Consider the following 54,340-nt stretch of genomic DNA (forward strand, 5'->3'; position numbering starts at 1 on the left):
TCAGCAATTCGATGATGGCGTTCCCGGTGAAATGCTGTTGCAGCAGCGCCCACAGCCCGTCGTCGATGTCGCACCGCTCGTGCAGGGCATCGCACAGGCGCAGCAAGACCCGGTCCTCGTCCGACCAGCAGGCGTCCTCCGCGGAGCCCTTGACCGTGCTCCGGAGCTGCGCCTGGGTGAGGCCGGCGTGGCCGGCAAAGATGGCCGCGTGGACGCCCCACTCGTACTCGGACCCGCACAGGGCGGTGGTGCGGTGGATCACGATCTCACGCTGGCGCAGGCTCAGGTTGCCCTTGTCCAGCAGGCCGCCGGCGAAGAACTTCTGAAACAGACGGGGATCGCGCGCCAGGGTCGTGAACAAGCGCAACGGCGGCTGGCCCTTCATCACACGGTCCAATGCCACCGAGACGTTGTCGTCGAACGGAGGAAGCGCGGGTTCGATACGTGCAGGCATGTGTGCTCCTGTTTCACAGTTTGCGCGGATCGTAGTCTTGATGCTGTATAAAGTAAAGCATGAAGATTCCACGAACAGGCCAACCGGTCCGGGGCTCCACCACCGGCCGCCCGATCATGGTCGCGCTGGACCTGCTCGGCCGGCGCACGGCGTTGCGCGTGCTGTGGGAGCTCCGCGGGGAGCCACTGACCTTCAGGGCCTTGCAGGACGCCTGCGAGACCAACACCCGCTTGCTCAACACCCGCCTCACCGAGTTGCGGGAGGCCGACCTTGTCGCGCATGGCGAAGGGGGCTACCGGCTGACGGACGAGGGGCGGCGGCTCGCGAAAGCCCTCAAACCGCTCTCGGAATGGGCCGAACAATGGGGAAAGCGCCAGGCAGGCAAGCGCGCGCCCGAATGAAAAACCGCCGCAGGCCCCGCGATCAGGCGGGTGCCCTGAAAGCGGCCCGAGCCTGCCGCACGCTCTGTGAGACCACACATCCCGGCGCATGGTCGTTCACCAGGCCCATTGCCTGCATGAACGCGTAGACCGTGGTCGGTCCGAGGAACTTCCAGCCCCGCTTCTTCAGGTCCCTGGCCAGCGCAAGGGCTTGCGGCGCGACGCCGTCCTGGCGCGGCAGGGCGGCCTCGGCCGGGTCCACTTCGAACCGCCAGAAGTAGGCGGCCAGCGATCCTTGCTCGGCCTGCAGCTGGACGGCGCAGCGCGCGTTGTGGATGACCGCCTCGATCTTTCCCCGGTGGCGAACGATGCCGTCGTCCTGCAGCAGCGCGGCCACCTGCGGTTCGCCGAAATCCGCGATCCGATGGAAGTCGAAGCCGCAGAAGGCCCGCCGGAAATTGTCCCGTTTGTCGAGGATGGTCCGCCAGCTCAGACCCGACTGGAAGCTCTCCAGGCAGAGCTTCTCGAACAGCCGCGTGTCATCGGCGACAGGAAAGCCCCACTCGTGGTCGTGGTACGCCTCGAACTGCGGGGCCGCGGCACACCAGCGGCAACGGGGCTGGCCGTCGCTCCCGGGCAGGGTCGTGCTCATGCGGATGCCGCAGCCGCGTCGGCGCCGCGCTGCAGGGCGGCCAGGCCCTGCGCCATGCGCGACGGCGTCACCGCATGCACTTCGGCCGACACCACGCCGTGCACCACGAACGGGTCCTGCTCGATCCGGCGCTGGAGGCCGGCCTCGTCCACGTTGGCGGCGAGCACCACACCGCCCTGCGCGTTGCCGAGCGATCCCGTCATCAGGAACACGCCGTCGTCGAAACCTTTCTGGATCCACTGGTTGTGGTCGGCCATCCACTGGCCTGCCTGGGCACGGTGGGACCCGAACTTCAGGAAAACGATGAACATGGGGCCTCCCGGGTTCATGAGCGATGGGCCTTGCGGACTTGCTTGCGCGCGGCGGCCGGCGCCGGCGCCAGCGACGAAAGCCACGCATCGATCAGCTCGACCTCGTGGCGGATGAAGGCCTCGTCGTGGAAGGCGTTGGCCAGCGAGGCAATGCCCTGGCTGCGGGACAGCAGGTGCATCGCCAGCGCATCCGCGTCGGCGTGCCGGCCCAGCGCCTCGAACTGCGCGCGCAACCAGCCGCGGAACTGCCCGAAGATGTGGATCGCGTCGGCCCGGGCAGGGTGGTCGGACTTGGCCAGCTCCGCGCACAGCGTCCCGACCGGGCAGCCATGGCGCTGGATGTCCTCGCGGTTGCGGATCAGCATGTCCGCGAAGCAGCGCAGGCGGGCGAGCGGCGTGGGGGCATGGCCCGTCCACGCATCGAGCATGGCCTGGGTCCGTGCGGCGCGCAGCGCGATCACGTCCGCGAGGATGTCGTCCTTCGTCTTGAAGTGGTAATAGAAGTTGCCGCGCGAGATCGCGACCTGGTCGGCGATGTCGGCGAACGACGTCTTCTCGAAACCGCGCCGGTAAAAGAGCGCGTCGGCGGCCTCGACGATGCGCTCCCGTGTGCGGGGTTCGGCGGTGGCATGGGGCATGGTGGGTGAGTCTCCGGAGCACCTAGGGCAAACGTCCTACGGATACTAGGACACTTGCCCTATTGCGTCAAGCCGTCCCGGCTAGCGCCGCCCCGCCACGCGTCCGCTGCGGCGTTTCGGCAGATCCAGCGCCTGCAGGTTCTGCGCCGCGCGTTCGGCCAGGCGCGCGACCAGGCTGTCGAGCTGGGCGATCTCCCCGGGTGCGAGCACCGCAAGCAACTGCCGGTTGAGTTCGATCACCACCGGCAGGAATTCGGCGTACAGCGCGCGGCCTTCTTCGGTCAGCGACACGCGGGCCTGGCGGCGGTCGCTGGGGATGACGTCGCGCGCGATCAGCTTCTTGTCGAGCAGCGCGGTGACGATGCGCGAGGTGCGCGCGCGGTCCAGTTGCGCGAAGTCCGCCAGCTCGGACGACAGCACGGGGCCGTGCCGCGCGAGCATGACGATCAGGCGCCATTCGCGGCGCGAGACGCCATAACGCGCCTGGCACAGGCGGCCCACGGGAGCCACGGCCACCGCCTGCAGGCGCGTGAGGCGGTAGAGGAAGAGTTCGCTTGCCGCGTCCGGTGGCGCGGGCAGAGGTTCGGACACGTCGTCGGCTCCACTGGGTGAATACCCTGAGGATAGTTGGTTTGGTCAATCAAGCGGTCCGGGCATAGATTCGACGTTCACGCCCGCACAGCCCAGGAGACATCCATGCACACCACCCTCTTTTCATCGCCCACCTCCCGTGTCGCAGGCACGGCCCTGCTGGCCCTGGTGGCGGCCGTCGCCGCGCCACAGGCCCTGGCCCAGACCTGGCCGAGCAAGCCGGTCACGCTGGTGGTGGGCACGCCACCGGGCGGTTCGGTCGACGTCTACGGCCGCGCCCTGGCGGATCAGCTCGCCAAGCTCACCGGTGGCACCTTCATCGTGGAGAACAAGGCCGGCGCCAACGGCAACCTCAGTGCCGAATACGTGCACGGCGCGGCGCCCGACGGCCACACGCTGTGGATCAGCACGCAGGCCATGTTCACCATCAACCCGTCGGTCTATCCCCAGCTGCGCTGGAAGCAATCGGACTTCACGCCCATCGCCAAGGGCATCGAGAGCCCGCTGGTGCTGGTGACGCACCCGTCGGTGCCGGCGAAGACGCTGCCCGAACTGGCGAAGTGGGCGGCGGCCAACCCGGGCAAGGCGGCGTATGCCTCGTTCAGCCCGGGCACGCCGTCGCACTTCCTCGGCTTCCAGTTCAACGAACGCATGAAGCTGGACATGGTGCACGTCCCGTACAAGGGCAGCGCGCCGCAGATCGCGGACCTGCTGGGTGGCCAGGTGCCGCTGGGCTTCACGCAGCTGCAGGCGGCGCTGCCGCAGGTGAAGGCCGGCAAGCTCAACGCCATTGCCGTCACCTCGAAGGAGCGCACGAAGTTCATGCCCGATGTGCCGACGCTGGCCGAGCTGGGCCACCCGGACCTGAGCTCCACCATCTGGTTTGGCCTGGTGGCGCCGTCTGCCACGCCCAAGGCGGTGCTGGACCAGATTCGGGCCGCCACGGTGAAGGCCCAGGCCAGCGCCGAACTCAAGGCCAAACTGGAGCCGCAGGGCTTTGACGTGCCGCAGGAAAACGGCGACGCGTTCGCCGCCACCATCGCCGCGGAGACCGCGCGCTGGGCGCAGGTCGTCAAGGCCACAGGTTTCCGCGCCAATCAATGAGCGTGACCGCCCACCCCCGCGGCATGTCCCACCCCGCCCCACCGCCGCTGGCGTTCTTCGCAACGCTGAAGGTGCAGGTCGCGCCGGCCCACGAAGTCGGGCAGACGCCCGCGGGCAACCGCAGGATCATCGCCATCCTGGGCGGTGACGCACGCGGCGACGGCTGGACCGCGCGCGTGCTGCCCGGCGGCGCCGACTTCCAGGCCATCGTGACGCCGACGCTGGCCCAGCTGGATGCGCGCTATGTGCTGGAGACCGACGCGGGCGAGCTGATCTACGTGCACAACCGCGCGATCCGCTCGGCCTCGGCCGAGACCACGGCCCGGCTGATCCGTGGCGAGCCGGTGGACCCGGCCGAGGTCTACTTCCGTTGCGCGCCCACCTTCGAGACGGCCGCCCCGTCGCTGGCCTGGATCAACGAACGCCTGTTCGTGGGCGTGGGCGTGCGCCGGCCCGATTGGGTCGAGATCGACTGCTTCACGGTGCTCTGAGCAGCGCGCAGCCAGGTGGCGCCCGATGGCGCGGGAATCACACTGACGCGCCCGGCGGGGGCTGGGGAGTGAGCTGCGCGGGGTCGTAGAAGAACTGTTCGGCCACGATCCGGTCACCCTCCCATTGCTGCCAGGCGATCTCCTCCATCTCGGTGACCGAATCGTCCTGCCAGACGAAGCGAAAAACCCAGCGGATCACGACGTGGTCGCCATTGACGAGCACCGGGCGCACGCAGCGCGAGTGAATGGACACCGCGCGCGCCATCACCTTGCGCTCGTTCGCCAGCAGCTGGTCGCGGCCCACACGCGGCGCGCCCTGGTTTTCCTGCATGCTGGCCTGCGGCGCGTAGAAGGCTTCGATGGCCTCGTCGTGCGCGTTGCGCTCCACCATGGCGATGAAGCGTTCAAGGGTGTGGGTGCTGGGCACGGTGGCCTCCTTGTGCGGGTTGCGCCGAGATGCGTTCGGCCACGTCCTGCGCCTGTCCGGCAATCGAGCGCAACAGGCCGCCGGGCTCGCGCACGTCGAAGCCCACGAAGTGCAGACCCTGCAGCGCGCCCTGAGGGCTGACCTCGCCGGGCATGCCTCGTGTGTCCAGGGCCAGCCGCGTATAGGGAAAGAGCTCGTCCAGCGCGGCGTCGTACCCGGTGGCCAGCAGCACGGTGTCGAACGGGTGCTCGCTGCCATCGGTGAAGCGCACGCTGCCAGCGCTGAGGGACTGGATACCGGGGTAGACCTGGATCTCGCCGTTCCTGATGCGCGCGATGGTGCCGACGTCGATCATCGGCGTCCTGCCCTCCTCGCGCAGCTGGCGCAGCGGCGAGACCTGCGCGGTGTGCAGGCCGTAGCGGCTGAGGTCGCCCACAGTGAGGTCGCGAAACAGCGCCGCCAGCGCGTCCCCCAGGGCCGTGGGCAGCCGGGCCAGCATGAGGCTGGAGAGCTGCGTCGGGCGGCCCAGCACATCGCGGCGCACGATGTTCACCGGTGAACGCACCGACAGCGCGGTGCGCACGCCGTGCTCGGTCAGGTCCAGCGCGATCTCTGCACCGGTGTTGCCGATGCCGACCACCAGCACGCGCTGGCCGGCAAAGGGCTGCGCGTTGCGGTAGCTGCGGCTGTGCAGGATGCGCCCCTCGAACGCGTCCTGTCCCGGCAGTTGCGGCGCGCGCGGGCGGCGGTTGGCGCCGGTGGCCACCACCACGTGGTTGGCCGAGATCTGGCGCCCATCGCTGAGCGCCACCTGCCAGGGCGCGCCGTGACCCCGCTGCCGGGGTTCGATGGCCAGCACCTGCACGCCCAGCTCGGGTTCGATACCGAAGCGGCGCGCGTAGGCGTCGAGGTAGTCCACCACCCCCTGGCGCGGCACGTAGCGCGGCGCGCTGGCCGGGAACGCCATGCCGGGCAGCGCGGAATGGGTCTTGACGGTGTGCAGGTGCAGGCGCTCGTAGTGGTGGCGCCAGGACGGGACCAGTTCCCGCGCCTGCTCCAGCACCAGCGGGCAGTGCCCGCGCTGCACCAGGCAGGCCGCCACCGCCAGGCCGGCCGGGCCGGCGCCGATGACGATGATGTCGGCCTCGGTCTCGGGGTCAAGCGGCGCATGGTTGGAACCGCGAAACGGCTCGGGCTGAAAGTCGGGCGTGTCGGGATCCATGGCTGCATGTGGTGTCTGCACGCCAGTGTCGGAGGCGCGCGCCCGGGGCGCCATGGGGCTAACACCCGGAGACAGTGCCGCCGTTTCAGGTCAGACTGCTGGCTCTGTCGAGCAGGAAGGCCTTCTCCCGCTCGTTGCCCGCCAGTTCGGCCGCGCGCTCGAACTCGGCACGCGCCTCGTCCCGGCGGTCCAGCTTCTCCAGCAGGTCACCGCGCACGCTGGGCAGCCAGTGGTACTGCCGCAGGGACTTGTTCTTCATCAGCGCATCCACCAGCACCAGGCCGGCGGCGGGCCCCGCGTGCATGGACACGGCCACCGCGCGGTTGAGTTCGACCACCGGCGAGGGCGCCACACGCGCAAGCTCGCCATACAGCGCGGCGATGCGCGCCCAGTCGGTGTCGGCGGCCCGCGCTGCGCGCGCATGGCAGGCCGCGATGGCGGCCTGCAGGTGGTAGGGGCCGGGCTCGGTGGTGAGCAGGTCGGCACGGTCCAGCGCGGCCAGGCCGCGGCGGATCAGCAGGTGGTCCCAGCGGCTGCGGTCCTGGTCGTTCAGCAGCACCGGGCGGCCTTGCGCGTCGGTGCGCGCGTCGGTGCGCGAGGCCTGGATCTCCATCAGCGCCAGCAGGCCGTGCACCTCGGGCTGCTGCGGCGCGATGCCGGCGAGCATGCGGCCCAGGCGCAGGGCTTCGTTGCACAGGTCCGGGCGCATCCAGTCGCCACCGCTGGTGGCCGTGTAGCCCTCGTTGAACACCAGGTACACCACCTCCAGCACCGAGGCCAGGCGCTCGCCCAGCGCCTCGCCGCGCGGCACCTCGTAGGGCACGCCGGCCTCGCTGAGCGTGCGCTTGGCGCGCACGATGCGCTGCGCGATGGTGGCCTCGGGCACGAGGAAGGCGCGCGCGATCTCGTGCGTGGTCAGGCCGCCCAGCAGCTTGAGCGTGAGCGCCACGCGCGCCTCGGTGCCCAGAACGGGGTGGCAGGCGGTGAAGACCAGGCGCAGCAGGTCGTCACCGATGTCGTCCTGCCGGGCTTCGTCGAGCGCGTCGACGAAATCGGGCACGTGCGTCGCGCCCAGCGCCTCCATGTCGGCGGCGATGCCGTCGTGCTTTTCCTCGGCCATCTGGCGGTGGCGCAGGTGGTCGAGCGCGCGGCGCTTGGCGGTGGTCATGAGCCAGGCGGCGGGGTTGTCGGGCACGCCGTCCCTGGGCCAGTGTTCCAGCGCGGCCACCAGCGCGTCCTGCGCCAGTTCTTCGGCCACGCCGATGTCGCGCACCACGCGCGCCACGGACGCGGTGATGCGCGCCGACTCGAGACGCCAGACGGTGGCAATGGCCTGGTGGACACCGGAATGCATGGGCCGGAATTTACATCTGAGCCGGAGCGGCGCTCACGTCCATCCAGAACACCTCCCACTGGTGGCCATCGAGGTCGGCGAAACCATGCTGGTACATGAAGCCGTGGTCCTGCGGTGCGTTGGGCGTGGTGGCGCCGGCGGCCACGGCCTTGGCCACCAGCTCGTCGACCTCGGCACGGCTGTCGCACGAGAGCGCGATCAGCACCTCGGTCGCCTTCCTCGCGTCGGAGATCGGCAGCCTGGTGAAGCCCTGGAAGAAGGGCTCGACCAGCAGCATGGCGTAGATGTTGTCCGCAATCTCCAGGCAGGCCCCCTGCTCGTTGGTGAACTGCTGGTTGAAGCGCAGGCCCAGGGCCTTGAAAAAGGCCTGCGAACGGGCCATGTCCTTGATGGGCAGGTTGACGAAGATCTGGCGCAGCATGGTGGTTTCTCCTTGGTCGGGGGTCAGCGTTTCGTGCCTTCGCACAGGGCCTTGAGGCTTTCCAGGGCGAGGGGCCAGGTCCTGGCCATCATCTCCTCGTAGTCGCCGAACACGTCGGTGTCCACGCGCAGGCGGGTGCCACCGCCTTCATCGCTGAAGCTGTAGTTCTCGTGGCAGGGCGCCCAGGCGCGCACCGCTTCGCTGGTGGTGTCTTCCTTGCCGTTCTCGATGAAGCCCAGGTGGCGGATGGACACGAATTCGGCCGGCCGGTGCTCGGCGATCTCGGACACCATGCCGTTGCCCGCCGGGTCCAGGAAGCGGATCGCCTGGCCCTGGTCCCACGATCCCTCGAACCGCGAGCCTTCGCAGAAGGTGCTGGTCCATTGTTCGTAGGTGGGCGACTGCAGCATGGTGGTCCACACCCGCTCGCGCGGGGCCTGGATCAGGATCTCGAAGTGTTGCGTTTTCATGGTGGCTCCTCTCAGCGCTTCTGCCCCTGCATGGCGTCGAGCTTCCTGAAGTCCTCCAGCGGCTGGCTGGGCGGAAAGTCGTCCATCTCGTAGAGCTGGCGCAGCTCGATCACGGCGTCCTTGCCCTTGCCCGCCGGGTTGGGAAAGCGCCGGCTCCACTCCAGCGCCTCCTCGCGCGAGCGCACCTGGATCAGGGTGTAGCCGGCGATGAGTTCCTTGGCCTCGGCGAACGGGCCGTCAACGACGCGGCGGCTGCCGTCGGCACCGTAGTGCACGCGCCAGCCCTTGCGGCTGGGGTGCAGGCCCGAGCCATCGAGCAGCACGCCGGCCTGGGCGAGTTCCTCGTGGTAGCGGACCATCTCCGCCATCAGTTCCTCATCGGGCGCGGGACTGGTCTCGGCCTCGAATTCGTCGCAGGACTTGACGATGATCATGAATCGCATGGGGTGCTCCTTGTCTGGGGGTTCAGGGGTGGTCGAAGGCGTGCTGCAGGGCGGCGATGTCGAGCCGGCCCATGGCCAGCAGCGCCAGCGTGACGCTCTGGCGGCGCGCGGCGTCGGGGTGCTGCAGCATCAGCATGACCTGTTCGGGCACGATCTGCCACGACAGGCCGTAGCGGTCCTTCAGCCAGCCGCAGCGTTCCTGCTCGGGCACGGCCGAGAGCCGCTTCCAGTAGTGGTCCACCTCATCCTGCGTCTTGCAGCGCACCACGAAGGAAATGGCGGGGGAGAACTGGAAATGCGGGCCGCCGTTGAGCGCGGTGTGGTGCTGTCCGTCGAGCTCGAAGTCGATCGTGAGCACCGTGCCCTCGGGCAGTTGCGCGCCGGGGCCGTAGCGGGTGATCGCGCCGATGCGCGAGTTCGGGAACACCGACACGTAGAACCGGACGGCTTCCTCGGCCTGGTGGTCGAACCACAGGCAGGGCTGGATGCGGGGTGCTGTCGTCATGGAAAACTCCTGTTGAAGAGGGCTTCAACCGGTATGACGAAGCAGGCGCGGGGTTTTCGACAGCCACCCCGCGCTTGTTACAAATCAGCCGCGACTCTCGTCGTAACAGGGCGCGATCGCGCGCACCTCCACCGTGGCCCATTCGGCGGCCGGGCACTCGTGCGCGATCGCCACGGCCTCGTCCATGCTGTTGCAGTCGAGCAGGTAGAAGCCGCCGACCATCTCCTTGGCCTCGGCAAACGGGCCGTCCAGCACCTGGGCCTTGCCGCCGCCGGCCTTGCTCACGCGCACCGCGCTCGACTGGGACGCCAGCGACTCCACCGCCAGCAGCTTGCCGCGCGCCTTGAGGGCTTCACCAAACTGCTGCATGCGGGCGTAGACCTCGCGGCCCTGGGCTTCGGTGCGGGTGGCGCGCTGCCCGGCGGGCTCGACGATCAGGAGCATGTGGGACATGGGAGGAACCTTTCGCTGTACCAATAGAACCAGAGAAAGGCGCCATGCTAACGCTTGACCCCGGGGCCGGTTGCACCACAATCCAGACGCATGAACACCTCTTCATTCGAAGCTTTCCGCCTGCAGGCCCTGATCGAGGGCTACGACGAGGCGCTGGAGCGCGAATGGGCGCCCCTGACGCTGCTGGACATGCACACCCACCCCTTCGCCGCCAAGGCCGTGGTGGTGCGCGGCGAGATGTGGCTCACCGTGGGCGACCTCACCCGCCAGCTGCGACCAGGCGACACCTTCGAGCTCGAAGCCGAGGTGCCGCACGCCGAGCGCTACGGCACCGAAGGCGCCACTTACTGGGTGGCGCGGCGCTCGGGTTGATGCGGCGTCCCCATCCTGGGGGATGCGGGGTCGCCGGCCGCGGCGCACAGTGACCCATCCCGCGACGAGGAGCCCCGCCATGAACCTGCGCCAGCTCAGCATCGGCTCGTTCAACCTGTACAACCTGAACGAACCCGGCCTGCCCATCTACACCGACCGCGACGGCTGGACCCAGGCCGAATACGACCTGAAGATCGACTGGGCGGCCCGGCAACTGCGCGTGCTCCGGGCCGACGTGTTCGGTTTCCAGGAACTCTGGCATGCGGACTCGCTTGCCCGTGTGCTGGAGGCTGCCGGGCTCGCCGCCGAGTACGACCTGCTGGCACCACCCGAGGCCAATGGCAGCCGCATCACCTGCAGCGCCATCGTGCGCAAGGGCCTGCTGCATGGCGCGCCGGAATGGATCGCGGCCTTCCCGCCCGGTTTCGTGCTGCAGTCCCGGGGCGACGATCCGCAGACGCCGCGCATCGCCGTCAACATCGAGGGCTTTTCGCGCCCGGTGCTGCACTTCACGATCCGCCCGCGCAAGACCGGGCCGGACGTGCATGTCTACGTCTGCCACTTCAAGTCCAAGGGCCCGACCAAGGTGTTCACCGAGCCCTGGTACAAGGCCGACCGGCCGCTCTACACCAAGCACGCCACCGGCCTGGGCGCCGCGCTCTCCACGATCCGCCGCACCGCCGAGGCCGCGGCGGTGCGCTTCCTGCTCTCGGAGCAGATGAAGGACAGCGACACGCCGGTGATCGTGCTGGGCGACATCAACGACGGCCAGCACAGCAACACCGCCAACATCCTGACCGAGCAGCCCCGCTACCTGGTGGGCGAGAGCAAGGGCGGCGGCGACACCGCGCTGTATACCGCGCAGACCCTGCAGGAGTACCGCGACACGCGCGACGTGTACTACACGCATGTGCACCAGGACATCCGCGAGTCGCTGGACCACATCCTGGTGAGCCAGGAGTTCTATGACAACAGCAAGAAGCGCATCTGGATCTTCGACGGCCTGTCGATCAACAACGACCACCTGAACTTCGACGACCACAAGGCCGACGGCACGACCGACCACGGCGTGATCCGCGCGACCTTCAAGTACAGCCCCGCCAAGGGGTAGTGCGGCATCCGTGGAGGCGACACACGGGGTAGCACGGAGCAAGGAGGGTCAGGCCCCCGGTGTCCTTCCTGGTCCGCGCTCATTCGCTCAGCCGCTGCGTGCGCAAGGCGGGATCGGCCGCGATCTCGGCTTCGCTGAACGGGGGCGTGAACAGCGCCTCGGCAGCGAACAGGCCAAGCTGGTCGTCGCGGTGCGCTGAAGCCGGATCGGCCGACTGACCGTTGGCCACCAGCATGCGGGCGACCAGACGCCCGCCTTCCCAGGTCACCACATGCATGTAGGACGTGCCGGAAACGATGCCCTGGTAACCATCGGGTCCCAGCGGGCCGGTCTCGATGACGTTGAGCACGCCCTGGCCACCGGCTCCACCATGCAGCCCCACCTTGCCGTCGGCCGTGCCGCGGGCCAGCACGCGGCCCCAGGGCTCGTCGCCCCGCAGCCCCAGCGCCTGCAGCGCGGCGGCGGTTTCCTGCAGCGCCGTCACGATCTGATCGGCCACAGCGGGATCGGTTGACAGCGTTCGCACGCGAAACGGCTGGGCGGGGTCGTAGGCCTCGGCATACAGCGCGGGCAGGGTGCCGATGCGCCGCCAGAGTTCGTTGAAGAACAAGGCACCCCGGCTGGTCGTGTCGTTGCGGCGGTCCCACCCCGCGAGGAGGTTGCACGATCCGTCCACGCCCGCAGCCGGTGGTGCCGATCGGCACACCGCCAGCAGGTCGTCGAGCAGTGTCTCCGCCATGTAGTTGCGGTTGGCGAACACCATGTCCTGCGCCTTCTCCGTGTCAATGACACCGCCGTGGGCCAGGTAGCCCTCGATCTGGCGCTGCGACATGCGGGTGCGTGGATTGGGCGGCGCCAGCGGACTGCCCAGCAGCGACGAATAGCCATCGAAGCGCTGGCCGAACACGGCGTGCGTGTAGTTGTCGTTGGCGTTCTGCACCACACCGCGGGTGGACAGCGCCGGGATGCGGTCGGGTGGCGCGAGCCGGGGCCGACCCTGCGCATCGCGAAGCGCGCACTCGGCTCTGCGGCCATCCAGCGCGACGGGAATGCCGGCGGCTGCCGGGTCGATGCCGCAGGCGCGCAGTGCGTCGTCGCTCGCGTCCAGCAGCGGGCCCGACTCGATGTACAAGGCGCCGCCATGGCGGTCCCCGGCGATCAGGTGCGCGGTGATGCCGCGGTGATCGGCCACGGCCGACTCGAACTCGGCCACGTTCCTGGCCTTCGCGGCGGCCAGCATCTGGTCCAGTCCGCGCGCATTGGCCTGGTTCGGGTCGGTCACCGCGTACCAGCCCGCGGGGCGGCTGCCCTGCGCGGGCAACCGGTACAGCGGGCCCAGGTGCGAACGCGGCAACTCGAAAACCTGGTCCTGCACGCTGCCATCGGCCTGGCGAACGGCCACCTTCACCCGCTTGCGCTCCAGCGGGCGGGCCACCCCATCCACCACCACGGCCGGCTGCGCCCCGGCCTGCAGTTCCACCGCCACCAGCAGGGGATAGGTCACCGTCGAAGGCGCCTCGATGCTCCAGGCGACGTCGCGCGTGAAGCCCGCCAGCGGCAAGGGCAGGCCGATGAAGTCCGCGCCCATCACGTCGATCTTTCCGGGGATCCTCAAGTGCACCTGGTGCATCAGCAGCCAGTGGTCCTGCCAGTAGGCGTGCGGGTTGGCCACCACGACGGCGCTGCCGGTTCCCGTGGCCTCGGCGCCGAACGCCCAGGCGTTGCTGGCCCCTGCGCCCGCGGGCACAACGTTCGCGGACTGCACGGTGGCCGCGGAGGCCAGGTCCTCCCAGCGCGAGGCCGTGCCGTAAGGCGCCACCAGAAAAGCCTTCCACAGCGAGCCGATCTGCATCGTGGCACGCACCACGTCGCTGGCCTTCATGGTCAGGGGTTCGACGCCACCACATGCCGTGTCGCGATCGCTGGCCTTCATCTCCCGCACATAACGCGAGAAGCCCCTTGCGTAGCCTTCGGCCAGTCCCTGCGCATCGGCCGAGAGTTGCGCCCAGGCGGTTTCCACCTCCTCGTCCGAGAGCTGCACGCGATAGAACAGGTCGCTCGCGAGGTTGGACAGCGGCAGGAACCCGACCAGGGCGGGGCCATCGGGCCCGAGGCGGCCCGAACGCTCGCCGCGCAGGGTGCGTACCCGGTCCGACAGCAGGCACAGCTGGTCCTGCGCCACCGCATAGCCGTAGCCATAGCCCAGGCCCCGGTAGTCGTCGGCCTTGACGTGCACCAGCCCGTACTGCGTGCGACGCAGCTCCGCGGTGTAGTCCGGGTCGCCGCCTCCGCAGGCTGCCGCGAGCGCGGCGAGCGCCACGGCCGCGATGCCGGTTCCGTGCAGCGCCTTCATGCCTTCACCTCGATGCCCTTGCGGGCGATCACCTGCATCTCCACGAAGGCATCGGGCACGGCAATGCCCGCGATCATCGCGGTGCCGGTGGGCTTGCAGGGCAGCAAGCGGGCCAGCGTATCGACGATGGTCGCGAAATGTTCCCGCTCGGACACGATCAGCGTGTAGTTGACGATCTGCTCGAGCCGCGCGCCACAGGCCTCGAGGTAGGTGGCGATGTTGCGCAACATCAGTTGTGTCTGCTCTTCGGGCGTGACGGCCAGGCGCTGCGCGTCGTAGTCCATGCCGATGGTGCCCGAGACGAACACCCAGTCGTGATCGAACAGGGCCCGGCTGTAGGGCGCGTGGGAAAAGGGAAGTGGAAAGGCTGCGATCTGCATGGCGGCGAACTCCGTGTGGAAGGTAGGTGGCTATGACGGGAAACAAGAGATGTGGGAGAGCGTCATGGCGCGCACGATGGCGCGCGCATGGATGTCGGTGCTGTCGAACACGGGGCAGTCGGCGCGCAGTTGCGTGGCGAGCGGGCTGAGCTCGGTGCACCCGAGCAGCACGGCCTCGGCACCCCGGGCGCGCAGCGAGGCACACAGGGCGTCGATGTCCGCCACGGTGTCCTGCGTCGGCTCACCGTGCGCCAGCGGGCCGAAGATGGTCGCGTCCAGCGCGCGTTGCTGGGCCGCATCGGGCAGCAGCAGTTCGAAGCCCGCGTGCTCGGCCAGCCAGCGGCCGAAGAACGGCGCCTCGACGGCAAAACCCGTGGCCAGCAGGCCAAGCCGGCGCATCGTCGGATGGGCGGCGCGGATGCAGTCGGCGGTTTCGCGCACCAGATGCAGCAGTGGCAGGCCGGCGGCCCGGGCCACTTCGTCGGCAGCGAAGTGGCCCGTGTTGGACAGGATCGCCACCAGCTCGGCACCCGCGGCGCGCAGCTCGCGCGCCGCGTCTTCCATGCGGCGGATGACCCGGTGGCGCTCGCCCGCCGCCATCTCGGCGTGCACGGGGGCGAAGTCCAGGCTGGTGATAACGCAGCGGGCCGAATGCAGCCCGCCGAGGGCGCGTTGCACGTGCTCGTTGAGCAGGCGGTAGTACAGCAGCGTGGACGGCCAGGCCACGCCGCCGATCAGGCCGGCGGTTTTCATCGCGACGGGGCTCGATCAATCGAGCTTGAAGCCCAGGCGCTTGATCACCGGTGAATAACGCTCCAGATCCTTGTCGATGCGGGTGGCAAGTGCCTGCGACCCGGTCTGCGCTGCCGGCTCGAACCCGAACACCAGCAGCTTCTCGACCACGTCGGGCTGCCGCACCGCCCAATCGACGCCCTCGGCCACGCGCTGCACCACATCAGGCGGCAGACCGGCGGGGCCCACGATGCCGAACCAGACGGAGAAGTCGATACCCTTGAAGCCCAGTTCATCGAGGGTCGGCACATCGGGGAGGCCCGAGAAGCGGCGGGCCGAGCTCACGGCGAGCACCTTGGCACGGCCCGCCTTCACGAATTGCACATAGGGAGCGACGCCGTCGAACGCCACGTCGATGTCCCCGGCCACGGTGGCCTGCGCCACCTCGGCACTGCCCTTGTAGGGGATGCGCGCGCTCTGGATGCCCGCGCTGCGGTTGAACTCCTCGTGGGCGATCTGCGAGAGGATGGCAGCCGAGCCGACGTTCAGCCGCCCGGGAGCGGCCTTGGCGCGCGCCACGATGTCCGCCATGTCCTTCACGCTGTCGGGTCGGCCGCCCGCGATCACGGCGATCGGCCCGTTGATGGCCAGCGCCACCGGCGTGAAGTCCTTTTGCGGCGCGTAGGGCAGGCGCGAATAAAGCGAAGGGTTGAGCACGAAGGTCTGGTCCAGCGACCACATCAGCGTGTAGCCGTCGGGCGGCGCACGCATCAGCTCCTGCGCACCGATCAGGGTGTTGCCACCCGGCCGGTTGAGCACCACGATCTGCTGCCCCAGCCGCTCCTGCAGCCTGGCCGCGATCAGGCGCGCGGCCACATCGGCCCCACCCCCGGCCACGAAGGGCACGATCAGACGCACCGGGCGGTCGGGCCAGGCCTGGGCGTGTGCGCTAACCAAGGGCACGAGCAGCGCGGCAAGCGCCAGCAACCCGCCACGCGCAAGCGCACTCACCAGGTGCAGGGATCGGCAGACAAGGGGTTGCTTCATCACTAAACTCCGGTTGAAAACGATGGAGCAACTCTAGGACTGGAGCCCGGAACCGTTTATGCCAAACCAACAGCAAACTGTGCAGATCCCGTCACCAGCCGCACCGCCGCGCAGCGCACCCTGGCGCGAGGACGACTTCAATGCCATGCTGTTGCGTTCCTCACCGGAGCGCGCTCGCACACAGCTCATGGGCCGACAGGACGAGGCCAGCCGCAGCATATGCTGGCCCAGCGACGGCGGCCGCATCACACGGGTCCGCACGACGGCGTGGGAAGGCGCCCAGGCGCTGTATTTCGATTTCCGGCTCAACGACGACCTGCATGTGCAGATCGATCCCAGCCGCGAACTGCTGCTGACTTTCTTCCTTGAAGGCCGCGTGCAGGGCCAGGTGGGCGGCGAGCACGGGGCATCGCTGGACTTTCACACAGACCGTGCGCTGCTGCGCACGCCCAATGCCGCGGGTGGTTTCCTGATCCACATCCCGGGTGGCTGCCGCAACCATTTCGTGCAGTTCCGGCTGCGCCGCGAGCTGGTGCCGCATTGGCTGCGGTCGCTGGGCGTGCGGCTTCCGATGCGCCAGATCGACGAACTGACGGACCGCGATGACGGACATGTGCTGTGCAACGCCGCGCTCACGCCCCGCGTGCGCAGTTGCCTCGCGCGTATCCGCGACGAACCGGTCGATCAGGCCGCATTCGTTCCGTTGTTCCATGCGCGGTCGATGGAATTGCTGACCTGCGTGCTGCTGGACATCGAGCGGCTTCTGCACCGCAAGCGCTCGGCGGCAACGAGCAGCGACTCAAGCGCACAACAGGCCACGGACAAGGTGCGTGCCCTGGTGGCCGAACAGCCCGCGCGCGCCTGGACGGTGGCCGCGCTGGCGCAACAGGTCGGTTGCAGCAGCGCCCGGCTGCAGCAACGGGTTCGGGAAGCGTCAGGCGATTCGGTGTACCGGCTGATCGTCACGCAGCGGCTGGAGCTGGCTGCCCGCCTGTTGCGCGAGACGCATCTCGGCATCCAGCATGTGGCCAGTGAAACCGGCTGGGAATGCCATGGCCGTTTCACCGCGGCGTTCCGCGCACACCTCGGCATGGGGCCGCGCGACTACCGGCTGCGCCACGGCGCGCAGACGCTGAAGTAATCCGCCTACACCGGCTCCAGCAACGCATACAGGCCCATCACCGGTTTCTGCTGGTCTTCGCGCAAGGGCGCCTGCCAGGTCTGGCACAGACGAAAGCCGTGGGTCTGCGCCAGTTGTTCCACGTAGCCGGGTGTGTGCGCGTAGCGCAGGCTTGGCCGCAGCTGCAGACCGGGCTCGCCACGGGCAAGTTCGACCGAGAACGCAAAACGCCCGCCGGGGCGCAGGCGCTGGTGCACGGCGGCGAACACCGCGTCGAGCGCGCCCACGTAGATGAACACATCGGCCGCGATCACGAGATCGGCGGGATCGGTCTGCGACTGCAGGAAGCCGAGCAAATCGCCCTGCTCCACGCGGCGGTAGGCACCACTGGCGCGTGCCTGTTCCACCATGGCCTGGGCGAGGTCCACACCATCCACCGCGTCGGCCTGCGCGCGGATGAGCTGGCCACACAGCCCCGTGCCGCAGCCCAGGTCGAGCACGAGCGGGTAGCGCCGCCCGCCCTTGATCAGCGGCGCGAGCAGGGTTTCGTGCGCCTGGTACTTCAGGTGTTCGATGAGATGGCTCTGGAAATCGTCGGCGTACTCGTTGAACAGGGCCTGCACATACGCGCGCGGCGGTTGCACGGGCATGGCCTCGCCTGCCTTGACCGAGGCGAGGTAGAAGCGGTGCAGCTCCTCATCCCCACCGTGCGCCAGGGCCTGCTCGAAACAGCGGGCGGCCTCTGCGTATTGCCCGGTGTCGCGCAGCAGGCTGCCGCGCTGGCTCCAGGCTTCTGCCAGCGTGGGGTCCAGCACCAGTGCCTGGTCCAGGGCCTGCAGCGCCTCGTCGGCGTGGTCCAGCCGCAAGAGGCAGCTCGCGAGCGACAGCTGGATCAGCGCGGTGGACGCCCCCAGCTTCACGCCCTGCTGCAGCGCCTGTGCCGCATCGGCCCAGTTCGAGAGCGCATCGTGCGAGAGCCCGAGCGCGATCCAGGCGTCGCGGTGCGCGGGATCGGCCCGCGTGGCCTGGCCGAGGGTGTGCACGGCCTCGGTCCAGCGGCCCAGGCGGCACTGCGTCACGCCCAGGTTGGCAAGCACGGATGGGCGCCCCGGCACCAGCGTGAGCGCGGTCTGGTAGCGCGCCATGGCCTCGTCGAGCCGGCCGGCCTCGAACAGGGCGTTGCCTTCGAAGAACGCGGCCTTGGCCTGTTCGATGGGGTCGGTGTCGGTGCTCATGGAGCGGCACCTTACACCAGCACTGCCCTCACTTGTCCGGCCACCGCCTCCGCGAAGGCCGGGTCGTTGATGTGGTGCGGCAGCCTGATCAGCAGGTGCGTGTCGCTCACCACGAACAGGCGCTTCAGGGTGTCGAACAGCACGGCGTCGGCGGCCGGGTCGTGAAACGGCTGGCCGGGTGCGTCGATCATCGACAACCCGCCCAGCGGCAGCAGCAGCCGCACCGGGCCGGGCGCGCGGTTGAGCTGTTCGGCGATGCGCCGCGCCGCCGCTTCCAGCTCCTGCGCGTTGCTGCGCATGAGCGTCACGTCGGCGTTGTGCACGTGAAAGCGGCGGCCCTTGTGCCGTTCGGGAATGGTGGACGGGGCGCCCCAGTTGATCATGTCCAGCGCGCCGACCGAGCCGATCCAGGGCAGGCCGTGGCGCGCGGCGGCATCGAGCCGGTCGGGGCCGGCGTCGCACACGCCGCCGGCCAGGTGCTGGCCCACTTCGGTGGTGGTGATGTCCACGACCGCGCGCAGCAGGCCGGCGGCCGCCAGGGCTTCGAGCGTGCGGCCGCCCGCGCCGTTGGCGTGGAACACCTGGGCGTCGAAGTCGTCCTGCAGCAGCCCGCGCACGGCCTGCACGCAGGGGGTGGTGACACCGAACATGGTCAGGCCGATGGCGGGCTTGTCCTGCGCGCTGTCCACCGGGACGCGGTGCTGCAGCATGCCCACCAGCGCGTGTGCCGCGTTGGCCAGGATGGTGCGCGAGAGCCGGTTGAGGCCGGCGATGTCGGTCACCGGGTACATCAGCGTCATGTCCACCACGCCCACGTAGGCCGCCACGTTGCCCGCCGCCATGGTGGAGACCAGCAGCTTCGGCACGCCGATGGGCAGCAGGCGCATGGCCGGCGCGATCATGGAACTGCCGCCCGAGCCACCCACGCCCAGCATGGCCTGGATCTCGCCGGCCGCGAGGCGCGTGCGCACCAGCGTGGCCAGCGCGTCGCCCATGGCGATCACGGCTTCGCCCCGGTCTTGCGTGTCGAACACGGCGGCCACGCCGCGCGGGTGGTGGCTGGCCACGGCGGCGGCGTCGATGTCGGCCGCGCCCGGTGCGCTGCGCGTGCCCACGTCCACCGTGACCACGCGCACGCCGGCCGCGCGCACCAGGCCCGCAAGGTAGTCCAGTTCCGCGGCCTTGGTGTCGAAGGTGCCGACCACCCAGGCCGTGGGTGGCGAGACGGCGTTCATTTCCGCTTCTCGTAGTGCGCGTTCACGCACTCGAAGAAGGTGCGGAAGGTGCCGGCCACGCGTTCCAGCGCCTCGGCCTCCTGGTCGGCGGGCACGTCCCATTCGGCCCACCACTCGCCGAAGCAGCGGTTGCCTTCGGTGATGGGCAGCAGGTGCATCTCCGCCACGTAGTTGGTCCAGGGCGCGTCGATGTGCAGGATGCGGTAGCGGCAGCGGTGGGTGTCGTCGGACAGCGCCAGCAGTTGCTCGCGCAGGTAGCCGCCGCCATCGCGCACGGTGAAGTGGCGCACGCAGCCGACCTGGTCGGACGGCTTGCCGTCCTCGATGTAGGACTTCTCGAAATAAGGGTGGTAGTTGCCGAGCGCGCCGAAGTCGCGCAGGAAGGACCATGCCTGATCGATGGTGGCGTTCATCGCCGCGCTCACGTAGACCCGTGCCATGTGTGTGTCTCCTCTGTCTTTTCCAGTGGTGGGATGGGTTTCAGAAGCTCAGGTTCTTGTAGCGTTCCACGTGCGACTTGATCGCGATCTCGGTCGGCAGGCGTTCCATGCTGCTCGCGCCGTAGAAGCCGTTGCAGTGGGTGCTGTGCTTGAAGACGTAGGCCACGTCCTCGGGCGAGGATATCGGGCCGCCGTGCGCGATCACGATCACGTCCTTGCGCACCCGGCGCGCGGCCTCGCCCCATTCGTCGATGAGTTTCACCGACTCGGCCAGCGACTTCGACGACGTGGCACCGATGGTGCCGCCGGTGGTCACGCCCAGGTGCGGCACCACGAAGTCGGCGCCGGCCTCGGTCATGGCCACGGCTTCCTCGGCGGAGAACACGTAGGGCGTGGTCAGCAGGTCGATGGCGTGGGCCTCGCCGATCATCTCGACCTCGGTCGCGTAGTTGATGCCGGTCTCCTCGAGGCTCTGGCGGAAGGTGCCGTCGATGATGCCCACGGTGGGAAAGTTCTGCACGCCGGAAAACCCCAGTTCCTTGAGCTTCTTCAGGAACACCGGCATGACGATGAAAGGGTCGGTGCCATTGACGCCAGCGATCACCGGCGTCTTCTTCGCCACCGGCAGCACCTCACCGGCCATTTCCAGCACGATGTCGTTGGCGTTGCCGTACGCCAGCAGGCCGGCCGACGAAGCGCGCCCGGCCATGCGGTAGCGCCCGGAGTTGTAGATCACGATCAGGTCGATGCCGGCGGCCTCCTCGCACTTGGCGGAGATGCCGGTGCCGGCACCGCCACCGATGATGGGCACACGGCGGCGGACCATGTCCTGGAATTTCGCCATCAGGGCTTGGCGTTCGAAGCGCGGCATGGGGGGTCTCCTTGAAAGGGAATCGGGTTTGTCTGGTTGAAAGGCTCAGGGGCCGGTGCGCGGGCGCGTGCGCAACGCCGCCACCGCACCGGCAATGCCGCTGCGGAAGGCCAGCACGCACACCATGAAGATCAGGCCGGTGACCACGGTCACCCAGCCGCCAAAGGCATCGAGGTAGTACTGCAGGCCCACCACCAGCGCCGCGCCAATGGCGGGGCCGAAAACGGTGTGCATGCCGCCCAGCAGGGCCATGAGCACCACGTCACCCGAAAGGTGCCAGTGCACGTCGGACAGCGCGGCGAGCTGGAACACCAGCGCCTTCAGGGAGCCGGCCAGGCCCGAGAGCGCGGCCGAGAGCACGAACAGCGTGAGCTTGTAGCGCTCCACCGGGTAGCCGAGCGAACGCGCGCGTGGCTCGTGTTCCCGGATGGCCACCACCACGTGGCCAAAGGGCGAGCGCACCACGCGGTGGATAAGCCACAGCCCGGCCAGCGTCAGCAGCAGCACCAGGTGGTACAGGGCAAAGTCGCTGCGCAGGTCGATGAAGCCGAACAAGGTGCCGCGCGGGATCTGCTGCAGGCCGTCCTCCGCGCCGGTGAAGGGCAGTTGCAGGAAGATGAAATACACCATCTGCGCCAGCGCCAGCGTGATCATGGCCAGGTAGATGCCCTGGCGGTGGATGGCCAGCGCGCCGAACACGGCGCCCAGCAGCGCCGCCGTCGCGGTGCCGAAGAGCAGGGCGAGTTCGGGCGGCAGGCCCCAGTGCTTGGCGGCCAGGCCGGTCATGTAGGCCGCACCACCGAAGAAGGCCGCGTGGCCGAAGGACATCATGCCGCCGAAGCCCAGCAGCAGGCTGTAGGCGCAGGCGAACAGCGCCATGCACATCAGCTTCATCACGAACACCGGGTACACCACCTGCGGCGCCCACGGCACCGCCAGCAGGGCCAGCACCACCACGGCCAGGAAGGCCTTCTGCCAGGTCGGCATGGTCGTGTTCATGCGGCCCCCTCCTTGCCGAACAGGCCGCGCGGTCGCAACAGCAGCACCAGCGCCATCACCACGAAGATCACCGTGGTGGACGCCTCGGAGTAGAAGACCTTGGCCAGCCCCTCGATCACGCCGATGCCCAGCGCGGTGACGATGGAGCCCAGCACCGAGCCCATGCCGCCGATGACGACGATGGCGAAGACGATGATCACCAGGTTGGAGCCCATGCCCGAGTTCACGTGCAGTATGGGCGCGGCCAGCACGCCGGTGAAGGCCGCCAGCGCGATGCCCCCGGCGTAGGTGAGCGTGAGCAGGCGCGGCACGTCGACACCGAAGGACTGCGTGAGCTGCGGCTTCTCGGTCGCGGCGCGCAGGCGCGCGCCCAGCGGGGTGCGCTCGATCAGCCACCAGGTGAGGCCGCAGGCCGCCAGCGCCGCCACGATGACCCAGGCGCGATAGATCGGCAGGATCATGAAGCCGAGGTTGAACACGCCCTGCAGGTTCGCGGGCACCGGGTAGGGCTGGCCCGAGGTGCCGAACGCCACGCGGAAACCGCCCTCAAGCACCAGCACCAGGCCAAAGGTGAGCAGCAGGCCGTAGATCGGGTCAAGGCCATAGAGGCGGCGCAGCAGGCCGCGTTCGAACAGGCCGCCCAGGCCACCCACCACCAGCGGCACCAGCAGCAGCGCGGCCCAGTAGCCCAGCCCCAGGTAGCGCTGCAGCATCCAGGCGCCGAACGCGCCAACCATGAAGAAGGCGCCGTGCGCGAAATTGACGATGCGCAGCAGGCCGAAGATCACCGCCAGGCCCAGGCTGAGCACGGCGTAGAAGCAGCCATTGACCAGCCCGAGCATGACCTGGCCGGCCAGCACCGGCAGGGGAAGACCGAATACCTCAAGCATGCCCGGTCCCTATGATTCGCCATCCATGCCGTCGAAACATCCCGATCTCTCCCGTGAAACCCTTGTGATGGGCGATGACACCGTGCAGACGGTGGTGCGTGCCGAGCAGTGCGACGCGCTGGCCGCGCGCCACATCGCCCATGTGTCGGTGGTGGACGCCGCCGCGCCCTACACCGTGGTGCGAACCAACCTGAGCGGCGCCTTCATGCAGGTGTGCCTGGGCGGCGAGGGGCAGACGCTGCTGGACGGGCGCTGGTACACCCACAAGCCCGGCAGCGTGACCTTTGCGCCCGCGCACGTGCTGCACGCCTTCCACTGCGTGCCGGGCAAGCGCTGGCAACTGGCCTGGGTGCGCTTCAAGCCCGATTCGGTGCGCTCGGTGGACGGCGCCATGGCGCCCACCATGAGCCCGTTCGACGGCCGCGTGCTGCAGAACGCCATCCAGGGCCTGGCCGCCGAGATGGAAGGCGCGGCCGACCCCGGCACCTGCGTGGTATGGGTGGACGTGATCGAACGCTACGTGGCGCGCATCCTGGAGCCGCTGCAGCGCGAACCGCGCCTGGTGCCGGTGTGGAACGCGGTGAAGAACGACCTGGCGCGCGACTGGACGCTGGCCGACCTGGCGGCCCTGGCCAGCACCAGCGAAGAACATCTGCGCCGCCTGTGCCAGAAGAGCCTGGGCCGCAGTCCCGGCAAGCAGCTGGCCAACCTGCGCATCGCGCACGCGGCGCACCTGCTGGCCACCACCACCGAGAAGATCGAGGCCATCGCCCACGGCGTGGGCTACGTGAACCCGTTCGCGTTCTCCAACACCTTCAAGCGCCTGACCGGGTTTCGTCCGTCGGACTACAGGATGCGGCATCTCTAGACCCCGATCCTTGAAGTGATGGCGTCGAAATCGCGCAGCAGCGTCGCCGCATCGAAGGTGTCGGTGATGCGGCCCGACTCCATCAGGCAGTGCCGGTCGGCCAGTTCTGCGGCGAAGTGCACGTTCTGCTCCACCAGCACGATGGTGTAGCCACGCGTCTTGAGCTGGCGGATGAGGTCGCCGATGCGGTCCACGATCACCGGGGCCAGGCCTTCGGTGGGTTCGTCCAGCAGCAGCACGCGCGCGCCGGTGCGCAGGATGCGCGCGATCGCCAGCATCTGCTGCTCGCCACCCGAGAGGTGCGTGCCCGCCGAACCGGCGCGCTGCGCAAGGTTGGGAAACAGCTCGAAGAGCTCGGCTTCGCTCATGCCGCCGTCGGCCACCACCGGCGGCAGGCGCAGGTTTTCGCGCACGGTGAGCGAGGCGTAGATGCCGCGGTCGTCCGGGCAGAAGGCGATGCCCAGCCGCCCGATGTGGTGGGGCGCCAGGCCGATGAGTTCCCGGCCCTTGAAGCGGATCGAGCCCTGGCGCCTGTCCATCATGCCCATGATGGATTTCAGCAGCGTGGACTTGCCCGCGCCGTTGCGGCCCAGCAGCGTGACGAGTTGGCCTTCGCGCACCTCCAGGCTGGCGCCGTGCAGCGCCTGGCTGGGGCCGTACCAGGCCTTGACATCGTGCAGCGTCAACAAGGCATCCGTTCGCACTGAGCCTGGCCTGTCCTGAGCTTGTCGAAGGGTCGAAGTGCTCGCACCGCGCGGGGCTTCGACTGGCTCAGCCCGAACGGGATGGGGAGCGTCAGCCATGGCTCGGCTCCGCCACCGTGTGGTGCTTGCGCTGCCCCGCGTGCCCATGGCCCAGGTAGGCCTCGACCACGCGCGGGTCCTTCGACACGGTGGCGTAGTCGCCTTCGGCCAGCACCTCGCCGCGCGCCAGCACGGTGATGCGGTCGCACAGGTCGGCCACCACCGAGAGGTTGTGTTCCACCATGAGCACGGTGCGCCCGCGCGCGGCCTGGCGGATGAGCGCGGCGGCCTGGGCGATGTCTTCGGCGCCCATGCCGGCCATGGGCTCGTCCAGCAGCAGCACGCGCGGCTCCAGCGCCAGCGTGGTGGCCAGTTCCAGCGCGCGCTTGCGGCCGTAGGGCAACTCGCCGGCCAGGTGCCTGGCCCATTCGGACAGGCTGGCCTCGGCCAGCAGTTCATGGGTGCGCTCGTCGTACACCGCCAGCGCCTTGTCGCTGCGCCACCAGTCCATGGAATGCCCACGGCGGCGTTGCACCGCCAGGCGCACGTTCTCGAACACGCTCAGCTGGCCAAACACCGCCGAGATCTGGAACGAACGCACCAGCCCCAGGCGCGCCACCGCATCGGCCGGCGTGCGCGTGATGTCCTGGCCCTGGAACTGGATGCGCCCGGCGGTCGCGTCGATGAAGCGCGTGAGCAGGTTGAAGCAGGTCGTCTTGCCGGCGCCGTTGGGGCCGATGAGGGCGTGGATGCTGCCCTCCTGCACCGACAGGTTCACGTTGGAAACAGCGTGAAACCCGTGGAAGCTGCGGGAGAGACCCTGCGTTTCGAGGATGGTGGGCATGGTGAGGTGACGACAGTCAAGGGGCCGCTGCGCACGGCCGCTCCGAAGCGGCCGGCCCGCCCCCCAGTGGGGGGTATGCGGCTACACGCAGTGAGCAAGCAACGGGGGGTGTCTTACTTCTTGACGAGGTAGCAGGTGCTCTGCGCCAGCGGCATGAAGGCCTGGTCGGCGGGGATGGTCTTCACGGCCTTGAGGTAGTCCCACGCGCCCTTGGACTCGGCCGGCGTCTTCACCTGCCAGAGGTACATGTCGTGCACCATGCGGCCGTCCTCGCGGATCTTGCCGGCCTTGGTGAACATGTCGCTGATGGGCATCTCGCGCATCTTGGCCGACACCGCATCCGGGTCGTCCGAGCCCGCGGCCCGCACCGCCTTGAGGTAGTGCATGGTGGACGAATAGTCCCCCGCGTGCGCCATGTTCGGCATCTGGCCGCCCATGCGCTGCTGGTAGCGCTTGGCAAACGCGCGCGAATCGTCGTTCATGTCCCAGTACCAGGCGTTGGTGAGCTGCAGGCCCTGCGCCGTGGGCAGGCCCAGCGCGTGCACGTCCTGGATCCACAGCAGCAGCGCGGCCAGCTTCTGGTTCTTGGTCAGGCCGAACTCGTTGGCCGCCTTGATGGCGTTGATGGTGTCGTTGCCGGTGGAAGCCAGGCCCACGATCTTGGCCTTGGAGGCCTGGGCCTGCAGCACGTAGGACGAGAAGTCCGTCGTGCCCAGCGGGTGGCGCGCGGCGCCCACCACGCGGCCCTTGCTGGCGCGCACCACGTCGCTCACCTGCTGTTCCAGGCCGATGCCGAAGGCGAAGTCCACCGTGAGGAAGAACCAGGTATCGCCACCGCCTTCGGCAATCGCCTTGCCGGTGCCGTGCGCCAGCGAGTAGGCGTCATACGTGTAGTGCACCGTGTAGGGCGAACACTGCGCGTTCGTCACGCCCACGTTGGACGCGTTGTTCACGATGGCGTGGCGCTTCTTCTCTTTCGCCACCCCGGCCACGGCCAGGGCCACGCCCGAGTTGGCCAGGTCGTTGATCATGTCCACGCCGCCGTCGTACCACTCGCGCGCCTTGGCCGCGCCCACGTCCGCCTTGTTCTGGTGGTCCGCGGAAACCACCTCGATCGGCTTGCCGAACATCGTGCCGCCGAAGTCCTCCACGGCCATCTTCACGGCCTCCACCGCGCCCTTGCCGGAGATGTCGGCGTACACGCCGGAAATGTCCGTCAACACGCCGATGCGCAGCACGTCGTTGGAAAGCTTGCCTTGCTGGTTGCCCTGCGCCTGGGCCACGCCCACACTGGCCGCGGCGACAACGGATGCGGCTGCCCACAGTTTCAGTTCCATGCTCTTTGTCTCCTGATTGGTTGTAGCCCCGAACCCGGTGTTCGAGTCCGGCCAATGCTAGGAGAGGGGGCGGCCCGCGCCCATGGGTGGGAGGCACAGGGGGATACTCAAAAGCCACATTCTTTGGCAAGCGGCACACGCGATGGTTGGCCCAAGGCTGTTAGCCTCGCATGCTCGGCAGGGCCCCTGCCATGCCAGCCCCGGCAATCACGCCCCATTTGAAAGTGACCCCACGATGACCAGCCCGCTGTACACCGCCTCCGTCCCCGTCATGCAGCAGATGCTGCAAGCCTTGTCCGATGTGCTCAAGAAGGCCGAAGACCACGCGACGCAAAAGAAAATCGACCCCAATGCGCTGCTCCAGGCGCGGCTGTTCCCCGACATGTTTCCGCTGATACGCCAGGTACAGATCGCCTCGGACTTCTCCAAAGGCATTGCCTCCCGCCTGGCGGGTGCCGAAGTGCCGTCCTGGCCCGACACCGAAGCCAGCTTCGCGGACCTGCAGGCATTGATCACCAAGGCGCTGGCCCATATCGGCTCCTTCAAGCCTGATCAGTTTGATTCAAGCGAGAGCCGCGAGATCGTCCTGCGCCCCGGCACCCCCAAGGAAAAGAAACTGATCGCCAGCGCATACCTGCTGCACTACGGCTTGCCGCAGTTCTTCTTCCACGTGACCACCGCCTATGCCATCCTGCGCCACAACGGCGTCGAGGTCGGGAAGCGCGATTACATGGGTGCTTATTGACGCCCGGGACACGATCCGCTGCGGGTGTTGAACGTTGGTTTGCGGAGGTCGGTTCTGCAGCGATTGCTGCCGGTCGCGCTAGCGCATCGAACGTGCGATCTGCATCACATTGCAGTCCTTCAATCGTTGGCCAATAGGATCTACAACTCTGCACGTGCGGAAAATGGTCGCACACTGCTCGACCCGGAAGGTCACCCAGTCAGAGAACTACTTCTACAAGATTGGGCCCAGGGGCAGCCAGGCCCCGTCTCACAGCGTCGGAAAACTCGCCCAAGGTGGTCACTCGACTCGCTGGAACTCCATGGCCAATGCTCAAAGACACCCAGTCCAGAGCGGGCCGGTCAATGCTCAGCATGTCGGTCGCGCGTTTTCCTAGTGCACCAGCTCCAACCTGACTGAATTCGCCGCGAAGAATCTGGTAATTTCGGTTCGCGAAGACGATGACGGTGACATCCAGGCTCTCGCGAGCCATTGTCCAGAGTGCTTGCAGCGTGTACATGGCGCTTCCGTCTCCCTCAAGCGCAATCACTCGCCGGTCGGGCGCAGCTATTGCAGCACCTACAGCCACTGGCAAGCCATAACCAATCGACCCTCCCATGTTCGTAAGCCACTCATGGGGAGCAGCTTCGCGAGTCGCGGCGTCGAAGGCACGACCGGTGCTGATCGCCTCGTCAACGACGATGGCGTTCTCAGGGATGAGCGCCGCTAGTAGTCCGCCAATGCTCTCCGGCGACAGCACGCCATCCTCCAAGACGGAACTCGGCTTCAGTCTCTCAACAAGGACTGCAGGAGTCCGTGTCGCCCCAAGTGCTTCGCAGAGCATGTGCAATGCCTCTTCGGGGTCTTGCATGTGCGTTGATAGCGTCTGGAACTGTGTGCCCGGAGCAGCCAAGCGACCTGGCTTGTTCGGGTACGCAAAGAATGCGACAGGTTCGGCGGCATTCACCAGAACGATATGGTCGAATCGCGCGAGCGTCTTCAATGCAGCGTCTACGGCATAGGGAAGACGTGGAACTGCAGTTCTTCCCGCTCCACGCTCAATACTCGGCGAGTAAAACTCTGACATGACTTCGCAGCCGGTAGCCGCAGATATCTTGCCCGCCCACGTCGTTGCTCGAGCTTGGGTGGCGCGTCCACCAAGCAGCAACAGGGTTCTACGACCATGGCCTCGAAGATGGCCTGCGATGCTTGCAAGTTGCTTTTCATCTATGGGCTCTGCATTGGCTTCACGCACAGGCCCCTGCATCGGTGAGAAATGCGACATGGTTGACCACGCGAAGTTTGCCGGCAAGATCAAACTTGCAATGCGTCCTGGCCGCCCCCTTGCTTGAACAACCGCCTCTCTACCATCTGTGCAAAGGCTTTCGCTAGAGCTGATGGTCCGGACCCAATTCGACATTGGTCGAGCAACACCTTCCACATCCGAAGTCAGGGGTGCGTCGAGTTCAAGGTGCTCGGTCGCGTGTTCGCCAATGATGCTGACGATTCCGGAGTTCGCCTTCTTGGCGTTGTGCAGGTTGGCCAAGCCGTTCGCAAGTCCAGGTCCCAGGTGCAAAAGCGTGCCTGCGGGACGCTGACGAATCCGGTAGTAGCCATCTGCGGCGCCAGTGACGACGCCTTCGAAAAGGCCAAGCACACAGCGCATCCCCTCCTGACGGTCAAGTGCGGCTACAAAGTGCATCTCCGACGTGCCCGGATTGGCGAAAACCGTGTCAAGACCTGTGTCCAAGAGCGTTTGGACCAATGCGTCAGCGCCGTTCATTGAGTCTCCTATTTGTCACGCAGCTGCGTTTGGTGGGAATTTCACCATGCAACCTATGCGAGGGTTCATTGACGGAGGTGATGGCGCCATCGAATCCCTGACATGGCGTGCGAGTGGCGGTAGCGCGTAGATTGAATGCTCCCACCACCCATTAGAGGAGACATGGATGCCCACACTGAACCCCACGCCCGAAGAGATGGAGACGCGCATCGTCCGCGCCAAGCTCATTCAGCCCAAGAAGAGGCGCTTTGAGTCCTCAGGGGGCATCCCCGCAAAGGCGCTCGAAGCCATTGCCGCAGACTCCATCTACCTCTACATGGCTCCAGGCGAGGGGGTCGGTGCTTCCAGCCAGAACCCGGGCGTTGTCGGCTTCCCAGGTCTGACTGTGAACCTGTGCCGTTGTCCAGTCGGCCAAGGACCGGACCTGCACTCTCACGCTCGAACCCTTGAAACTTTCATGTGCCTCAAAGGGCAGTTCGAGGTCCTTTGGGGCGACGACGGTCAGTATTCCACGCTATTGGATGAGCACGACATGATTTCGATTCCTCCGAACGTCATGCGAGCGTTCCGCAACACCGTCCACACACCTGAGGCAATTCTGCTTGTGCTGATTCAAGGCGCGGCAGGAGACATGGCCGCTGATGTGCAGTACGCACCGTCGACTGGCGAGCGCATCGAGCGCGAGTTTGGAAGCGACGTGCGAAGTCGCATCGAGCACATGGGCTGGCGCTTCGATGCCGTTCTCGGCAGCAAGGTGGAGGCATGACATGAGCCACCTCGTTCCCAAACTGATTGCAGGCGTCGCATCGCTGGGGTATTTGCTTGTCGGGAATGCGCAAAGCTATCCCGACCGCCCGGTCCGGTTGGTTGTCGCGTTCGCGCCTGGTGGAGCTCCCGACATCATGGCTCGCTCTTATGCCGAGAAGCTGCGAGAGCTGGTCGGTCAACCCATCATCGTCGACAACAAGCCTGGTGCAACCGGCGCGCTTGGCGCCGACATCGTGGCAAAGGCACCCGCGGACGGATACACGTTGTTGTTGAACTCGAGCGCAATGGTCATCAATCCGTGGGTGGTTAAACAGCCCTTTGACTTTCAGAAGGACCTTGCGCCCGTCATCCGGACGGCCGAAACCCCATACGTCATCACAGTCAACAACAACGTTCCAGCGCGCAACCTAACTGAGTTCATCGCCTATGCGAAGAGCAATCCAGGAAAAGTGCTGTGTGGAACTTATGGCGTCGCCTCGCCGCCCCACTTGGCGATGGAACTGCTCAAGAAGGAGGCCAAGATTGATGTACTGCACGTGCCGTACAAGACCTTTGGACAAGCGCTTCCGGACCTCCTGTCTGGACAGCTCACCTGCAGCATTGACCCGCCGACGGTTGCCATGCAGCAGGTGCGGGCGGGAAAGATTCGCGCCATCGGCCACACAGGCACCAACCCCATGGAATCCGCTCCGGAGCTAGAGGGTATCGGGAAGCGATATCCGGTGGCGTCTGTCGTGGGATGGCAGGCAATCTTCGCACCGGCGGCCACCCCCGAACCCGTGCTCGAGAAGCTCCGAGCCGAATGGCGCAAGGTGGTGCAGTCCCCTGAGGTTGCGCAAAAGATTCGCGACGCTGGCTTCCAACCTGTCGGTGATTCCGTAGAAGCGTTCTCCCAAGCCATTGCGACTGACTACGAAAAGTTCGGTCGAGTGATCAAGGAAAACAACATCCGACTTGAGTAATCACCCTGTCTCATGACCGCAAGCAACCAATCTAGTCCCCAGTCACTTGCCGTCGAACGTGGCGGAACACGCGTCCCCGCTGTGTACTGGTCCCCTGAGGGAGCCAGTCGCGGCATCGTCCTGGCATCGCACGGGGGCAGTGGGCACAAGCTGTCTCAAGCGGTGTTGGCCATCGCGCAAGCTTGCACTCCCCTTGGCCTGACAGTCCTGGCCATTGATGGTCCTGTTCAAGGCGAGCGCCGCGATGATGGAAATCTCGATCCTGCGGCAGCTCGGACGTCATTCCGGGAGGCGTGGCGTGCCGGTGTCGGGAGGACAAGCATGGCTGAAGACTGGAGCGCAGCGCTCGACCAGCTTCTCATTCTGCCTGGGCTCAGTGGGATTCCAGTTGGCTACATCGGAGTGTCGATGGGAACTGCCTATGGTCTCCCGCTTCTTGCAACCGAGTCTCGCATCCAAGCTGCAGCATTGGGCCTCTGGGGAACCACATATGCTGCCAGTGAACATTTGGCAGAGTTTGCGCAGCGAGTACGGTGCCCCGTCTGGTTCACGCAGCAGTGGAATGACGAGTTCTTTGACCGGGAAGGGACTTTTGCACTGTTTGATGCCATCGGCTCGGAGGACAAACGGTTGGTGGCCTACCCAGGTCCGCATCGTGAGCTTGAGGGAGTCCGACTGGGAGACGCCGTCAGCTTCATCGCTGCTCGCTTGCAGCCGTAGTGCAGACACGAAAACTAACCCGCTGCGGCATTCGTGTCACGGCGTTGGGAGGACACGAGCTGAGAGCTCGTGCCCTATTCCCTTTAGCGTATCGCGCAGCCACTTATGACCGGGGTCGTGATGCATTCGTTCATGCCAAGTCATGCTGACATGTACGGCTGGAACACGAAACGGAAGAGGCAGCACCTGCAGACCAAGCGTTTCTTGGGACTGGATTGCAAGATGTTCGGGCACCACCGCTAGAAGATTTGACTGAGCCACAACTCCTGGAAGAAGTGTGAGGCTTGAGACCAGAAGCGCGACTCGACGCGATTCGCCCAGTACCTCTAGCGCTTCGTCCACCAATACTTCCATGGTGGCGTGAACGACGGGTGGCGCTCCCCAGCGCGCGTGGTCGCTGGAACAAAACTGCTTCAGGCTAACGCCACCCTTAACTTCTGGATGGTCTAGCCTTGCTATGCACACCAAACGTTGCGGATAGAGTGTCATTTGGCGCAGCTCGGAAGGCGGGGTCCTTACGAACGCCATGGCGAGGTCAAACTCACCATCGCGCAAGTACTCAGAAAGGCGTCGAGGGTCACCTGGATGCACTGTGAAGCGCATCTTTGGCGCTTCTTTGTGGGCGATAGCCATAAGCTCGGGTAGGACGACTCGAGCAATGCCATCTGAAGCCATCACCTTCCACTTCAACTGTGATTCGGATGGGTCGAACTGTTCATCGGCAAAGCCACGACCCTCAAGAAGGTCTGTCATCTCTCGAATCCGGCCTACAAGTTCAAGAGCACGTGGTGTGGGCTCCATCCCCGTGCTCGTCTTGACGAGCAAGACATCACGAAACACATCACGCATGCGCGCTAGCGCCGCCGACATCGCAGGCTGTCCGATGTTCATCCGTTCCGCTGCCCTGGTTACGTGACGCTCTTCTACGAGAGCCTGCAAGTACTGCAACTGCTGAAACGTGAGGCGGTGGAGTCCGGTCATAGGTCCATTGTCCCTTGTGCGTGATTGATTGCAAGACATGGCGTCATCGAAGCCAGGCCATGGTGCTATCCGTCAAAAGGAAATCCAATAGAGCAGCATATCAACGGAGACCACCCATGACCATGAGCCCTTCCATAGCCCGCCCGGGCGCACTCTCCCTGGAGCAGATGAACCGTCAGCTCGTGCCCTCCCCCGGGTACCGTGTGAGTCCGGAGGCCCCCGCCTCAAAGCATCAAGAGGAGGTGAAGCGCCTATACGGCGGCCGCCTGATTCCCCTGATGGCCAGCGCCGAGGCTACTGGCCGCTTCTCGCTCGCGGCACTGACCTGCCCGCCCACAGCTTGCACCGGCAAACTTGACTTGTCCAAGGACACCCAAACCAATCCGTGGCGCAACCCGGATGCGATTGAATGCGTGTTTTGCGCCGATGGCCGGGTTGAAGTCCGCTACGGACAGAACCTGGAGAACAAGATTGCCCTGGGCCGATTCGACATGGTGTCAGTGCCGGCCAACGTGCGCATGCAGATTGTCAACACAGGTGCCGAGGTGTCTCGCACGGTCAATGTGCTCAGCGTCTCACCAGGTGGCAGCTATGACGCCATCTTCGACGCATCGTTGTCATCACAAGTTGAAGCGACTGTCGCCCGTGACCTGGGCATCCGCTTTGACGACCAAGCGGGCGACAAGGCTGAGGCAGCGTTGGTTGAAGGGCGCGTGACTCGTTTTGAGACTCTCGTTCCGTACAAGAAGGACCTCAACCGAACCAGCGGTCTTCCTCCCGAGGCAACGGAGGCGCTGTCGGCCGGCAACGTCTTCCCGCTCATCGTTCCTGAGGGCCACGTTGGCCGCTCACGCACGGCACCGATGTACGGTAACCAAGGCCTCTACATTTCCATTGCCGAATGCAAGGCAGGTACCGATGGCCCTCCACCCCATGCCCATTCCGACACCCAAGAGTCCTTCTACGTTCTGGACGGCACCTTCGACATGTTCACGGGCTTCGACAACGAAAGCGTGGTCAAGGTCAAGCCCGACGACCTGATTGCGATGCCGAGCAAGGTGATGCGCACTTTCGCCAATACGACCGGACGTCCAGCGCGGTTGCTGGTGATCATTCAGGGCCCAGACCGCATGAGCGATACCGTCTCGTTCTCCCGCGACATCGGCGAGGACTTCAAGAAGCGTTTCGGCGACGAAATTATCGAAAAGTACTCCAACATTCGCATGACGTTCGACGCGGAAGAACGAGCAGGCGTCTAAACACCCATATCAAGTTTTTGAACAAGCTGCTTCTCAAGCATCCCATCTATAGGAGACAAACATGAATCGTCGAATCTTGGTTGCCTGTGCAATCGCCTGCGCGGTCGCACCCCTTTCGTTCACCGCTTTTGCGCAGGACAAGTACCCGTCGCGTCCCATCAAACTCATCGTGCCCGCTGCGGCAGGCGGTAGCACGGACATAGGCGCCCGAATCATCGCTAAGTACATGGGGGAGTCCCTGGGGCAACCAGTCGTTGTCGAAAACAAAGGGGGCGCTGGTGGACGTCTTGGGCCGAGTGAGGTGTCGCGAGCGTCAGCTGATGGCTACACCCTTCTTTACGGAAACTCGATTGGCCAGGCACTGCTGCCCGCAGTTGTGAAAACCTTGAACTACGACCCTCTCAAGAATTTCTCCCCGGTGGGCGGTGCCTTCTGGTACTCAACAATTGTTGTCTGCAACCCGAAAGCGCCGTTCGATGACGTCAAGGGCATGGTCGAGTATGCGAAAAAAAATCCAGGCAAGCTCAACATTGCGACGGCAGGCCCGGGTAGCGGAAACCACTTCAGCAGTGAGCTCCTCAGCAGCATGACTGGAATACAGGTCTCCCACGTTCCCTACAAGGGAAACGCTCCGGCAACCACCGACGTCGTCGCCGGGTTCGCGGACTGCATTCACATCAGTGAAGCCAAGCCCTACCTGGACTCCGGAAGAGTCAAAGCCATTGCCACGACCGGACTCAAGCGGGACCCTCGGTTTCCCCAAATCAAGACCTTGGACGAACTCGGCCTTACGGGCTTCGATATCACCTGGTGGCAGGGCGTGTTTGCGCCGGCTGGCACGCCCAAGAACGTGATGGACGCACTGTCGGCCGCCATGCGCAAAGCGGTGGAGGCTCCAGGGGTCAAGGAGACCATGTTCGATGCGGGCTTCGTTCCTGAGTTCATGACCCCCACCGTGGTGAACGAGCGAATCAAGAACGACATGGCCAAGTTCCAGAAAATCGCGGCCAACGCAAAAATTGAAATCGATTGAGGTCCTGGAAGAATCATGAGTCACATGAACCCGAACGACATTCGCACGCTTTTTTCGCGAGCCATGTCGGACCTTTATCGGACGGAAGTTCCCCAGTACGGCACCTTGTGCGACCTGGTAAATCAGGTCAACGATGCCGAGCTGGCGAGGAATTCACAGCTTGCCCGGAGCTTGCGCCGGGGTGGGCAGCTGGACCGGTTGGAGGTTGAGCGCCACGGCGCTATTCGGGTTGGTACGGCTGAAGAGCTCTCGACGATACGACGGCTGTTTGCGTTGATGGGCATGATGCCCGTGGGTTACTACGACCTGTCGGTGGCAGGAGTACCAGTTCACGCCACAGCATTTCGTCCCGTAAATGACGCGTCTCTCGACCACAATCCTTTCCGAGTGTTCACTTCGCTACTGCGGCTGGAATTGATTTCTGATGTCGATCTTCGCGAGCGTGCACAAGAAATCCTGTCTCGCCGCAAAATTTTTACGGCACGTTGCCTGGCACTGCTCGAACAAGGTGAAAAGCAAGGAGGTCTGGGCGGTGAGGACGCTCGCGAGTTCGTGAGTGAGCTGCTTCAGACCTTCAAATGGCACCAGGAAGCCACCGTTGACCTGGAGACGTTTCGCCGTCTTCGTGCAGCGCACGCACTTGTGGCTGACATCGTCTGCTTCAAGGGACCTCACATCAATCACCTGACACCTCGAACGCTGGACATTGACCTCGTTCAGGAGGGGATGTCGAACGCCGGGCTCTCGGCCAAAGAGGTCATTGAAGGTCCGCCACGACGGGAGTTTCCAATCCTTCTGCGCCAGACAAGCTTCCTTGCCCTTGAGGAGCCGATTCGGTTTCTTGGTCAGAGCGGGGACGGTACGCACACTGCGCGGTTTGGAGAAGTTGAGCAGCGCGGGTGTGCACTTACCCGAAGTGGCAGGGCCTTGTACGACGATCTGTTGGCCAAAGCCCGCTCCACCACTGCAGGTTCGCGACCGTCTTCATCTGCACTCGATATTGCGTTTTCCGAGTTTCCCGATGATGCAAAGGAACTCTTCGAGCGCGGTCTGGCCTTCTTCCGTTTTGAGGTTGCCCAAGCCCGGGTTTCGGAAGAAATGCCTCCGACAGGCGCGAGTTCTCAGAGCCTGGTCGCGGGTGGGTGGCTGACTCTCACCCCCATCACTTATGAAGACTTCCTGCCCGTGAGTGCTGCCGGAATCTTTCGCTCGAACTTGGGAGGCGAGGTGCGCAGTGGATACGAGTCCGCAGGTCACCAGAGAGACTTCGAGAGCGCGCTGGGTGCGACAGTTATTGACGAGATTTCCTTGTATGAAGCCACTCAGTCTGCGTCACTGGCGGCTTGCGAAAGAAGGCTGAAGACGGAATGCCCGGCTTGGAGCGCATGATGGGGCAGACTGGGCTCGACCAGGACTTGGTCGCGCGGATAGCAAGCAGATTGGGCATTCGAGGTCTGGTCGTTGACTCAAACGAAATTGAACCCTACGAATCATCGGCTCGTCACGGTTCGGGCCGAGCGTGTGCAGTGGTTCGACCGGCTACGCTCGAAGATCTGGCTTGGGTCGTCAACGAACTGATTACTGCTGGTGAACGTGTGGTCACTCAAGGCGCTGCCACTGGGCTTGTCGGTGCTGCCTCGCCTACTGTGGATGGAACACAGTGGATCCTATCCACACAACGGTTGCGCGATGTTCTGCACATTGATCCGATCAATCGTACAGCCACCGTAGCCGTAGGATTCCGTCTCTCCGACCTGAATCGGCAAGCACTAGAGCACGGACTTACGTTCCCCATCGACCTCGGTGCAGACCCTACCATCGGCGGTATGGTAGCCACCAACACAGGTGGCGCACGTCTGATTCGATATGGGGGCGTCAGGGAGAACCTCCTTGCACTGCGGGCAGTCCTGGTAAATCCTGCTGGGCAACTGGTTGGTTCAGACAAGGGCCTTCGCAAGAACAACACAGGTCTTGATTGGACGCAACTACTTTGCGGCAGTTTTGGCGCTTTCGGGATTGTCGGTAGAGCAACGGTCAAGCTCCACCCGGTTCAGCGGCAGAGTGCAACTGCATTGGTTGCGGTTGAGTCTGCACAGGTCGCAGTAGAACTTGCCTGCGCGCTCGAACAGAGCATGGGCGAGTTCGTCAGCGCATTTGAGGGCATGTCCGACGGTGCCCTGAAAGCTGTCGCTCACCATCAAGGCCAGAGCGTCTTTGCAGAGCCTGCCCCTTACGCTGTACTTCTCGAGGTTTCGAGTGCGGTAGCTACTGGCACGGGTTTGGACCTTGAAAGCATGCTGATGACATGGCTTGAAAATCGCATGGAGCAGGGTGGCATTCTGGACGCCATCGTCGACAAGCCTGCTCAGCTCTGGCGCATTCGGCACGCAATCAGCGAAGCAGTTCAGTCGCAGGGCCCGATGGTGGCCTTTGACATCGCCGTTCCGCGCTCCTCCTTCGCGTCATTTCGCGACGAAGCGAAGCGCCTAATCGAGGAGTTCGTTCCGGATGCGGTGCTTTGCGATTTTGGACACATTGGCGATGGCGGTGTGCACCTGAATATGTCAGTTCCCCTGGACACAAAGTCGACGGCGATTGAGTCGCTGCGAGTAGCCTTGTACGACGCGGTCGTTGTGAAGTTCTGCGGCAGCTTTAGTGCTGAACATGGAATTGGGCCTTACAACCAGCAGTTTTACGACCGGTACACAGAAGAGCCATTGCGTAGGGTTTGTTCTGCTCTCCAGTCTCAACTTGACCCGGCGCTTCAGCTAGGAAACGTCCGCCTGGGAGGCGTGACAGTTGAGGACTGGCCGAACGTGTAAGGGCGGTGGTGTGAGGGCCACAACGGAGACGAAGCAGCGTCTAAAGTTTGGTTTTGTGACATCTGGCAGCAGCTTCCCTCATCGCCTCCTGAATGTCTGCAACGCCGCACAGATCGAACGTTGGGGACATTGGCTCAGCGGGCAGCAACCAGTCTGAACCAAGTGTTCGCTCAAAGACAGGCACTACAGAACATGCGGTCAGAAGACTCGTAGCTCGGGGCATCAGAGGACAGGTGGGCGGTCTAAGATCGAATGATGAGTCGATGATCGTCCGTGATCGCTATGTGTCTTGCCTTGTCATGAACTGCTCCCGCCGACAACTCATCCTGGTACTCCTGATCGTTTATCCATTCGGGACCACTCAATAGACCCCTAGTTTCACGCGGTTGTGAACAAATCAGCTCTGTGATGCTGTCGAGGATGATGGCAGCGACCTTAGAGTGCTGCGGAGCAGCGAACTCATCTTGCGCGGTCTGTCTGATCGCGCTCCGAACGCTTGCCGCGTCGCCCCGGCACCTGCCGGACTGACACGCGACGACGGCCGCGAACATGCACGCTGCAACCATCGAGCGTGTTTGATTCTCTCGCAGCAGGTCTGGAATCAGCTTCTCCTGACGCTCGTGCTTTGCGAGCATCTTGATTAGCGCCTGGTAGTCGCCCTCAAAAACCAACGCGCACAAAAAGCCATCCTCTTCACTCCAGTTTTGATAAATTTCTGAGGGCATCGCGATCTTCCCGTCGTGGACGATCCCCACGGCGGGTAACGCGACCTTCACGTTGTCCCAGGCTGACATACCGATGTAGATTGTGTCGACATTCCGGCTGAAGGCGCCGCTATAAGAAGGCAGCGCAATCTGGACTTCGGTGTCTCCACCAATGTAGTGGTCCCAAAAGCCAATCCAGAAGAGCCGTCGCGCTCCCGAAGCCAACTTTGTATGGATATCAGGAATTGATGAGCCGGAAAATTCGTCTATTGCGGAGAGCACTCTTTTCAAGAGCGTAAGCGCATCGTATGTGGAGGGGGCGAACTGCGCTTTGTGCTTGGCGGCGTTGTACCAGTTCTGTCGAAAGTCATGCAGCACTGCGACGGCGTCAGCTCCTAACCCGTACTGACCTGCGGCGTCGATCAGGTTTTTTAACTTGCCGCCGGCGTCTGGCACAACCAGGTGTCTGGCTAGAAAAGTCTCTAGGCTTGCGCCGACAACTACGAAGCACCGATTGAGGTCACCTTGCCTATGGCTGCGATCTGCAATTTTCTGAGCTTGGGCGACCTCCATGTGAACTATTCGCCGAAGGCGTTCCACCGCTGTTGTCATGCATTCTTCCTCTCTTGTTTGCCGTTTAGCGGGCGCTGAGATCGCCGAAAGCACGAGGCCAGTGCTCAGGAGAGTCGGCAGCGTAATCTAATTGTTGCCTCTTCGCCGTCATACGCTTCGCGGTAGCACCCTTGCACTCTCTGACGAGATAGGATCAGCGGTTCCGTCTGAAGCCGTCGGACGGGCCGGCAAGGTGACCGGCAACTTCTGGCCGATTTCTGTCTGGTAGCTGCAGCTGACGCGAACCTACTCGTTTATGCGAAAACGCGGAGCGCCTCTGCGTACAAAGCCGCGTTTTGCGAACACCTGATTTGATGCTGCAGCCTACTGGTCAGCGCATCAATAAAATAGATTCAGGGTATGGGAGGGCTGGATAAGCCGCACCTTGGCAGCCGACGGAAGGCACTGACTAGCCAATTCGAGGAATTGGACTGACTGCCTGGGCAAGAAGAGCCATCGTCAGCTCGTTGTCAAAGGCGCACAGAACTCCAACCACTGGGCCGTCGTGTTCGCAGCTGGGACTGCAAGCAACGTCCCCCATATTCGAGGGGACCAGCCCGGCCTTCGGGTCGCTGCTTGCGAGTGGCTTCTCTGCAGAGTGTGGGGCGCGTCACGTTCTTCGGAATATGGCTTTGGATCCGGTAGCGCTTAGGAGACAATCGCGGATTACTGCGGCCACTGGCCAGTGGAAAGTGAGGCGCATGCGCAAGTTGCAGGCAGTTTTCCGGGGATCGTGATCAAGAATTGGTACAGGGGAGGACAGACACATGGAACTGTATTTGGGACTAGCGTTGATGGTGCTGGGCGTGGTGCTTTTCTTGGTAGGCCGCCGCACTGGATCGAGAAGTGTTCGAGTTGAAGCAAGCGGCAGTTCCGTCGCCGTAGGCGGCAACAACAAGGGTTCGATCACCAATGTGACACTGGGCGCGCCCTCGCCGGCGACGCACGGAACGCACTGGCTAACATGGGTGGCGATCATTGTTGAATTGATCGGTATCGGCGTGACAATCTGGCACGCATTGCACCTCGCGGCCACATGAGCAACGATCAAGGCAGTCCCAGCGACAAGTGGTCATTGATTCCTTCGCCCAGCCAGATTGCCACTAAGCTGGGCATCGTGGCCCCGTCTTCAACGTCTGCCTCAGCAGACTGGGGCAGCGTAGCGGTTGCTGGCGACAACAACGGCTCAATCCTCAACGTCAACGCGACGCACCTAACGCTTGCGGTGCAGCAGCAAGTTGCCCGCCAGTTGCCTTCCTATCTTTCAAGCGTCGTTGCCAAGTTTTCCGAGGACTGGTCGAGTTACGGCGACGCGCCAAGGCGATCATTACCACCAGAAATCGACGTGAAGCTGGCCTACAACGACTTCCCACCGGCGCATCCCATAATCACCGACTATCTCAGGCACATCGGAGTTCTTGAATCAACCTACCGTGGAATCGAGCAGCGCAACGACGACGCCCGCCGCATGGTCCGGCGCCGCACAGCTGTAGCGTATAAGGACGCGTTGCACCGATTGTGCGATCTGAATGGGGTGCACCATACCCGAGCGAGCGATTTTGCCCGGAGGAATGCGGTAAAGCTCGTAAAGGAAGTGGTCGCCGCTCTTACGGCCGACTTCCAGGGTGCAGCACTAGCTGCTTCCGTCATGCAGGAGACAGCCGACCTGGCGATCAGCTTGATCGTTGCCGACGCTGTCATCGAATGCGAAGTACTCGAAAGGCCTGCCGATGCTGCTGCCACTTGAACAAAGTCCGTGGAACTGCGGCTACTACCTCGGCGCCATGGCGCTCCAAGCACTTTCACAAGCTCCCGACAGCAAGCTGGACCTGCCAAGCCTCCAAGACCAAATGAGCCTCCTAACGAAGCGTCCAATCTCGCCGACCCAGGCCGTTACAGCGGCAGCGTGGCTGTACCTCATTGACGCAGTTCAACTTGACGAGACCGGGGCGCTTCAGAAATGCAGCTAGTCTCTCTTACGATCTCGCGTGGCAATGATGTCCTTCGCAACATTCCCTTCAAGGGCGGTTTGAATCTCATCCTCGACAAGCCCACTGCGTCTGGAACTGAGAGCGGCAACAACGTTGGTAAGACGACGGTGTTGAGACTTATCGACTACTGTCTTGGCTCGGACGGTGACCAGATCTGGCAAGACGCTGAATTTAAAGGGAACAACCAGGACGTCTATGAGTTCCTTCACGGCACGCTGTCGGTGTACATCGAGCTTAAGGTTTCCGATCCGGTGCGTGGCACTCACTCGCTTCGACGTTCGTTCAAGCGCGCAGGTCAAAGGAAGCAGGCTGGACTCTTCTACATAGACGACGTCACCTACGACTCCATCGGGGCGTACCGCGATCAAGTTAAGAACATCCTTTTTGGTACGCCAGCGAAGAAGCCGAGTCTGCGCCAGCTCGCGCCAAAGTTTGTCAGGTCCTCGTCCGACCAGATGAGTAAGACTCTGAAGTTCCTTGGCGATTTCGGAAGTAGTGTGGACTATGAGGCCGTGCACCTGTACCTATTCGGCTTCTTCAATGTCGAAGTGCTGGAAGAACGGGCTGCGCTGGCAGCCAAGCGCAAGGAGATCGTGCGCGACCTTATGGCTGCAACGCGTGCCCGCAAAGAAGGTGAGATCGAGCAGTTACTGCTCCACCTGCGGCGCGAGGTGGACCAGGCCCAATCCGTCATGGTGCTGCGCGGGGAGGTACCAGAGATTTCCGCAGCGGCTAACTTGGTTTCTGACATTCGCGTGCGTGCCGCGGCAGTTGGTGCAGAACTAGGCCGCGTCGAGGGCGAAATCGCGTCGCTCAATTCGGCCATCGCCACGCTCAGGCACGACTATGACAATATCGACTATGTCGCGGTCAAGTCCATCTATACCGAGGCAGGAAAGTACCACGACAAGCTACAGCACGACTGGGAAGAACTCGCGACCTTCGTCGCCAACCTGCGCGGGCGTAAAGAACGCTTCCTTCAGCGGCAGTTGGACGAGCTGAACGGAAAGGCGGCAGCGAGGCAGCAGGACCTGGCATCCTTGCAGGTACAAGAGGGAGACTTGATTTCAGCGCTCCGCCAGACTCGTGCTTTCGAGGTGGCTCTGGAGAAGAGATCTGATCTGCATGAGAAGCTCAAGCAGATCGGTGGCCTAGAAGCTAGCCTGAGCGGAATCCAGACGCTTCGAGCTAATCAAGAAGAGATCGATGGAAGGCTGGAAACAACGAGGCAGATCATTGAGGATGGGAAGTCCGAATTGACTCAGCGAGTCGCAGTCTTCAACACGTTCTTCACCACGCTATCCAAAGAACTCTATGGGGAAGAGTACCTTCTGACGTTTGATGACAAGAACGGCACCATCGTGTTCTCGCTGACGGCGGTCGGCGCTAACGTTGGTGCAGGGAAGAAAGCGTCCCAGACTGCGGCGTTCGACATTTCCTACATCAAGTTCCTGAGCAAGGCCGGTATCGGCTTCCCAACATTCGTTTGTCATGATGGGATTGAGTCCATTCACGGCAATCAGCTGAGGCAGCTCCTAACTACTGCGAACTCGATGGATGGACAGTTGATCCTCGCCGCAATCCGAGACAAGCTACCTGGAATCAGCGATACGTTTCTAGGTGAGAACACGATCGTGGAGCTTTCCCAGGACGACAAGCTTTTTGGGGTGTGAGCGACGCTAGTCTAGGCGCGCAGCAAATTCCGTCATCTGCTGCACACACTTGCATACGTCTCAGTACCAAGGATCGCCATGACGTGTGCAGTGCACTTGACCTGCTGCCTAGCCTTTGTGTGGCGGCATGGTGGGTGCACTGTTTAAGGTATCGGGCGTCGGATATGGGCTGGAAGCTGCCGGCCGTGCGACGGCGGTGAAAGTCCGAGACCAGTCTTCAACTGCCTCCGGAGCCTGGTCTTCGCCTTCGCAGCGTTCTCGGATACTGGGCTTCCAGGCTTGAACTGCTCCTTCTGGCCAGGAAGCGGTCCTTCAAGTCAAGGCGCCAGCAAGCTAGCTTCTGACAAATCGCAAGTTCGGTAAGCTTAGGTCGGTGTCAACGCAACGGGCAACTGCCCAACTCGCTGGTACATGCGAAAGGGAATTTCGTTGGAACAGTTCAAGTGTTTGCGCGAGGTGACAGAGATGGATCTTGCGCATCGGCAACTTGGTGAGATCACGGGCTACGTCCCTTCGCTGCCGAAGATGCATGCTGCCTTGGCTGCGATCAAGTTGCACGAAGGAGTCCCAGTGCCTGTGATTGGGCAGTTCAACGTCGCGAGAAACATGGCGCTGTATCACTACTTCCACTACGCGATGGCGCCTGAGGTGCAGATGAAGACCTACTCTGTCATCGAACTGGCACTGCGGCTGCGCTTCAACGCGAGCAACGGAAAGACGCTCGCGCCGCTTCTGCAGATGGCGTTGGCGGCCAGTCTCCTGAAGGATGCTGGGTTTCGCCATTTGGAGTCGCCAGATCCAGAGAACAGCTACAGCAAGCGATTGCCAGAGATATTGCCCAAGCTGCGAAATTTCTCGGCACATGGCTCTACGGCTCTCACGCCAGACTGCCTCGGGCACATCGAAAAGTGTGCTGATTTGATCAATCAGTTGTTTGATCGGCCGGCATGACTGAGCAAGATCTCCATGACCATTTGCGGCGCCAAATGAGCTTCCTCGCGAACTCGGTCGCTTCCTATGATCAAGGGCACATAGAGGAGGCGGTGCGAGTTGCAGTAGCGATACGTGTGCTTTTTCACGATAGTCGCGGCAGCGTCTCGCTGCTCGAAAAGTTGGGCCAGAAGGATGCGGTGCAAGTGATCACCACTGCGGCTACTCTACCGGTCAACCTTGGCATTGAGCTTGACTACGGAGAACTGCTCCGGGATGTGACGTTTGGGCAAGAGATTCGGTACAACCCAGTATCCCCCGACTCGCCCACGATTTCCGGCCGCGAATGGTGGCTGCAGCCTGTTTTTCTCCGAGACAAGGTGCCGTACACCAGGCGGGATGTCGTTCTATCTGCCGCAAACAAGGACGGCGGCGCGCACGTAGACGATCCAGATGCGAAGCTGTTGGCGATGAAAGAGGGGTTCTGGTTGAGAGTTCGAAAGAACCCAGACGGCTCAAAAGTCAAAGTCCCCGAAGAGGACGTGCACTTCCGAATGTTGCGCCGACTTGCGGACGAATTGCTTTGCAGCAGGGCGTTGCGCGCCCTTGTCGCAAGGTAGTTCTGCGGATCGATTCTTAATGGAGGTCGGATGTGGTCTGACATTGACGGTGAGGACCTTGCGCTGCTCGTTGCGCTCGTGCTGGCTACTGTGGCCGCGTTGCTCGACACGGTCATTGGAAGCGTGGTGTTCAAAGCACTGAAGATCTTGGGTCTGATCCTCAGCCTGGGCTTGGCCATTCACCGCATCAGGACCGGCAAACCGTACATCAAGGATCTGGTAGTCGGCGATTGGAAAGCAGTTGGGCAGCGATACCAAATTCGCGTGCCGCGTGCAGAGCATGGACGGGGGCGATCTCCGCGGGTGCTTTGTTTGGTACTCGGGGAGGCCGGGGGCTATGCAGAGTGCTTCACCGGCGCGGAGGTGAATGACGAGGGCGATGTGTTCGTCGTTGCAAGCGAACCGGGCTCGTTAAGGCTCGACATCCGAAAATCTTGACCGGTAGCTTTCGCGACGTCAGGCAGTGCGAAGTGTATCGCCAGTACGCTCGGATCCTCGGGCGGTGGGTCAACTTTGCGTTGGACCGTGCTGACTACTTGATTCATCCGATACGAAAGCCTTCGGACGCATAGAGCGCACCCAGGGACGCCTGCTACGTAGCGGCTGGCTTGGGTGGCTCCGCCACCCTTCGATTGCTGCCTGTCCCAACGACAGCTGATCGTCATCGAAGTCCCTCAGGGCCTCAGCTACGAACGTCCGCCCCCAGTCTTGACCCGCCTCCCACCCGAGAGGCAACGTCAACAGCCTGGGTGACCTCTGAACCCGCGCCCTGGCCTCTTTCACCATGGCCGCCTGGCAATCTGGCGTTGAACTCAGCAGTTCGGCAGGCAGGCGGGCGGGCCGCTGGTAGCGGTCAACCTCCACCTGGCTCTGGGCGGCTCGCGGCCGCCTTCAGGGCGACACGCCCTCGCCCCGCACCCCACTCGCCACCAGCGCCCGGTACTCCGACGGCGTGTTGCCCACGCTGCGGCTGAAGAACTTGCTGAAGTAGGCCGCGTCGTCGTAGCCGAGTTGTTGCGCCACCTCGGTCACCGGCATCGGTGAATACGCGAGCAGGCGGCGCGCTTCGAGCAACAGGCGTTCGTGCAGCACCTGCAGCGCCGACTGCTTCGTGGCCTGGCGGCAGGTGCGGCTGAGGTGGTCGGGCGTGACGCCCAGCGCCTCGGCGTAGAAGGACAGCGGCCGGTGCTCGCGGTAGTGCTGCTCCACCAGCGCGAGGTAGCGCCGCAGCAGGGTGTCGCGTGCGCCCTGGGCGCGCTCGCGCGTGAAGTGCTCGCCCCGGCGGCGCAGGAACTGCACCGCCAGCAGCGTGGCGCAGGCCAGCAGCGCGTGCACGCGGCCCGGGCTCTGCGTGCGGAACTCGCGCGCGACCTGCGCGAACAGGTTTCTGCATTCGGCCTCGCCCTCGCCTTCGATGTCGGGCAACACGCAGGACGCGCCCAGCTCCGCGTCGGCCAGGGTCGAGCCGCCCAGCAACTGCCGCAGGGTGGTGGTGGGCACGGTGACCTGGTGGCCGATGGTGTCTGGCGTGTAGGTGAAGCCGTGCACCGAGCCGGGCGCGAGCATCAGCAGCACCGGCGCCTGCGCTTCGAACTCGCGCCCGTCGATGCTGCCGCGCACATGGCCCTGCTCCAGCCACTGGAACTGGTGCAGGCCCTCGTGACGGTGCGCCGGAATCGTCCAGTCCATCTCGGTACCGCGCACCGCCACGGACTCGTAGTGCAGGCAGTCGTCGGGCTGGTCGTGGCGGACCTCCCGGAAAGGAACCAGCAACAGGGGCGATGTGTTCATGGGGCGGCGATTGTCACCCGATGCCGGAAAAGTGCAAGGACCGGGCCGAATCGTCCATCGCGCCGATCGGGCGGGGCGCGCATCATCCATCCGCCACCCCTTTGAGACACCTGCCCTCATGACACACAACCCGCCCGCCAACGCACCCGCCACATCGGCACCGCCGCTGCAACTGAGCGGCGCGCAGGCGCTGGTGCGGGTGCTGCTGGCCGAGGGCGTGGACACGGTGTTCGGCATCGTCGGCGGCAAGCTCTCGCCGCTGTTCCATGCGCTGAGCCAGGAGCCGCGCATCCGCTTCATCGGTGTGCGCCACGAAGCGGTCGGGCCGATGATGGCCGCTGCCGTGCACGCGGGCACGGGCCGGATCGCGGTGGCCGTGGCCGAACTCGGGCCGGGCGGCCTGAACATGGCCTCGGGCCTGGGCGTGGCCTTCAACAACCACCTGCCGCTGCTGGCCATCACCACCAACCAGCACCGCGCCGCGTCGTACCCGCATGTGGGCGTGTTCATGGACCTGGACACGCGTGCGGTGACGGCGCCGCTGACCAAATGGAACGCGGTGGTGCACGACGGCCGCCGCATGCCCGAACTGGCGCGCCGCGCCTTTCGCGAAGCGTTGAGCGGGCGGCCCGGCCCGGTGCACCTGGACATTCCGCAGGACGTGCTGGGCGAGGTGCATGCCTTCGCGGCCGATGAATTCGACATCGCCCCCGCGCGCTACCGCGCCACGCTGGGCCCGCGCCCGGCGGCGGCGCTGGTGGACGCGGCGGTGGCCTTGCTGCGCGACGCGAAGCGCCCGCTGATCGTGGCCGGTGGTGGCGTGGTGGCCGCCGGTGCCGCGCCCGCGCTGCGCCGGCTCGCGCAGCGCCTGAACGCGCCGGTGGTGCCCACGCAGATGGCGCTGGGCGTGGTGCCTTCGGACAGCCCGCACTTCATCGGCCACGGCGGCATCATCGCGGGCGAATCGGTGAAGCACGCGTTCGCGCGCGCCGACGTGGTCCTCAGCGTGGGCTGCCGCTGGTCGTCGTGGATGTGGGACGAGCACGGCGCGCTGGCGCGGCGCCACCACCCGCTCATCAACATCAACATCGACCCCTCGGCGCTGGGCCAGCCCGCGCTGCACGCCGTGGCGATGCAGGCGGACGCGGGCGAGGCGCTGCGCGACCTGCTCGCGGCCCTGGGTGACGAAGCACCGCCGCCCGCCGCCTGGCTGGCCGAGGTGCGCGGGGTGCGCGCGGCGCATGAGGACAAGCTCGCGCTGATGATCGCGGACACCGACGAGACCATGCACCCGGCCGCGCTGGCCAAGGCGGTAGCCGATGCCCTGCCCGCCGATGCGCTGGCGGTCTACGACGGCGGCCACACCACGTTCTGGAGCAACGACCTCACGCCGGTGCACGAGGTGCGCACACGCTTTCACGAGCCCGGCATGGCGCACCTGGGCTACGGCCTGCCGGCGGCGATCGCGCTGCAATCGCAGTTCCCCGGCAAGGCCGTGTTCAACCTCACGGGGGACGGCGCCTTCGGCTTCACGCTCAACGAACTCGACACCGCGCGCCGCTACCGGCTGCCGGTGATCAACGTGATCCACAACAACGCCGCCTGGGGCGTGATCCGCATGGGGCAGCGGGCCGGGCTGGACTTCGAGATGGGCACCGCGCTGGAGGACACCGACTACGCGGCCATCGCGCGCGGCTTCGGCTGCCACGGCGAGGTGGTCACGCGCCCGGGCGAGGTGGCCGCCGCCATCCAGCGCGCCCTGGATTCCGGCCTGCCTGCCGTGCTCGACTGTCGCACGCGGTTCGTGCCGCACCCGGCGGTGGGCCAGTTCGTCAGCATGAACAAGTACGGCTTCGCTTCGCTCACGCGCGGGGCCTGAGTTTCGATTCCGGTTTTTTTGGCAACGGCAAAGGAGACAAGACACCATGATGCAACGCAGAACCCTGCTGCGCGCCGGCGCGGCTTTCGGCGGCCTGGCCACCACCGGCCTGCCGGTGTTTGCGCAAACCAGCGCGGGCAACGTCACGCTGTGGTCGGGCTTTCCGGTCGGTGGCGGCCTGGGCGACCAGGTGGCGCGCCCGCTGATCGAACAGATGCGCGGCAAGTACCCGCAGCCCTTCATCTACGACGCCAAACCCGGCGCGGGCGGGCGCATCGCGGCCGAATTCGTCAAGCGCGCCGCGCCCGATGGCAACACCCTGTATGGCTGCCCGAGCACCGTCATGACGCTGCACCCGCACGTGTTCAGGAAGCTGCCCTACGACACGCTGGCGGACTTCGTGCCGATCGCGGGCCTGTGCTCGTACACGGCGGTGTTCACCGCCGGCCCGGGCCTGCCGGCCGAGATCCGCACCGTGGCCGACTACCTGAAATGGGCCAGGGCCAACCCGGCGCAGGCCAACTACGGCGTGCCGGCCACGGGCTCGTCGCTGCACCTGGCGGGCGCCATGCTGGGCAAGCAGTCGGGTGTGGACATGCAGGCGGTGCCGTACAAGGGCGGCGCGCCGCTGCTCACCGACCTGCGCGGCGGCCAGATCCCGGTGAGCTTCAACGTGGTGAGCGAGGTACTGCCGCACATCCGCGCGGGCACGCTGCGCGCGCTGGCCGTGTGCGCGCCCACGCGCTGGAAGGCCCTGCCCGAGACGCCCACGCTGACCGAACTTGGCTACAAGGACGTGGCCTTCGTCGACTGGCTGGCGTGGTACGGCCCGGCGGGCATCCCCGCGGCGAAGGTGAACGCGATCAACGCCGCCGTCAACGAGGCGCTCGACTCGACTGCCATGCAGGAGGTGTTCACCAAGATCGGGCTGGAGGCCCTGCGCGTCACGCCCGAAGGCCTGGGCACCATGGTGCGCGAGAACCACGCCTTCTGGGCCCGCGTGGTCAAGACCACGGGCTTCAAGCCGGAAGACTGACGCGCCATCTTGTCCCCTCTCCCTCCGGGAGAGGGTCAGGGTGAGGGCGGTGCCCTGCGATATCCTTCCCCTCCCCGGCGGCAGCCCTCACCCCTGCCCTCTCCCAGAGGGAGAGGGAGGAACACCCCTCAACCACATTCCGACCATGAGCCTCACCCTCGCCCAAGCCCAGACCATCATCGCCGCCGCCCTCGCGAAATCGAAAGACATGGGCTACCAGCCCATGGGCATCGCCGTGCTCGACGCGGCGGGCCACCTCAAGGCCTTCGCCAGCGAGGACGGCGCGAGCATGTTCCGCTTCGACATCGCGCGCGCCAAGGCCTGGGGCGCGGTCGGCATGGGCGTGTCCAGCCGCACGCTGGGTGAACGCGCCAAGGGCAACCCCAACTTCTTCGTCTCGCTCGCGGCCACGTCCGACGGCAAGTTCCTGCCGCAGACCGGCGCGGTGGTGATCAAGGATGCGCAAGGCAAGCTGCTGGGCGCGGTCGGTGCCAGCGGCGGCACGGGTGACGAGGACGAGCTGATCTGCATCGCGGGCGTGCAGGCGGCCGGGCTGAGCCACGGCTGAAGCAGCGGCGCAGGGGGTGTTCACCCCCTCGGCAGGCCACGCATCAGGACGTCGCAGAAGAATTCGGACGGAGGAGACAGCGGCAGGTCGGGCCGGCGCACCAGCACGATGGCCGGCGCCGGCAGCCGTTCGCGCACGGGAATGACGTCCAGCAGGTCGCGCGTCATCGCGAAGTCCATCCACTGCCGCGGCAGCATGGCCAGCAGGTCGGTCTGCACCAGCGCCACCTGCACCGAGAGCGCCGAATGCGCGCTCAGCATCACGCGCGGCGCGGCCTGGCCGTGGGAGGCGAACAGCCGCGCCAGGTCTTGCTCGGCGTTGTGGTCGATGGTGGTGCTGGCCCATTCGGCACCGGCCAGTGACTTCAGGCTGCGCACGCGCGCCAGTGGATGGCCCTTGCGGCAGACCACCACGCGCGTGTTGTCGCACAGGTGCTGCATGGCCAGGCCCGGTGCGGTTTTCTGCGAGGGCGCGGCGCCGAGATAGAAGTCCAGGCTGCCGTCGCGCAGCGCGCCTTCCACGGCGGGCATCAGGCTTTCGGTGATGTTGAGCTTCACCCTGGGGTAGGCGCTGCGGAACACCGGCAGGGCGTCGGGCAGCATGCCCAGGTGCGGCATGATGGACAGCGCCACCGACACCGTGCCTTCGTAGTCGGGCCCGGGGTGCTGCACCTCCTCGCGCGCGCGCCGCGCCTCGCTGGAGATCACGCACGCGCGGCGGTGAAACCGCACCCCTTCGGCGGTCAGCACCATGCCCGTGGTCTGTCGCGCAAACAGGCTCACTCCCAGTTCCCGCTCCAACGCCCGCACGCTGCGCGTCAGCGCGGGCTGCGGCATGTCCAGCCGCTTGGCGGCCGATCGCAGGCTGCCGTGTTCGACGATGGCCATCAGGTGCTGCAACTGTTCGAGCTTCATGCGCCGGTCTCTCTCCAGGGGGATGCATTTTTCGAATCACTTTTCGAATCACGCCATCTTATTGGAATCTTCATGTTTCCCTAGAGTCCGCTTCACCCCGTCAACGGGGACCACAGACCAACAGACGGAGACACGACATGAACCCCCATTCCAGACGCCACATCCTGCACGCGGCCCTGCTGCTGCTCACGCTGGGCGGCGCCACGACCCAGGCCCTGGCCCAGGCCTGGCCGAACAAGCCCGTGCGCATGGTCGTGCCGGTCGGCCCCGGCTCCGCGCCCGACGTGATCGCCCGCATCGTCGGCGAGAAGCTCGCCGCCGCCTGGGGCCAGGGCGTGGTGGTGGACAACCGCCCCGGCGCGGGCGGCATTCCCGGCATGTCGACGCTGGCGCGTTCCGCGCCCGACGGCTACACCATCGGCTTCGTACCCGCTGCCATGGGCACCATCACGCCGCTGGTATTCAAGAACCCGCAGTTCAACCCCGACACCGACCTCAGCGCGGTCGCGACGGTGGGCATCAGCCCGCTGATGCTGGTGGTGCCCACGGCCAGCGGCATCCGGTCCATGGCCGATCTGGCCCGGCACGCCAAGGCCCATGCCGGCCAGGTGAACTTCGCCGCGCCGCAGCTCAATTCGCTGCCGCACCTGGCCGGCGAGATGGTCAGCAAGGCCGGCGGCATGGGCATGTTCACCGTGCCCTACCGCACGCCGCCCGAGGCCGTGGCCGCCGTGCTCGCGGGCGACGCGCTGCTCACGGTGGACGGCGTGCCCAGCCTGCTGCCGCATGTGAAGTCGGGCCGCCTGCATGCCATCGGCGTGACCTCGGCCCAGCGCCTGCCCGGCATAGACGTGGCCCCCGTGGCGGACACCTACCCCGGCTACGAGGCCATCGGCTGGTTCCAGATCATCGTGCCCGCGGGCACGCCAGCGGCCATCGTCGACCGCATCAACGCCGACGTGAACCGCATCACCGCCTCGCCCGAGGTCACCACCCGCATGGCCGACCTGGGTGTGTACCCGCGCCAGGACAGCGTGGCTGCGGCCCGCGCCTTCTTCGTGCAGCAGCAAGGCGCGATGAAGCGCCTGGTGAACGAACTCGGCGTGCAGCCGCAGTAGCCCCTTCCTTTTCCTCAAGACCCGATGGCACCGGTGCAGCCCGTGCCCGGGGCGAACACACCCCTTCACACCCGAGACAGGAGCACCCCACCATGACCCCACGCAAGAAAGCCCTCGTCACCGGCGGCGGCACCGGCATCGGCCGCAGCGCCGTGCTGGCCCTCGCCAAAGCCGGCTACGACGTGGCCATCAACTACGCTTCCAGCGCCAAAGCCGCGCAGGCGGTGGCCGAAGAAGCCCAGGCGCTGGGCGCGCAGACGATGCTGCTGCAGTGCGATGTGAGCGACGACGCTGCCGTGCGCCAGATGCTCGCGATGGTGGGCGAGGCCTTCGGCCACCTGGACGCGCTGGTCAACAACGCCGGCACCACCGCCACCTGGAAGGTGAAGGACCTGGAGAGCCTGGACATGGCCGCCTGGGACCGCACCTTCGCGGTCAACGTGCGCGGCAACTTCCAGGTCAGCCGCGCGTCCGTGCCGTTGCTGCGCAAGAGCAAGGAAGGCGGTGGCGAGCCCTGCATCGTCAACACCGCGAGCATCGTGGGCCTGCGCCCCGGCCCGCAGCCGCCACCCTACGCCGCGAGCAAGGCCGCGGTGGTGAGCCTCACGAAGATGCTGGCCTGGAACCTCGGCCCGGACATCCGCGTGAACGCGGTGGCGCCGGGCTGGATGGAGGGCGACTGGATGGAACGCATGCTGGGCGACAAGTACGACGCGCTCATGGGTGCGCGCGCCAAGGCCACGCCGCTCAAGCGCTGCGTCACCGCCGACGACGTGGCCGAGGTGATGCTCAACCTGATCCAGGGCATGCGCTTCGTCACCGGTGAAGTGGTCGTCATCGACGGCGGCTTCACGAGTTCGACCTGATCACGACGACACCCGAGGAGATCCACCATGCTTGAAGGATTCGTTCCCTTCCCCCCCGAGTACGCCGCGCGCTACCGCGCCAGGGGCTACTGGCAGGACCGCTCGCTGGCGCAGGAGTTCGATGCCGTGTTCAAGCGCTACGCCGACCGGGTGGCGCTGATCGACGGTGACCTGAGCTACACCTACGCCGAGCTCGACCGCGTCACCACCAACCTGGCGCTGAACCTGCTGGAACTCGGCCTGCGGCCGCTGGACCGCGTCGTGCCCACGCTGCCCAACGTGCACGAGTTCGTGGTGCTGTACTTCGCGCTGCAGAAGATTGGCTGCATCCCGATCGCCGCGCTGGTCACGCACCGCTACGCCGAAATCAGCCAGTTCGTGAACCTCTCGGGCGCGACCACCTGCGTCTACCCGGACGCCGCGGGCGACTTCGCCTTCGCGCCGGTGATCACCCGCGTGCAGGCCGAGAACCCGTCGCTGAAGTTCCGCATCGTGCTGGGCGAGGCCGGCGCGGGCGAGGTCTCGCTGCGCGAGCTGATCCACAGGCCGGCCACCCTGCCGGCCTCGCGCCTGTCCGAGATCGCCATCGACCCGACCGACCCGTGCATCTTCCAGCTCTCGGGCGGCACCACCGGCATTCCCAAGCTGATTCCGCGCACCAACAACGACTACGCCTACAACTCGAAGGTGGCGGCCGACATGTGCGAGATCGACGCCGAGTCGGTGCTGCTGCTGGTGTTGCCGATCGCGCACAACCTGCCGCTGGCCTGCCCCGGCATCCAGGGCTTCCTGTTCAAGGGCGCCAAGGTCGTGCTGCACGCGAACACCCGACCGGCCGACATGTTCGCGCTGATCCAGAAGCACAAGGTCACGCACCTGAAGGTGGTGCCCGCGCTGCTGATCCGCCTGATCAACGACGAGGCCGCCGGGCAGTACGACCTCTCCAGCCTGCGGCTGATCCAGAGCGGCGGGCAGCGCATGCAACCCGAGGTGCGTGCGAAGACGCGTGCGCTGATCCCCGGCGTGTTCGTGCAGGAGAACTTCGGCATGTCCGAAGGCACGCTGATGTTCGTGCGCGCCGATGACCCCGAAGAGGTGAAGCTCGAAACCTGTGGTCGCCCGGTGTGCGACGACGACGAAGTGCTGCTGCTCGACGACGACGGCCGCGTCGTGCCCGATGGCGAGGTGGGCGAATTCACCGTGCGCGGCCCCTACACGCTGCGCGGCTACTTCGGCGTGCCCGAGTACAACGCGCGCCAGTTCACGCCCGATGGCTTCTACCGCTCCGGCGACCTGATGCGCAAGCACGCATCAGGCAACTACATCGTCGAGGGCCGCAAGAAGGACCTGATCAACCGCGGTGGCGAAAAGATCAGCGCCGAGGAGGTGGAGAACCTGATCCTGATGCACCCCGCGGTGCAGAACGTCGCCTGCGTGCCCATGCCCGACGCCAACCTGGGCGAGCGCATGTGCGCCTTCGTGATCCTCAAGCCCGGCCATGAGCTGCACCTGAAGGAGCTCGTCGGCTTCCTGCTCACCAAGGAGATCGCCAAGTTCAAGCTGCCCGAACGGCTGGAGGTGCTGCCGGACTTCCCGGTCTCCACCTTCGGCAAGGTCTCCAAGAAGGCGCTCGGCGAGCTGATCGCCCGCAAGCACGCGGAAGAAGAAGCCGCCCGCCGCATCCCCCACTGAACACCACAAGAGAAACCGCCATGCGCATCATCGACCTGCACTGCTACCCCGGCACGCCCACCTGGATCGAATCCCAGGGCCCCTACCCCGCCGAGCTGGCCCGCTACTGGAAACGCGACTGGGTGGGCAAGAGTGAAGAAGACGTGATCGCCGAGTTCACCGGCGCCGGCGTCGAAGCCTGCCTGGTGGCCCTGGACCTGGAGACCACCGTGGCCGCACCGCCCTGCACCAACGAGTACGTGCACGGCATGTGGAAGCGGCATCCGCAGCGCGTCATCCAGTGCTGGGGCGCGGTGGAACCGGCCAAGGGCGAGATCGCGATGATCCAGGCCCGCAAGGCGATCAAGGAGCTCGGCTTCATCGGCTTTCACTTCCACCCGATCATGCAGCACTTCGCCGTA

The 54,340-nt window shown here is 65.3% G+C and carries 59 protein-coding genes (2 of these 59 cut by a window edge); 28 read left to right on the forward strand and 31 right to left on the reverse strand.

Features of this window, described 5'->3' with window-relative positions; all coding sequences use genetic code 11:
* Positions 1-454 carry the 5' portion of a carboxymuconolactone decarboxylase family protein gene (locus tag K5880_RS06730; protein ID WP_297650070.1) on the reverse strand. The gene continues 89 nt to the left of window position 1, outside the view, so the window shows 454 of its 543 coding nt (coding positions 1-454); the start codon lies at positions 452-454; its stop codon lies beyond the left edge, outside the window.
* A 59-nt stretch (positions 455-513) separates the two neighbouring features.
* Here K5880_RS06730 and K5880_RS06735 point away from each other — a divergent pair, with 59 nt between their 5' ends.
* Positions 514-855: a winged helix-turn-helix transcriptional regulator gene (locus K5880_RS06735; RefSeq protein ID WP_297650072.1), complete on the forward strand. Its 342-nt coding sequence runs from the start codon at positions 514-516 to the stop codon at positions 853-855.
* Positions 856-877: 22 nt separating this feature from the next.
* On the opposite strand, the gene K5880_RS06740 is transcribed toward K5880_RS06735, so the two are convergent.
* From K5880_RS06740 to K5880_RS06755, 4 genes are all read right to left on the reverse strand, one after another.
* Positions 878-1,486 carry a DNA-3-methyladenine glycosylase I gene (locus K5880_RS06740; protein WP_297650074.1) on the reverse strand — a complete coding sequence of 203 codons (609 nt, stop codon included), beginning with the start codon at positions 1,484-1,486 and terminating at the stop codon, positions 878-880.
* Complete coding sequence (locus K5880_RS06745; protein WP_297650076.1) at positions 1,483-1,797, reverse strand: hypothetical protein; 315 nt, start codon at positions 1,795-1,797, stop codon at positions 1,483-1,485. The genes K5880_RS06740 and K5880_RS06745 overlap by 4 nt, the downstream gene beginning before the upstream one ends.
* A gap of 14 nt (positions 1,798-1,811) precedes the next feature.
* Positions 1,812-2,435, reverse strand: coding sequence for a TetR/AcrR family transcriptional regulator (locus tag K5880_RS06750; protein WP_297650077.1), 624 nt, complete (start codon positions 2,433-2,435; stop codon positions 1,812-1,814).
* A gap of 81 nt (positions 2,436-2,516) precedes the next feature.
* Positions 2,517-3,026, reverse strand: a complete 510-nt coding sequence (locus tag K5880_RS06755) for a MarR family transcriptional regulator (protein WP_297650079.1) — start codon at positions 3,024-3,026, stop codon at positions 2,517-2,519.
* A 105-nt stretch (positions 3,027-3,131) separates the two neighbouring features.
* Between K5880_RS06755 and K5880_RS06760 the strand changes: the two genes are divergently transcribed.
* Positions 3,132-4,130 (forward strand): tripartite tricarboxylate transporter substrate binding protein, encoded by a 999-nt coding sequence (locus tag K5880_RS06760; RefSeq protein ID WP_297650081.1) that lies wholly within the window; start codon positions 3,132-3,134, stop codon positions 4,128-4,130.
* Between the two features lie 23 nt (positions 4,131-4,153).
* Positions 4,154-4,621, forward strand: a complete 468-nt coding sequence (locus tag K5880_RS06765; protein WP_297650083.1) for a DUF3237 domain-containing protein — start codon at positions 4,154-4,156, stop codon at positions 4,619-4,621.
* Between the two features lie 37 nt (positions 4,622-4,658).
* Here the strand turns inward: K5880_RS06765 and K5880_RS06770 are convergent, their stop codons facing one another.
* From K5880_RS06770 to K5880_RS06805, 8 genes are all read right to left on the reverse strand, one after another.
* Complete coding sequence (locus K5880_RS06770; RefSeq protein ID WP_297650085.1) at positions 4,659-5,048, reverse strand: nuclear transport factor 2 family protein; 390 nt, start codon at positions 5,046-5,048, stop codon at positions 4,659-4,661.
* Positions 5,026-6,270 carry an NAD(P)/FAD-dependent oxidoreductase gene (locus K5880_RS06775; protein ID WP_297650087.1) on the reverse strand — a complete coding sequence of 415 codons (1,245 nt, stop codon included), beginning with the start codon at positions 6,268-6,270 and terminating at the stop codon, positions 5,026-5,028. The genes K5880_RS06770 and K5880_RS06775 overlap by 23 nt, the downstream gene beginning before the upstream one ends.
* A gap of 85 nt (positions 6,271-6,355) precedes the next feature.
* Complete coding sequence (locus K5880_RS06780; protein WP_297650089.1) at positions 6,356-7,624, reverse strand: RNA polymerase sigma factor; 1,269 nt, start codon at positions 7,622-7,624, stop codon at positions 6,356-6,358.
* 10 nt (positions 7,625-7,634) lie between these two features.
* Positions 7,635-8,045, reverse strand: a complete 411-nt coding sequence (locus K5880_RS06785) for a VOC family protein (protein WP_297650091.1) — start codon at positions 8,043-8,045, stop codon at positions 7,635-7,637.
* Positions 8,046-8,068: 23 nt separating this feature from the next.
* Entirely contained in the window at positions 8,069-8,515 is a 447-nt protein-coding gene (locus K5880_RS06790; protein WP_297650093.1) for an SRPBCC domain-containing protein, read from the reverse strand.
* 11 nt (positions 8,516-8,526) lie between these two features.
* Positions 8,527-8,958, reverse strand: a complete 432-nt coding sequence (locus tag K5880_RS06795; RefSeq protein ID WP_297650095.1) for a YciI family protein — start codon at positions 8,956-8,958, stop codon at positions 8,527-8,529.
* Positions 8,959-8,980: 22 nt separating this feature from the next.
* The gene (locus K5880_RS06800; RefSeq protein ID WP_297650097.1) at positions 8,981-9,463 is read right to left on the reverse strand and encodes a VOC family protein; all 483 of its coding nucleotides are present in this window, start codon (positions 9,461-9,463) and stop codon (positions 8,981-8,983) included.
* Positions 9,464-9,547: 84 nt separating this feature from the next.
* A complete protein-coding gene (locus tag K5880_RS06805) occupies positions 9,548-9,916 on the reverse strand; it encodes a YciI family protein (RefSeq protein ID WP_297650099.1) in 369 nt (122 codons plus the stop codon).
* A 90-nt stretch (positions 9,917-10,006) separates the two neighbouring features.
* On the opposite strand from K5880_RS06805, the gene K5880_RS06810 reads away from it, so the two are divergent.
* Both K5880_RS06810 and K5880_RS06815 read left to right on the forward strand, forming a co-directional pair.
* Complete coding sequence (locus K5880_RS06810; protein WP_297650101.1) at positions 10,007-10,288, forward strand: cupin domain-containing protein; 282 nt, start codon at positions 10,007-10,009, stop codon at positions 10,286-10,288.
* A gap of 79 nt (positions 10,289-10,367) precedes the next feature.
* Positions 10,368-11,399 carry an endonuclease/exonuclease/phosphatase family protein gene (locus tag K5880_RS06815; protein ID WP_297650102.1) on the forward strand — a complete coding sequence of 344 codons (1,032 nt, stop codon included), beginning with the start codon at positions 10,368-10,370 and terminating at the stop codon, positions 11,397-11,399.
* A gap of 79 nt (positions 11,400-11,478) precedes the next feature.
* Here the strand turns inward: K5880_RS06815 and K5880_RS06820 are convergent, their stop codons facing one another.
* From K5880_RS06820 to K5880_RS06835, 4 genes are read right to left on the reverse strand one after another with little or no spacing between them, the layout of a single operon-like run.
* Positions 11,479-13,752, reverse strand: a complete 2,274-nt coding sequence (locus K5880_RS06820; RefSeq protein ID WP_297650104.1) for a penicillin acylase family protein — start codon at positions 13,750-13,752, stop codon at positions 11,479-11,481.
* Positions 13,749-14,132, reverse strand: coding sequence for a RidA family protein (locus K5880_RS06825; RefSeq protein WP_297650106.1), 384 nt, complete (start codon positions 14,130-14,132; stop codon positions 13,749-13,751). Before K5880_RS06825 ends, K5880_RS06820 begins: the two co-directional genes overlap by 4 nt.
* A gap of 30 nt (positions 14,133-14,162) precedes the next feature.
* A complete protein-coding gene (locus K5880_RS06830; RefSeq protein WP_297650108.1) occupies positions 14,163-14,885 on the reverse strand; it encodes an amino acid racemase in 723 nt (240 codons plus the stop codon).
* Positions 14,886-14,900: 15 nt separating this feature from the next.
* Positions 14,901-15,911 (reverse strand): tripartite tricarboxylate transporter substrate binding protein, encoded by a 1,011-nt coding sequence (locus K5880_RS06835; RefSeq protein WP_297650110.1) that lies wholly within the window; start codon positions 15,909-15,911, stop codon positions 14,901-14,903.
* A 58-nt stretch (positions 15,912-15,969) separates the two neighbouring features.
* Here K5880_RS06835 and K5880_RS06840 point away from each other — a divergent pair, with 58 nt between their 5' ends.
* A complete protein-coding gene (locus tag K5880_RS06840) occupies positions 15,970-17,052 on the forward strand; it encodes an AraC family transcriptional regulator (RefSeq protein WP_297650112.1) in 1,083 nt (360 codons plus the stop codon).
* 5 nt (positions 17,053-17,057) lie between these two features.
* Here the strand turns inward: K5880_RS06840 and K5880_RS06845 are convergent, their stop codons facing one another.
* The 6 genes from K5880_RS06845 to K5880_RS06870 all read right to left on the reverse strand — a co-directional run bounded on the left by K5880_RS06845 (position 17,058) and on the right by K5880_RS06870 (position 22,701).
* Entirely contained in the window at positions 17,058-18,266 is a 1,209-nt protein-coding gene (locus K5880_RS06845; protein ID WP_297650114.1) for a tetratricopeptide repeat protein, read from the reverse strand.
* A gap of 11 nt (positions 18,267-18,277) precedes the next feature.
* Positions 18,278-19,501, reverse strand: a complete 1,224-nt coding sequence (locus K5880_RS06850) for a Tm-1-like ATP-binding domain-containing protein (RefSeq protein WP_297650116.1) — start codon at positions 19,499-19,501, stop codon at positions 18,278-18,280.
* The gene (locus tag K5880_RS06855; RefSeq protein ID WP_297650120.1) at positions 19,498-19,941 is read right to left on the reverse strand and encodes an SRPBCC family protein; all 444 of its coding nucleotides are present in this window, start codon (positions 19,939-19,941) and stop codon (positions 19,498-19,500) included. The genes K5880_RS06850 and K5880_RS06855 overlap by 4 nt, the downstream gene beginning before the upstream one ends.
* 40 nt (positions 19,942-19,981) lie before the next feature.
* Complete coding sequence (locus K5880_RS06860) at positions 19,982-20,785, reverse strand: phosphoenolpyruvate hydrolase family protein (RefSeq protein ID WP_297650309.1); 804 nt, start codon at positions 20,783-20,785, stop codon at positions 19,982-19,984.
* Positions 20,786-20,857: 72 nt separating this feature from the next.
* The gene (locus K5880_RS06865) at positions 20,858-21,811 is read right to left on the reverse strand and encodes a branched-chain amino acid ABC transporter permease (RefSeq protein ID WP_297650124.1); all 954 of its coding nucleotides are present in this window, start codon (positions 21,809-21,811) and stop codon (positions 20,858-20,860) included.
* On the reverse strand, positions 21,808-22,701 hold the full coding sequence (locus K5880_RS06870) for a branched-chain amino acid ABC transporter permease (RefSeq protein WP_297650126.1): 894 nt from the start codon (positions 22,699-22,701) through the stop codon (positions 21,808-21,810). Before K5880_RS06870 ends, K5880_RS06865 begins: the two co-directional genes overlap by 4 nt.
* A gap of 25 nt (positions 22,702-22,726) precedes the next feature.
* On the opposite strand from K5880_RS06870, the gene K5880_RS06875 reads away from it, so the two are divergent.
* Entirely contained in the window at positions 22,727-23,569 is an 843-nt protein-coding gene (locus tag K5880_RS06875; RefSeq protein ID WP_297650128.1) for an AraC family transcriptional regulator, read from the forward strand.
* Here K5880_RS06875 and K5880_RS06880 read toward each other — a convergent pair.
* The 3 genes from K5880_RS06880 to K5880_RS06890 all read right to left on the reverse strand — a co-directional run bounded on the left by K5880_RS06880 (position 23,566) and on the right by K5880_RS06890 (position 26,493).
* Complete coding sequence (locus K5880_RS06880) at positions 23,566-24,258, reverse strand: ABC transporter ATP-binding protein (protein ID WP_297650131.1); 693 nt, start codon at positions 24,256-24,258, stop codon at positions 23,566-23,568. The genes K5880_RS06875 and K5880_RS06880 overlap by 4 nt on opposite strands.
* 106 nt (positions 24,259-24,364) lie before the next feature.
* Positions 24,365-25,156 (reverse strand): ABC transporter ATP-binding protein, encoded by a 792-nt coding sequence (locus tag K5880_RS06885; protein WP_297650133.1) that lies wholly within the window; start codon positions 25,154-25,156, stop codon positions 24,365-24,367.
* A 113-nt stretch (positions 25,157-25,269) separates the two neighbouring features.
* Complete coding sequence (locus K5880_RS06890; RefSeq protein ID WP_297650135.1) at positions 25,270-26,493, reverse strand: ABC transporter substrate-binding protein; 1,224 nt, start codon at positions 26,491-26,493, stop codon at positions 25,270-25,272.
* A gap of 235 nt (positions 26,494-26,728) precedes the next feature.
* Here K5880_RS06890 and K5880_RS06895 point away from each other — a divergent pair, with 235 nt between their 5' ends.
* Complete coding sequence (locus K5880_RS06895; protein WP_297650137.1) at positions 26,729-27,238, forward strand: DUF1993 family protein; 510 nt, start codon at positions 26,729-26,731, stop codon at positions 27,236-27,238.
* A 199-nt stretch (positions 27,239-27,437) separates the two neighbouring features.
* Here K5880_RS06895 and K5880_RS06900 read toward each other — a convergent pair whose 3' ends face one another.
* Positions 27,438-29,000, reverse strand: coding sequence for an acetolactate synthase large subunit (locus tag K5880_RS06900; protein WP_297650139.1), 1,563 nt, complete (start codon positions 28,998-29,000; stop codon positions 27,438-27,440).
* 166 nt (positions 29,001-29,166) lie between these two features.
* Here K5880_RS06900 and K5880_RS06905 point away from each other — a divergent pair, with 166 nt between their 5' ends.
* The 3 genes from K5880_RS06905 (at position 29,167) to K5880_RS06915 (ending at position 31,450) form a co-directional block, all read left to right on the forward strand.
* Entirely contained in the window at positions 29,167-29,766 is a 600-nt protein-coding gene (locus K5880_RS06905) for a cupin domain-containing protein (protein ID WP_297650141.1), read from the forward strand.
* Between the two features lies 1 nt (position 29,767).
* Positions 29,768-30,730, forward strand: a complete 963-nt coding sequence (locus K5880_RS06910; RefSeq protein WP_297650143.1) for a tripartite tricarboxylate transporter substrate binding protein — start codon at positions 29,768-29,770, stop codon at positions 30,728-30,730.
* Between the two features lie 321 nt (positions 30,731-31,051).
* Entirely contained in the window at positions 31,052-31,450 is a 399-nt protein-coding gene (locus tag K5880_RS06915; protein WP_297650145.1) for a hypothetical protein, read from the forward strand.
* Between the two features lie 36 nt (positions 31,451-31,486).
* Here the strand turns inward: K5880_RS06915 and K5880_RS06920 are convergent, their stop codons facing one another.
* The gene (locus K5880_RS06920; RefSeq protein WP_297650147.1) at positions 31,487-32,431 is read right to left on the reverse strand and encodes a LysR family transcriptional regulator; all 945 of its coding nucleotides are present in this window, start codon (positions 32,429-32,431) and stop codon (positions 31,487-31,489) included.
* A gap of 116 nt (positions 32,432-32,547) precedes the next feature.
* Between K5880_RS06920 and K5880_RS06925 the strand changes: the two genes are divergently transcribed.
* The 4 genes from K5880_RS06925 to K5880_RS06940 all read left to right on the forward strand — a co-directional run bounded on the left by K5880_RS06925 (position 32,548) and on the right by K5880_RS06940 (position 37,545).
* Positions 32,548-33,690, forward strand: a complete 1,143-nt coding sequence (locus K5880_RS06925) for a cupin domain-containing protein (protein ID WP_297650149.1) — start codon at positions 32,548-32,550, stop codon at positions 33,688-33,690.
* A 61-nt stretch (positions 33,691-33,751) separates the two neighbouring features.
* Positions 33,752-34,723: a tripartite tricarboxylate transporter substrate binding protein gene (locus tag K5880_RS06930; protein WP_297650151.1), complete on the forward strand. Its 972-nt coding sequence runs from the start codon at positions 33,752-33,754 to the stop codon at positions 34,721-34,723.
* Between the two features lie 24 nt (positions 34,724-34,747).
* Positions 34,748-36,112 carry a VOC family protein gene (locus K5880_RS06935; protein WP_297650153.1) on the forward strand — a complete coding sequence of 455 codons (1,365 nt, stop codon included), beginning with the start codon at positions 34,748-34,750 and terminating at the stop codon, positions 36,110-36,112.
* Entirely contained in the window at positions 36,109-37,545 is a 1,437-nt protein-coding gene (locus K5880_RS06940; protein WP_297650311.1) for an FAD-binding oxidoreductase, read from the forward strand. The genes K5880_RS06935 and K5880_RS06940 overlap by 4 nt, the downstream gene beginning before the upstream one ends.
* A gap of 242 nt (positions 37,546-37,787) precedes the next feature.
* Here the strand turns inward: K5880_RS06940 and K5880_RS06945 are convergent, their stop codons facing one another.
* Positions 37,788-38,822 carry a hypothetical protein gene (locus K5880_RS06945; protein WP_297650155.1) on the reverse strand — a complete coding sequence of 345 codons (1,035 nt, stop codon included), beginning with the start codon at positions 38,820-38,822 and terminating at the stop codon, positions 37,788-37,790.
* Positions 38,823-39,628: 806 nt separating this feature from the next.
* Here K5880_RS06945 and K5880_RS06950 point away from each other — a divergent pair.
* The 6 genes from K5880_RS06950 (at position 39,629) to K5880_RS06975 (ending at position 44,513) form a co-directional block, all read left to right on the forward strand.
* Positions 39,629-39,901, forward strand: coding sequence for a hypothetical protein (locus tag K5880_RS06950; protein WP_297650157.1), 273 nt, complete (start codon positions 39,629-39,631; stop codon positions 39,899-39,901).
* Complete coding sequence (locus K5880_RS06955; protein ID WP_297650159.1) at positions 39,898-40,608, forward strand: hypothetical protein; 711 nt, start codon at positions 39,898-39,900, stop codon at positions 40,606-40,608. The genes K5880_RS06950 and K5880_RS06955 overlap by 4 nt, the downstream gene beginning before the upstream one ends.
* A gap of 282 nt (positions 40,609-40,890) precedes the next feature.
* Complete coding sequence (locus tag K5880_RS06960; RefSeq protein WP_297650161.1) at positions 40,891-42,525, forward strand: DUF2326 domain-containing protein; 1,635 nt, start codon at positions 40,891-40,893, stop codon at positions 42,523-42,525.
* A 429-nt stretch (positions 42,526-42,954) separates the two neighbouring features.
* Positions 42,955-43,476: a hypothetical protein gene (locus K5880_RS06965; protein ID WP_297650163.1), complete on the forward strand. Its 522-nt coding sequence runs from the start codon at positions 42,955-42,957 to the stop codon at positions 43,474-43,476.
* Positions 43,473-44,075, forward strand: coding sequence for a hypothetical protein (locus K5880_RS06970; RefSeq protein WP_297650165.1), 603 nt, complete (start codon positions 43,473-43,475; stop codon positions 44,073-44,075). The genes K5880_RS06965 and K5880_RS06970 overlap by 4 nt, the downstream gene beginning before the upstream one ends.
* Before the next feature lie 30 nt (positions 44,076-44,105).
* Complete coding sequence (locus tag K5880_RS06975) at positions 44,106-44,513, forward strand: hypothetical protein (RefSeq protein ID WP_297650167.1); 408 nt, start codon at positions 44,106-44,108, stop codon at positions 44,511-44,513.
* A 453-nt stretch (positions 44,514-44,966) separates the two neighbouring features.
* On the opposite strand, the gene K5880_RS06980 is transcribed toward K5880_RS06975, so the two are convergent.
* On the reverse strand, positions 44,967-45,866 hold the full coding sequence (locus K5880_RS06980) for an AraC family transcriptional regulator (protein ID WP_297650169.1): 900 nt from the start codon (positions 45,864-45,866) through the stop codon (positions 44,967-44,969).
* Between the two features lie 118 nt (positions 45,867-45,984).
* Here K5880_RS06980 and K5880_RS06985 point away from each other — a divergent pair, with 118 nt between their 5' ends.
* The 3 genes from K5880_RS06985 (at position 45,985) to K5880_RS06995 (ending at position 49,349) form a co-directional block, all read left to right on the forward strand.
* Entirely contained in the window at positions 45,985-47,745 is a 1,761-nt protein-coding gene (locus tag K5880_RS06985; protein WP_297650171.1) for a thiamine pyrophosphate-binding protein, read from the forward strand.
* A 46-nt stretch (positions 47,746-47,791) separates the two neighbouring features.
* Complete coding sequence (locus K5880_RS06990) at positions 47,792-48,781, forward strand: tripartite tricarboxylate transporter substrate-binding protein (RefSeq protein ID WP_297650173.1); 990 nt, start codon at positions 47,792-47,794, stop codon at positions 48,779-48,781.
* Between the two features lie 145 nt (positions 48,782-48,926).
* Positions 48,927-49,349 (forward strand): heme-binding protein, encoded by a 423-nt coding sequence (locus K5880_RS06995; protein WP_297650175.1) that lies wholly within the window; start codon positions 48,927-48,929, stop codon positions 49,347-49,349.
* Between the two features lie 20 nt (positions 49,350-49,369).
* Here K5880_RS06995 and K5880_RS07000 read toward each other — a convergent pair whose 3' ends face one another.
* Complete coding sequence (locus tag K5880_RS07000; RefSeq protein ID WP_297650177.1) at positions 49,370-50,263, reverse strand: LysR substrate-binding domain-containing protein; 894 nt, start codon at positions 50,261-50,263, stop codon at positions 49,370-49,372.
* Between the two features lie 137 nt (positions 50,264-50,400).
* Between K5880_RS07000 and K5880_RS07005 the strand changes: the two genes are divergently transcribed.
* The 4 genes from K5880_RS07005 to K5880_RS07020 form a co-directional block, all read left to right on the forward strand.
* Positions 50,401-51,381 (forward strand): tripartite tricarboxylate transporter substrate-binding protein, encoded by a 981-nt coding sequence (locus K5880_RS07005; protein ID WP_297650179.1) that lies wholly within the window; start codon positions 50,401-50,403, stop codon positions 51,379-51,381.
* A 92-nt stretch (positions 51,382-51,473) separates the two neighbouring features.
* Positions 51,474-52,247 carry an SDR family oxidoreductase gene (locus K5880_RS07010; RefSeq protein WP_297650181.1) on the forward strand — a complete coding sequence of 258 codons (774 nt, stop codon included), beginning with the start codon at positions 51,474-51,476 and terminating at the stop codon, positions 52,245-52,247.
* Positions 52,248-52,274: 27 nt separating this feature from the next.
* Positions 52,275-53,939: an AMP-binding protein gene (locus K5880_RS07015; RefSeq protein WP_297650183.1), complete on the forward strand. Its 1,665-nt coding sequence runs from the start codon at positions 52,275-52,277 to the stop codon at positions 53,937-53,939.
* Between the two features lie 20 nt (positions 53,940-53,959).
* Positions 53,960-54,340, forward strand: partial view of an amidohydrolase family protein gene (locus K5880_RS07020; RefSeq protein ID WP_297650185.1) — the beginning only. It continues 462 nt past the right edge of the window; only the first 381 of its 843 coding nucleotides appear in the window; its start codon is at positions 53,960-53,962; its stop codon lies beyond the right edge, outside the window.

Origin of the sequence: Hydrogenophaga sp., from assembly GCF_025699295.1 — a bacterium.
GTDB lineage: Bacteria > Pseudomonadota > Gammaproteobacteria > Burkholderiales > Burkholderiaceae_C > Hydrogenophaga.

Coding starts and splice junctions, on each gene's coding strand:
- K5880_RS07005 (WP_297650179.1), top strand. CDS start 50,401: ATGAACCCCCATTCCAGACGCCACATCCTGCACGCGGCCCTGCTGCTG.
- K5880_RS06820 (WP_297650104.1), bottom strand. CDS start 13,752: ATGAAGGCGCTGCACGGAACCGGCATCGCGGCCGTGGCGCTCGCCGCG.
- K5880_RS06835 (WP_297650110.1), bottom strand. CDS start 15,911: ATGAAGCAACCCCTTGTCTGCCGATCCCTGCACCTGGTGAGTGCGCTT.
- K5880_RS07000 (WP_297650177.1), bottom strand. CDS start 50,263: ATGAAGCTCGAACAGTTGCAGCACCTGATGGCCATCGTCGAACACGGC.
- K5880_RS06775 (WP_297650087.1), bottom strand. CDS start 6,270: ATGGATCCCGACACGCCCGACTTTCAGCCCGAGCCGTTTCGCGGTTCC.
- K5880_RS06865 (WP_297650124.1), bottom strand. CDS start 21,811: ATGAACACGACCATGCCGACCTGGCAGAAGGCCTTCCTGGCCGTGGTG.
- K5880_RS06795 (WP_297650095.1), bottom strand. CDS start 8,958: ATGCGATTCATGATCATCGTCAAGTCCTGCGACGAATTCGAGGCCGAG.
- K5880_RS06815 (WP_297650102.1), top strand. CDS start 10,368: ATGAACCTGCGCCAGCTCAGCATCGGCTCGTTCAACCTGTACAACCTG.
- K5880_RS06910 (WP_297650143.1), top strand. CDS start 29,768: ATGAGCCACCTCGTTCCCAAACTGATTGCAGGCGTCGCATCGCTGGGG.
- K5880_RS06785 (WP_297650091.1), bottom strand. CDS start 8,045: ATGCTGCGCCAGATCTTCGTCAACCTGCCCATCAAGGACATGGCCCGT.
- K5880_RS06860 (WP_297650309.1), bottom strand. CDS start 20,785: ATGGCGAAATTCCAGGACATGGTCCGCCGCCGTGTGCCCATCATCGGT.
- K5880_RS06975 (WP_297650167.1), top strand. CDS start 44,106: ATGTGGTCTGACATTGACGGTGAGGACCTTGCGCTGCTCGTTGCGCTC.
- K5880_RS06935 (WP_297650153.1), top strand. CDS start 34,748: ATGAACCCGAACGACATTCGCACGCTTTTTTCGCGAGCCATGTCGGAC.
- K5880_RS06805 (WP_297650099.1), bottom strand. CDS start 9,916: ATGTCCCACATGCTCCTGATCGTCGAGCCCGCCGGGCAGCGCGCCACC.
- K5880_RS06850 (WP_297650116.1), bottom strand. CDS start 19,501: ATGAACGCCGTCTCGCCACCCACGGCCTGGGTGGTCGGCACCTTCGAC.
- K5880_RS06855 (WP_297650120.1), bottom strand. CDS start 19,941: ATGGCACGGGTCTACGTGAGCGCGGCGATGAACGCCACCATCGATCAG.
- K5880_RS06920 (WP_297650147.1), bottom strand. CDS start 32,431: ATGACCGGACTCCACCGCCTCACGTTTCAGCAGTTGCAGTACTTGCAG.
- K5880_RS07010 (WP_297650181.1), top strand. CDS start 51,474: ATGACCCCACGCAAGAAAGCCCTCGTCACCGGCGGCGGCACCGGCATC.
- K5880_RS06945 (WP_297650155.1), bottom strand. CDS start 38,822: ATGGAGGTCGCCCAAGCTCAGAAAATTGCAGATCGCAGCCATAGGCAA.
- K5880_RS06940 (WP_297650311.1), top strand. CDS start 36,109: ATGATGGGGCAGACTGGGCTCGACCAGGACTTGGTCGCGCGGATAGCA.
- K5880_RS06780 (WP_297650089.1), bottom strand. CDS start 7,624: ATGCATTCCGGTGTCCACCAGGCCATTGCCACCGTCTGGCGTCTCGAG.
- K5880_RS06955 (WP_297650159.1), top strand. CDS start 39,898: ATGAGCAACGATCAAGGCAGTCCCAGCGACAAGTGGTCATTGATTCCT.
- K5880_RS06840 (WP_297650112.1), top strand. CDS start 15,970: ATGCCAAACCAACAGCAAACTGTGCAGATCCCGTCACCAGCCGCACCG.
- K5880_RS06750 (WP_297650077.1), bottom strand. CDS start 2,435: ATGCCCCATGCCACCGCCGAACCCCGCACACGGGAGCGCATCGTCGAG.
- K5880_RS06830 (WP_297650108.1), bottom strand. CDS start 14,885: ATGAAAACCGCCGGCCTGATCGGCGGCGTGGCCTGGCCGTCCACGCTG.
- K5880_RS06800 (WP_297650097.1), bottom strand. CDS start 9,463: ATGACGACAGCACCCCGCATCCAGCCCTGCCTGTGGTTCGACCACCAG.
- K5880_RS06930 (WP_297650151.1), top strand. CDS start 33,752: ATGAATCGTCGAATCTTGGTTGCCTGTGCAATCGCCTGCGCGGTCGCA.
- K5880_RS07015 (WP_297650183.1), top strand. CDS start 52,275: ATGCTTGAAGGATTCGTTCCCTTCCCCCCCGAGTACGCCGCGCGCTAC.
- K5880_RS06845 (WP_297650114.1), bottom strand. CDS start 18,266: ATGAGCACCGACACCGACCCCATCGAACAGGCCAAGGCCGCGTTCTTC.
- K5880_RS06985 (WP_297650171.1), top strand. CDS start 45,985: ATGACACACAACCCGCCCGCCAACGCACCCGCCACATCGGCACCGCCG.
- K5880_RS06925 (WP_297650149.1), top strand. CDS start 32,548: ATGACCATGAGCCCTTCCATAGCCCGCCCGGGCGCACTCTCCCTGGAG.
- K5880_RS06905 (WP_297650141.1), top strand. CDS start 29,167: ATGCCCACACTGAACCCCACGCCCGAAGAGATGGAGACGCGCATCGTC.
- K5880_RS06745 (WP_297650076.1), bottom strand. CDS start 1,797: ATGTTCATCGTTTTCCTGAAGTTCGGGTCCCACCGTGCCCAGGCAGGC.
- K5880_RS06970 (WP_297650165.1), top strand. CDS start 43,473: ATGACTGAGCAAGATCTCCATGACCATTTGCGGCGCCAAATGAGCTTC.
- K5880_RS06870 (WP_297650126.1), bottom strand. CDS start 22,701: ATGCTTGAGGTATTCGGTCTTCCCCTGCCGGTGCTGGCCGGCCAGGTC.
- K5880_RS06900 (WP_297650139.1), bottom strand. CDS start 29,000: ATGAACGGCGCTGACGCATTGGTCCAAACGCTCTTGGACACAGGTCTT.
- K5880_RS06990 (WP_297650173.1), top strand. CDS start 47,792: ATGATGCAACGCAGAACCCTGCTGCGCGCCGGCGCGGCTTTCGGCGGC.
- K5880_RS06825 (WP_297650106.1), bottom strand. CDS start 14,132: ATGCAGATCGCAGCCTTTCCACTTCCCTTTTCCCACGCGCCCTACAGC.
- K5880_RS06980 (WP_297650169.1), bottom strand. CDS start 45,866: ATGAACACATCGCCCCTGTTGCTGGTTCCTTTCCGGGAGGTCCGCCAC.
- K5880_RS06740 (WP_297650074.1), bottom strand. CDS start 1,486: ATGAGCACGACCCTGCCCGGGAGCGACGGCCAGCCCCGTTGCCGCTGG.
- K5880_RS06810 (WP_297650101.1), top strand. CDS start 10,007: ATGAACACCTCTTCATTCGAAGCTTTCCGCCTGCAGGCCCTGATCGAG.
- K5880_RS06760 (WP_297650081.1), top strand. CDS start 3,132: ATGCACACCACCCTCTTTTCATCGCCCACCTCCCGTGTCGCAGGCACG.
- K5880_RS06735 (WP_297650072.1), top strand. CDS start 514: ATGAAGATTCCACGAACAGGCCAACCGGTCCGGGGCTCCACCACCGGC.
- K5880_RS06995 (WP_297650175.1), top strand. CDS start 48,927: ATGAGCCTCACCCTCGCCCAAGCCCAGACCATCATCGCCGCCGCCCTC.
- K5880_RS06790 (WP_297650093.1), bottom strand. CDS start 8,515: ATGAAAACGCAACACTTCGAGATCCTGATCCAGGCCCCGCGCGAGCGG.
- K5880_RS06885 (WP_297650133.1), bottom strand. CDS start 25,156: ATGCCCACCATCCTCGAAACGCAGGGTCTCTCCCGCAGCTTCCACGGG.
- K5880_RS06765 (WP_297650083.1), top strand. CDS start 4,154: ATGTCCCACCCCGCCCCACCGCCGCTGGCGTTCTTCGCAACGCTGAAG.
- K5880_RS06875 (WP_297650128.1), top strand. CDS start 22,727: ATGCCGTCGAAACATCCCGATCTCTCCCGTGAAACCCTTGTGATGGGC.
- K5880_RS06915 (WP_297650145.1), top strand. CDS start 31,052: ATGGCTGAAGACTGGAGCGCAGCGCTCGACCAGCTTCTCATTCTGCCT.
- K5880_RS06950 (WP_297650157.1), top strand. CDS start 39,629: ATGGAACTGTATTTGGGACTAGCGTTGATGGTGCTGGGCGTGGTGCTT.
- K5880_RS06890 (WP_297650135.1), bottom strand. CDS start 26,493: ATGGAACTGAAACTGTGGGCAGCCGCATCCGTTGTCGCCGCGGCCAGT.
- K5880_RS06895 (WP_297650137.1), top strand. CDS start 26,729: ATGACCAGCCCGCTGTACACCGCCTCCGTCCCCGTCATGCAGCAGATG.